General features: G+C 65.8%; 53 protein-coding genes (2 of these 53 running past the window's edge). 25 read left to right on the forward strand and 28 right to left on the reverse strand.

The genetic code is table 11. The features are described 5' to 3' along the window. The 5 genes from C795_RS0101480 to C795_RS16395 all read left to right on the forward strand — a co-directional run. Window positions 1-1119, forward strand: partial view of an ABC transporter ATP-binding protein gene (locus C795_RS0101480; RefSeq protein WP_017791985.1) — the 3' portion only. Its footprint begins 438 nt before the window's first position; only the last 1119 of its 1557 coding nucleotides appear in the window; its start codon lies beyond the left edge, outside the window; its stop codon occupies window positions 1117-1119. Beyond that, a complete protein-coding gene (locus tag C795_RS0101485) occupies window positions 1116-2330 on the forward strand; it encodes an ABC transporter permease (RefSeq protein WP_017791986.1) in 1215 nt (404 codons plus the stop codon). The genes C795_RS0101480 and C795_RS0101485 overlap by 4 nt, the downstream gene beginning before the upstream one ends. Then, window positions 2327-3241, forward strand: coding sequence for an ABC transporter permease (locus C795_RS0101490; protein WP_017791987.1), 915 nt, complete (start codon window positions 2327-2329; stop codon window positions 3239-3241). Before C795_RS0101485 ends, C795_RS0101490 begins: the two co-directional genes overlap by 4 nt. Before the next feature lie 14 nt (window positions 3242-3255). Then, on the forward strand, window positions 3256-3735 hold the full coding sequence (locus C795_RS0101495; protein WP_232225402.1) for a cupin domain-containing protein: 480 nt from the start codon (window positions 3256-3258) through the stop codon (window positions 3733-3735). Window positions 3736-3806: 71 nt separating this feature from the next. Continuing rightward, window positions 3807-4388: a TetR/AcrR family transcriptional regulator gene (locus C795_RS16395; protein ID WP_017791989.1), complete on the forward strand. Its 582-nt coding sequence runs from the start codon at window positions 3807-3809 to the stop codon at window positions 4386-4388. 33 nt (window positions 4389-4421) lie between these two features. Here the strand turns inward: C795_RS16395 and C795_RS0101505 are convergent, their stop codons facing one another. From C795_RS0101505 to C795_RS0101525, 5 genes are all read right to left on the reverse strand, one after another. Continuing rightward, on the reverse strand, window positions 4422-5387 hold the full coding sequence (locus tag C795_RS0101505; RefSeq protein ID WP_017791990.1) for a CPBP family intramembrane glutamic endopeptidase: 966 nt from the start codon (window positions 5385-5387) through the stop codon (window positions 4422-4424). Then, window positions 5384-6517, reverse strand: coding sequence for a hypothetical protein (locus C795_RS0101510; RefSeq protein WP_017791991.1), 1134 nt, complete (start codon window positions 6515-6517; stop codon window positions 5384-5386). The genes C795_RS0101505 and C795_RS0101510 overlap by 4 nt, the downstream gene beginning before the upstream one ends. 54 nt (window positions 6518-6571) lie before the next feature. Further along, window positions 6572-6946 carry a GntR family transcriptional regulator gene (locus C795_RS0101515; protein WP_017791992.1) on the reverse strand — a complete coding sequence of 125 codons (375 nt, stop codon included), beginning with the start codon at window positions 6944-6946 and terminating at the stop codon, window positions 6572-6574. A 147-nt stretch (window positions 6947-7093) separates the two neighbouring features. After that, window positions 7094-8254, reverse strand: a complete 1161-nt coding sequence (locus C795_RS0101520) for an acyl-CoA dehydrogenase family protein (protein WP_017791993.1) — start codon at window positions 8252-8254, stop codon at window positions 7094-7096. Between the two features lie 74 nt (window positions 8255-8328). Then, window positions 8329-9528 (reverse strand): CaiB/BaiF CoA transferase family protein, encoded by a 1200-nt coding sequence (locus C795_RS0101525; RefSeq protein WP_017791994.1) that lies wholly within the window; start codon window positions 9526-9528, stop codon window positions 8329-8331. A 133-nt stretch (window positions 9529-9661) separates the two neighbouring features. Here C795_RS0101525 and C795_RS0101530 point away from each other — a divergent pair, with 133 nt between their 5' ends. Beyond that, window positions 9662-11203 (forward strand): PucR family transcriptional regulator, encoded by a 1542-nt coding sequence (locus tag C795_RS0101530; protein WP_017791995.1) that lies wholly within the window; start codon window positions 9662-9664, stop codon window positions 11201-11203. Here the strand turns inward: C795_RS0101530 and C795_RS0101535 are convergent. The 4 genes from C795_RS0101535 to C795_RS0101550 form a co-directional block, all read right to left on the reverse strand. Next, window positions 11200-11823 (reverse strand): hypothetical protein, encoded by a 624-nt coding sequence (locus C795_RS0101535; protein WP_017791996.1) that lies wholly within the window; start codon window positions 11821-11823, stop codon window positions 11200-11202. The two genes, C795_RS0101530 and C795_RS0101535, sit on opposite strands and share 4 nt — an antisense overlap. Before the next feature lie 19 nt (window positions 11824-11842). After that, on the reverse strand, window positions 11843-12367 hold the full coding sequence (locus C795_RS0101540) for an amino-acid N-acetyltransferase (RefSeq protein WP_017791997.1): 525 nt from the start codon (window positions 12365-12367) through the stop codon (window positions 11843-11845). A 72-nt stretch (window positions 12368-12439) separates the two neighbouring features. Next, window positions 12440-13906 carry an MFS transporter gene (locus C795_RS0101545; protein WP_017791998.1) on the reverse strand — a complete coding sequence of 489 codons (1467 nt, stop codon included), beginning with the start codon at window positions 13904-13906 and terminating at the stop codon, window positions 12440-12442. A gap of 219 nt (window positions 13907-14125) precedes the next feature. Further along, window positions 14126-16651, reverse strand: coding sequence for an ATP-dependent Clp protease ATP-binding subunit (locus tag C795_RS0101550; protein ID WP_017791999.1), 2526 nt, complete (start codon window positions 16649-16651; stop codon window positions 14126-14128). A gap of 183 nt (window positions 16652-16834) precedes the next feature. On the opposite strand from C795_RS0101550, the gene C795_RS0101555 reads away from it, so the two are divergent. The 10 genes from C795_RS0101555 to C795_RS0101600 all read left to right on the forward strand — a co-directional run bounded on the left by C795_RS0101555 (window position 16835) and on the right by C795_RS0101600 (window position 25329). Continuing rightward, entirely contained in the window at window positions 16835-17461 is a 627-nt protein-coding gene (locus tag C795_RS0101555; protein WP_017792000.1) for a hypothetical protein, read from the forward strand. Beyond that, a complete protein-coding gene (locus C795_RS0101560) occupies window positions 17458-18108 on the forward strand; it encodes a hypothetical protein (RefSeq protein WP_017792001.1) in 651 nt (216 codons plus the stop codon). Before C795_RS0101555 ends, C795_RS0101560 begins: the two co-directional genes overlap by 4 nt. Further along, window positions 18108-18329: a helix-turn-helix domain-containing protein gene (locus C795_RS0101565; protein ID WP_017792002.1), complete on the forward strand. Its 222-nt coding sequence runs from the start codon at window positions 18108-18110 to the stop codon at window positions 18327-18329. The genes C795_RS0101560 and C795_RS0101565 overlap by 1 nt, the downstream gene beginning before the upstream one ends. A 67-nt stretch (window positions 18330-18396) precedes the next feature. After that, window positions 18397-19248 (forward strand): MurR/RpiR family transcriptional regulator, encoded by an 852-nt coding sequence (locus C795_RS0101570; RefSeq protein WP_017792003.1) that lies wholly within the window; start codon window positions 18397-18399, stop codon window positions 19246-19248. A gap of 153 nt (window positions 19249-19401) precedes the next feature. Next, window positions 19402-20073: a tyrosine-protein phosphatase gene (locus C795_RS0101575; protein ID WP_017792004.1), complete on the forward strand. Its 672-nt coding sequence runs from the start codon at window positions 19402-19404 to the stop codon at window positions 20071-20073. Beyond that, on the forward strand, window positions 20070-20864 hold the full coding sequence (locus C795_RS0101580) for a metallophosphoesterase (RefSeq protein ID WP_026139363.1): 795 nt from the start codon (window positions 20070-20072) through the stop codon (window positions 20862-20864). The genes C795_RS0101575 and C795_RS0101580 overlap by 4 nt, the downstream gene beginning before the upstream one ends. Before the next feature lie 64 nt (window positions 20865-20928). After that, window positions 20929-21963, forward strand: a complete 1035-nt coding sequence (locus C795_RS0101585; RefSeq protein WP_017792006.1) for an ABC transporter substrate-binding protein — start codon at window positions 20929-20931, stop codon at window positions 21961-21963. Then, complete coding sequence (locus C795_RS0101590) at window positions 21947-23614, forward strand: ABC transporter permease (protein WP_017792007.1); 1668 nt, start codon at window positions 21947-21949, stop codon at window positions 23612-23614. Before C795_RS0101585 ends, C795_RS0101590 begins: the two co-directional genes overlap by 17 nt. 9 nt (window positions 23615-23623) lie before the next feature. Beyond that, a complete protein-coding gene (locus tag C795_RS0101595) occupies window positions 23624-24736 on the forward strand; it encodes an ABC transporter ATP-binding protein (RefSeq protein ID WP_017792008.1) in 1113 nt (370 codons plus the stop codon). Further along, on the forward strand, window positions 24733-25329 hold the full coding sequence (locus C795_RS0101600; protein ID WP_017792009.1) for a histidine phosphatase family protein: 597 nt from the start codon (window positions 24733-24735) through the stop codon (window positions 25327-25329). Before C795_RS0101595 ends, C795_RS0101600 begins: the two co-directional genes overlap by 4 nt. Here the strand turns inward: C795_RS0101600 and cls are convergent. The 3 genes from cls to C795_RS0101615 all read right to left on the reverse strand — a co-directional run bounded on the left by cls (window position 25310) and on the right by C795_RS0101615 (window position 27530). Further along, window positions 25310-26791, reverse strand: coding sequence for a cardiolipin synthase (cls, locus tag C795_RS0101605; protein WP_017792010.1), 1482 nt, complete (start codon window positions 26789-26791; stop codon window positions 25310-25312). The genes C795_RS0101600 and cls overlap by 20 nt on opposite strands. Before the next feature lie 86 nt (window positions 26792-26877). Continuing rightward, entirely contained in the window at window positions 26878-27057 is a 180-nt protein-coding gene (locus C795_RS0101610) for a hypothetical protein (RefSeq protein WP_017792011.1), read from the reverse strand. Window positions 27058-27146: 89 nt separating this feature from the next. Beyond that, window positions 27147-27530 carry a DoxX family protein gene (locus tag C795_RS0101615; RefSeq protein WP_017792012.1) on the reverse strand — a complete coding sequence of 128 codons (384 nt, stop codon included), beginning with the start codon at window positions 27528-27530 and terminating at the stop codon, window positions 27147-27149. A gap of 135 nt (window positions 27531-27665) precedes the next feature. On the opposite strand from C795_RS0101615, the gene C795_RS0101620 reads away from it, so the two are divergent. Further along, window positions 27666-28901: an Nramp family divalent metal transporter gene (locus C795_RS0101620; protein ID WP_017792013.1), complete on the forward strand. Its 1236-nt coding sequence runs from the start codon at window positions 27666-27668 to the stop codon at window positions 28899-28901. 117 nt (window positions 28902-29018) lie between these two features. On the opposite strand, the gene lysS is transcribed toward C795_RS0101620, so the two are convergent. The 10 genes from lysS to tilS form a co-directional block, all read right to left on the reverse strand. Then, window positions 29019-30557: a lysine--tRNA ligase gene (lysS, locus tag C795_RS0101625; RefSeq protein ID WP_017792014.1), complete on the reverse strand. Its 1539-nt coding sequence runs from the start codon at window positions 30555-30557 to the stop codon at window positions 29019-29021. An 81-nt stretch (window positions 30558-30638) separates the two neighbouring features. Beyond that, the gene (locus C795_RS0101630; RefSeq protein ID WP_017792015.1) at window positions 30639-31376 is read right to left on the reverse strand and encodes a DUF2520 domain-containing protein; all 738 of its coding nucleotides are present in this window, start codon (window positions 31374-31376) and stop codon (window positions 30639-30641) included. Then, a complete protein-coding gene (locus C795_RS0101635) occupies window positions 31360-33024 on the reverse strand; it encodes a PH domain-containing protein (RefSeq protein ID WP_157486907.1) in 1665 nt (554 codons plus the stop codon). Before C795_RS0101635 ends, C795_RS0101630 begins: the two co-directional genes overlap by 17 nt. A gap of 116 nt (window positions 33025-33140) precedes the next feature. Further along, on the reverse strand, window positions 33141-33770 hold the full coding sequence (locus C795_RS0101640) for a PH domain-containing protein (RefSeq protein ID WP_017792017.1): 630 nt from the start codon (window positions 33768-33770) through the stop codon (window positions 33141-33143). Window positions 33771-33779: 9 nt separating this feature from the next. Continuing rightward, window positions 33780-34304 carry a DUF3180 domain-containing protein gene (locus C795_RS0101645; RefSeq protein WP_157486908.1) on the reverse strand — a complete coding sequence of 175 codons (525 nt, stop codon included), beginning with the start codon at window positions 34302-34304 and terminating at the stop codon, window positions 33780-33782. Window positions 34305-34315: 11 nt separating this feature from the next. After that, the gene (folK, locus tag C795_RS0101650) at window positions 34316-34840 is read right to left on the reverse strand and encodes a 2-amino-4-hydroxy-6-hydroxymethyldihydropteridine diphosphokinase (protein ID WP_017792019.1); all 525 of its coding nucleotides are present in this window, start codon (window positions 34838-34840) and stop codon (window positions 34316-34318) included. Then, on the reverse strand, window positions 34837-36090 hold the full coding sequence (gene folP, locus C795_RS0101655; RefSeq protein WP_232225403.1) for a dihydropteroate synthase: 1254 nt from the start codon (window positions 36088-36090) through the stop codon (window positions 34837-34839). The genes folK and folP overlap by 4 nt, the downstream gene beginning before the upstream one ends. Next, window positions 36087-38162: an ATP-dependent zinc metalloprotease FtsH gene (ftsH, locus tag C795_RS0101660; RefSeq protein ID WP_017792021.1), complete on the reverse strand. Its 2076-nt coding sequence runs from the start codon at window positions 38160-38162 to the stop codon at window positions 36087-36089. The genes folP and ftsH overlap by 4 nt, the downstream gene beginning before the upstream one ends. Window positions 38163-38276: 114 nt before the next feature. After that, window positions 38277-38834, reverse strand: coding sequence for a hypoxanthine phosphoribosyltransferase (hpt, locus tag C795_RS0101665; protein ID WP_017792022.1), 558 nt, complete (start codon window positions 38832-38834; stop codon window positions 38277-38279). A 95-nt stretch (window positions 38835-38929) separates the two neighbouring features. After that, complete coding sequence (gene tilS / locus C795_RS0101670; protein ID WP_017792023.1) at window positions 38930-40096, reverse strand: tRNA lysidine(34) synthetase TilS; 1167 nt, start codon at window positions 40094-40096, stop codon at window positions 38930-38932. A gap of 146 nt (window positions 40097-40242) precedes the next feature. Here tilS and ppa point away from each other — a divergent pair, with 146 nt between their 5' ends. Beyond that, window positions 40243-40734: an inorganic diphosphatase gene (ppa, locus tag C795_RS0101675; RefSeq protein WP_017792024.1), complete on the forward strand. Its 492-nt coding sequence runs from the start codon at window positions 40243-40245 to the stop codon at window positions 40732-40734. An 80-nt stretch (window positions 40735-40814) separates the two neighbouring features. Here ppa and C795_RS0101680 read toward each other — a convergent pair whose 3' ends face one another. Continuing rightward, window positions 40815-42125 (reverse strand): peptidoglycan DD-metalloendopeptidase family protein, encoded by a 1311-nt coding sequence (locus tag C795_RS0101680; protein WP_232225404.1) that lies wholly within the window; start codon window positions 42123-42125, stop codon window positions 40815-40817. Between the two features lie 151 nt (window positions 42126-42276). Next, complete coding sequence (locus C795_RS0101685) at window positions 42277-42747, reverse strand: Lrp/AsnC family transcriptional regulator (protein WP_026139366.1); 471 nt, start codon at window positions 42745-42747, stop codon at window positions 42277-42279. 196 nt (window positions 42748-42943) lie between these two features. Here C795_RS0101685 and C795_RS0101690 point away from each other — a divergent pair, with 196 nt between their 5' ends. Then, window positions 42944-44326 carry an MFS transporter gene (locus C795_RS0101690; RefSeq protein ID WP_017792027.1) on the forward strand — a complete coding sequence of 461 codons (1383 nt, stop codon included), beginning with the start codon at window positions 42944-42946 and terminating at the stop codon, window positions 44324-44326. Between the two features lie 80 nt (window positions 44327-44406). Here the strand turns inward: C795_RS0101690 and C795_RS0101695 are convergent, their stop codons facing one another. After that, window positions 44407-45162 carry a FadR/GntR family transcriptional regulator gene (locus C795_RS0101695; RefSeq protein ID WP_017792028.1) on the reverse strand — a complete coding sequence of 252 codons (756 nt, stop codon included), beginning with the start codon at window positions 45160-45162 and terminating at the stop codon, window positions 44407-44409. Between the two features lie 289 nt (window positions 45163-45451). Here C795_RS0101695 and C795_RS0101700 point away from each other — a divergent pair, with 289 nt between their 5' ends. The 5 genes from C795_RS0101700 to C795_RS0101720 all read left to right on the forward strand — a co-directional run bounded on the left by C795_RS0101700 (window position 45452) and on the right by C795_RS0101720 (window position 52298). Continuing rightward, window positions 45452-46978, forward strand: a complete 1527-nt coding sequence (locus tag C795_RS0101700; RefSeq protein ID WP_017792029.1) for an ABC transporter substrate-binding protein — start codon at window positions 45452-45454, stop codon at window positions 46976-46978. Window positions 46979-47099: 121 nt separating this feature from the next. Next, window positions 47100-48047: an ABC transporter permease gene (locus tag C795_RS0101705; RefSeq protein WP_017792030.1), complete on the forward strand. Its 948-nt coding sequence runs from the start codon at window positions 47100-47102 to the stop codon at window positions 48045-48047. Window positions 48048-48049: 2 nt separating this feature from the next. Next, window positions 48050-48982 carry an ABC transporter permease gene (locus C795_RS0101710; RefSeq protein ID WP_017792031.1) on the forward strand — a complete coding sequence of 311 codons (933 nt, stop codon included), beginning with the start codon at window positions 48050-48052 and terminating at the stop codon, window positions 48980-48982. Further along, window positions 48982-50748, forward strand: coding sequence for an ABC transporter ATP-binding protein (locus C795_RS0101715; protein WP_017792032.1), 1767 nt, complete (start codon window positions 48982-48984; stop codon window positions 50746-50748). The genes C795_RS0101710 and C795_RS0101715 overlap by 1 nt, the downstream gene beginning before the upstream one ends. A gap of 140 nt (window positions 50749-50888) precedes the next feature. Further along, entirely contained in the window at window positions 50889-52298 is a 1410-nt protein-coding gene (locus C795_RS0101720) for an amidase (protein WP_017792033.1), read from the forward strand. Window positions 52299-52391: 93 nt separating this feature from the next. On the opposite strand, the gene C795_RS0101725 is transcribed toward C795_RS0101720, so the two are convergent. Beyond that, on the reverse strand, window positions 52392-53192 hold the full coding sequence (locus C795_RS0101725) for an SDR family NAD(P)-dependent oxidoreductase (protein ID WP_017792034.1): 801 nt from the start codon (window positions 53190-53192) through the stop codon (window positions 52392-52394). A 45-nt stretch (window positions 53193-53237) separates the two neighbouring features. Next, window positions 53238-54722 carry an aldehyde dehydrogenase family protein gene (locus C795_RS0101730; protein ID WP_017792035.1) on the reverse strand — a complete coding sequence of 495 codons (1485 nt, stop codon included), beginning with the start codon at window positions 54720-54722 and terminating at the stop codon, window positions 53238-53240. A 114-nt stretch (window positions 54723-54836) separates the two neighbouring features. Here C795_RS0101730 and C795_RS0101735 point away from each other — a divergent pair, with 114 nt between their 5' ends. Then, window positions 54837-55970: a 3-isopropylmalate dehydrogenase gene (locus C795_RS0101735; protein ID WP_017792036.1), complete on the forward strand. Its 1134-nt coding sequence runs from the start codon at window positions 54837-54839 to the stop codon at window positions 55968-55970. Window positions 55971-56318: 348 nt separating this feature from the next. On the opposite strand, the gene C795_RS0101740 is transcribed toward C795_RS0101735, so the two are convergent. Then, window positions 56319-57417, reverse strand: partial view of an acyl-CoA dehydrogenase family protein gene (locus tag C795_RS0101740; RefSeq protein WP_017792037.1) — the 3' portion only. Its footprint extends 149 nt past the window's final position; the window shows 1099 of its 1248 coding nt (coding positions 150-1248); its start codon lies beyond the right edge, outside the window; the stop codon is at window positions 56319-56321.

A 57417-nucleotide genomic window follows, 5' to 3' on the forward strand; every position in this document is an offset into this window, starting at 1 on the left:
CAGCGCGTCGAGATCGTCAAGGCTCTGTACCGCGATGCCCGCGTGCTGATCCTCGATGAGCCCACCGCCGTGCTCACCCCGCAGGAGACCGAGAATCTGTTCGACGTGCTGCGCGCCCTCAAGGCCGATGGCCGCACGATCATTCTCATCACGCACAAGCTCAACGAGGTCATGGCGATCTCCGACCGCGTCACCGTGCTACGCGACGGCCGCAATGTGGCCCAGCTCGTCACCGCCGACAGCTCCCCTGCCGAGATCACCCGCCACATGACCGGCCGTGACGTCGACCTGTCGACGCCGCCGCCCGCACTTGCGCCGGGCGAGATCATCCTCGACGTCGACCGCGTCACCGTGCAGGATTCCCCCGGCGACCGCCCCAACGTCGACAATGCGTCCCTGCAGGTGCGGGCCGGCGAGGTCGTCGGCATCGCCGGTGTGGCAGGCAACGGCCAGGTCGAACTCGCTGAGGCGATCATTGGCATGCGGTCCACCGCCAGCGGATCGGTCACTCTCAAGGGCAACAACCTGTCGAAGAATTCGATCGCGCAGCGCCGCGACGCCGGCATCGCCTACGTGCCCGAGGACCGGCACGGAGTCGGCAGCGCCGGCACAGCCACGGCCGTCGATAACCTCGCTCTCGGCCATCACCGCGCGGCCCCGATCCTGCAGCGCGGTCTGCTCTCGCGGGGTGCGATGCTCGAGCATGCCCAGCGCCTCATCAAGCGCTTCGGAGTCAAGATCGCGAGCCCCGCGACCCCCGTGGGCACGTTGTCGGGTGGCAATCTGCAGAAGGTCGTCGTCGCCCGCGAGCTCGACTACGGCTCCCCGCTGCTCATCGCTGAGCAGCCCACGCGCGGCGTCGACGTCGGTGCGATCGAGTCGATTCACCGCGAGCTGTGCGAGTACCGTGACGGCGGCGGCGCGCTGCTGCTGATCTCTGCCGAGCTGAGCGAGATCATGTCGCTCTCCTCGCGCATCCTCGTCATGTTTGAAGGCCGCATCGCCGCCGAGCTGCCCAAGGAAGAGGCCACCGAGGCGCTCCTCGGTCTGTACATGGCGGGCCACAAGCCCGAGCCCCAGCACCGTCCGGGTGCCCTCGCGAACGGAGACGCACGATGAAACAGCTCACCTCAGTGGGCCGTTGGTTCGCTGGCCCCATCCCCATTTCGGTGGTGCTTGCCCTCGTCATTGGCGCGTGCTTCATGCTCATCGCCGGCGTCGACCCGTTCACCGGCTACGTGGCAATGTTCCAGGGCTCGTTCGGCACGGGCCCCGGCATCGCCACCACCATCACGCGTGCGATCCCGATCATCGGCATCGGCCTCGCGCTCGCCATAGCCTTCCGCGCCGGCGTACTCAACCTGGGCACCGAGGGCCAGGCTGGCCTCGGTGCGCTCGCGGGCGGCATCGTCGCGATCTACGTGCCCGGCCCCGCGCTGCTCATCCTGCCGCTCGCGTTCATCGCCGCGATCGCCGCTGGCGCCGCCTGGGGAATGATCGCCGCACTGCTTGAGAACCGCATGGGCGTGCCGATCCTGCTCTCCTCACTGCTCATGAACTACCCCGCACGCTTCTTCTCGTCGTGGCTCATCAGATTCAAGCTCGATGAGCCCGCGTCCGATCTCATCGCGAGCGAGCAGGTGCGCCCCGAGGTGCAGCTGTCGATGCTGGTGCCCCGCGACTCGGCGTTCGCCGAGACCCTGCGCAACACGTTTGGCCCCACGAACCCGATCACCTCGGTGCTCACGAGCGTCAACTGGTCGCTCGTCGTACTCATCGTTGTGCTGCTCGGCGTCATTTTCATGAACCAGCGCACCCGCTTCGGCTTTGAGTCGGGCGTCAGCGGCCAGAACGCCGAGTTCGCCCGCTACAGCGGCGTGAAGCCCGCCCCGCTCGTCACCCGCACGATGGCGTTCTCGGGCGGCCTCGCCGGCATGTTCGGCATGATGCTCGTCATCGGCGCACCGTCCACGCGCCTGCTCGAGGGCTACATCGTGCAGACGAACTACGCGTGGACCGCGCTGCTCGTGACGCTGCTCGCCCTCTACCGCCCGGTGGGAACCGCGATTGCTGGTCTCTTCTTCGCCGCGATCATGGTGGGCAGTGACGCGATGGGCCGCGAGCTGGGCCTGTCGCCCCAGATTTCCGCGGTCATTCAGGCACTCGTCATCATTCTGCTCGCTTTCCGCGTAGGCCTGCCCAACATGCGCAAGAAGCGTGGCGATGCGGGCAATGATCCGGATCGCGAAGCCCCGCCCCTCCCCGAGCCCGCGAGCCCGGCTGCGGCCGCAAGCCCCGAGTCCCCCGCATCGAAGGAGTCCGCACGATGAGCTTCCTCGATATGTTCAATGAGGATCTCTTTACGACGATCCTGAGCGCACTGATCCCGATTCTGCTCGCCGCACTGGGCGGCATGATTGCCGAGCGCGCGGGTATCTTCAACATCGGCCTCGAAGGCATGATCCTGATCGGCGCGTTCTGCGGCGTCGCGGCGTCGTTCTTTACCCACAACTGGGTGATGGGCGTGCTTGCAGCAATGCTGGCGGGTGCCCTGTTCTCGGTGATTCTGGGCTACGGCGCGGTGTACCGCAAGGGCGACCCGATCGTGCTCGCCATCGCCATGAACATTCTGGCCGTGGGCATGACGAGCTTCCTGCTCGTCGCGATCTTTGACGTGCAGGGTGTATTCCAGGATCCCGGCATCGTGGGCATCCCCAAGTGGGAGATTCCGTTCCTCTCTGATATTCCGGTGCTGGGTGCGCTGTTCTCGCTCACCCCGCTCGGCTATCTCGCGCTGCTGCTCGTGCCGGCGCTCTGGATCATGCTGTTTCGCATGCCGATCGGCATGCGCCTGCGTGGCGTCGGCGAGCGTCCGCTCGCCGCGGCCACCCTCGGCGTGAAGCCCGAGCGTTACCAGCTCGGCGCTGTGATCGCCTCGGGCGCTCTCGCGGGCCTCGGTGGCGCCCAGCTCGCGCTCGGCAACGTCGTGTTGTTCACCGAGAACATGTCGGCCGGCCGCGGCTGGATCGCCGTCGTCGCGGTCATGCTCGCGCGGGCACACCCCGTCGGCGTGCTCGGAGCAGCCGTGCTGTTTGGCTTTGCTGACGCCATCGGGTTCAGGCTGCAGATCTTTGGCTTGCCGCCGCAGCTCACCGACGCAGCCCCCTACGTGGTGACGCTGCTGGTGCTCATCTTCACGAGCCGTCGGTTCCGCAAGCCCCGTGAGGCGGCGCTCGCGTGATCGAGGATTCGGCAGTGACATCATCCGGTAGCGCGCCACTACCCGCCGAGGCAGCACGCCTGGTCGAGCTCTTGGGGCTCGAGCCACTCGAGCATGAGGGCGGACTGTTTCGCCAGATGCATCTCGACGAGCACTCCAGTGCGATTTACTACCTGCTCGCCGACCCCGATTTCTCGGGGCTGCACGCACTTGGGTCGGTCGAGGTGTACCACTGGTACGCGGGCGCCCCGCTCCAGCTGCTGCTGTTGCACCCCGATGGACGGGTCGAGGAGCCCGTCCTCGGACCCGACCTCGCGGCGGGGCAACGCCCCCAGCTGGTCGTAGGGCCCGGTGTCATGCAGGGTTCGAGTTCCTCTGGTTCGTGGAGCCTCGTCGGCACCACGATGTCCCCTCCATTCGACTGGAATGGCTTCGAGTTGGGCGACCGTGAGGCGCTGCAGCTACGGTACCCGCACGCCGCCGACCGGATCACGGAACTCACCAGAATCCCCTGAGTGAACACCACAACTGTTGCCGATGACAGTTGTAGCTTCGATACATCAGGTTGCGGCGTTATGGTTAGTGCATGACCGACGCAAGAATTGTTCGCACCCGCGCATCGTTGCGCTCAGCGATCCTCGAACTCGCCTCCCAGAAGCCCGTCACTGAGATCACCGTTTCAGAGCTTGCAGCAGCTGCTGACATCAATCGTGTCACGTTCTACAAGCACTACGCGAGCCCGGCGGAGGCGCTGGGCGAGGCCTTGCAAAGCGAGCTAGACCTTACGCGCGAGGCAGTTCTCGCTCGGCAGGAAGAGGGCAGCTGCAATAGCCCCGACGCACTCGTGCACGGTCTCGATCTGATTCTCGAACACGTGTCGCGGCACCATCGCCTGTACGAACTCAGCGTTTCGGCGAAGGACGACGGCGCGGTGCCCTGGGCACTCAGCGAACATTTCGCCGCCACCATCAAGATGTTCCTTGAGAAGCGGGCCGCCGATCTTCACTGCACTGGCGACTATGACATCGATATCGTCTCGGGCTTCTTTGGCGCAGGTCTCGTCGGTGCGGTGTACACCTGGCTGCAGTCCGGGGAAACCGACACCACGGTACTCGTTGCCTCGGTCACCAGAATTCTTCCCGACTGGTGGTTCCCCCAGAAAGACTGATCCGGGGTACGGGGACAGCCCGGGAGAGCGCGCCTAGGAAAGCTCCGGCTGCTTGGCAAACTGCCGAGTAAGGGCGAGCACCGCAATGACGACCGCCACGACGATCCAACCCGCCGCACCCACAACGCTGGCGAGTTCGGGGCGAAGCTCTCCTCCCGCCGCCACAAAGAGCAGTGTCACGTTGCCCACGGCGTTGAGGGCGCCGTGCGCAAAGACCGCTGGCCACACTGATCCAGTGCGCAGCCGAAGCCACCCGAACAGCACGCCCCAGAGCACACAGTTCACCGTCATCAGGGCCACTCCCCGCCAGTCGAACAGGCCATAGTTGTGGCCGAGCAGAGTGAGGGGCGCGTGCCAGACGCCCCAGATCGCGCCGCTCAGTGCGAGCGCGGGCCAGGTGCCGAGCGGGCGCAGGGCAGGCAATAACCAGCCGCGCCACCCGAGTTCTTCGCCCAGGGCAAGCAATGAATTGAGCACCGCGCCGAGCGGCAGCATCGCCAGTTGAATCGCGATCAGCAGCGCGGGTGGGGGCAGAATTCCCGGGTCCATGCCGTCTGGCAGGGCGGCCTCATTGAGGGCCGCGAAGCCCGAGAAGTTCACGAGATCTAGGGTGACCCAACCCGCGAGTGCAGCGACCCCGACGGTCACAAACCCGATTGCCAGGGTGCCAAAGAGTGCCGCGACCGTCATCCACACCACGCGCTTCGCTGGCCGCAGCGGCCACAGGCCGAGAAAGCGCGCGCGAGCCGTGCGGGGCGTGCGAGCCAGAAACACGACCACCAGCGCCGCGATCCCGGGGGTGAGCATCATCACGGGAGCGAGCAGCCCTGCGAGCAATGGAGTACTCGCCGCTGCGGGGTCAGCCTGCCACAGGGGCATCGTGACGAGCCAGGCAAGCCCGTAGGCGAGTCCCACGAACAGCGCGACCGCGAGCCAGGGCACCCGCTGAAGGCGCGTTGTCTGGGCGGGAGCGTTCGGGTCGGTGGTCTGATGCGTCATGATTCTTCCCCTGCGTTATTACTGTGACTCGCGTAAGTTTCGAGCAGCCCCGCCGCGGTCTCGGAGTCGTCCACCGTCAAGGCGAAAATACGGCCATCTCGTCGCGAAATGATGAGCCCTTCCCCCGAGCGCATCACGAGACCGAACCGACCGGGTGCCCACCGCATTCCCCACCCGCCGAAATCACCGAGGGGCGAGATGTGGCTGCTCGCGGCGTGTGCCACGTCAGCAGCGGGGACGCGAAACACGGGCCAGCCCGCCACCGACCGGGCTTCGAGTCCGGCAACGTCGATGCGCACGCGAAACCACAGCGAGCAGGTGCTGAGCAGCAAGACGAGCGCGGTCACTCCCGTCATGATCCAGGTCGCGATGGGCTCCGTCTGCGCAATCCAAGCCGTGACCGTACCCATCGCGAGTGCAGCCAGAGCCACGCCCAACACGATGATCAAGCTTCGAGACGGTCGCACCGTGCCCACCCACACCGCGCGTTCAGTTGTCGCGAGCGGCACAGCGTCGGCGGGGGCACCTTCCCCGCCCGAGATGTATACCTTGGGTTGCACGAAGTACCCGACTGCTCCCAGCCCGATCCCAATGCCGAATGCGAGTCCCAGGGCCCCGCCAATACTCCCCGCGTCGCGCGCGTCCGCGAGCCCCAGCTGCATGTGAGTACTGAGCACCCCCATGAGTGAAATGCTGACGGAGAGCCCGAGTGACATCGCAGCGAGGAGGCGATTGAGGGCTGACCACACTGCAATCGAACCCTTACCCGACCCAAACACCGCGAGCGACCCGATGAGCAGTCCCAGCCCGCCGCTCAAGCCGCCCACCATGGCAATGTTGACGCCCGCACTCATAAAGCTGGTGGGCTCGTCTCCCGACCACTGGGTAGCAATCGGGTTGGGAGTGAACGGTAGCCACGTGATGAGCAGAATGGTCGCGGTGATTGCGGCGGCCATCGGCAGCACGAGCCCCACCACGATCGCGGACACCTTCGCCCGGCGCAGTGCGACGAGCTCTTCATCACTGAGGCCGACATGCTCCGGAGGAAGCGGTCGGTTGGTCGAGCTTGACCGGCCCTGGGATGCTTCACTGGCACCCGGGTGGTGCGGGTGTCGGTGCAGTTCGTTCATGCGTCGTAGCCTCCGTGGCTCGTGCTGGTCATGTTCGTATTGGGTTGCAATCAACTACGCCAGGTGTTGACGCTGCGCGGCACTCGCGCGCACGGACACCATCGCGGCGAGGGCCTCAGCACTAATGCCTCGCGCACGCGCGCGCTCGACGAGGGCATCAATGTCGCCATTCAACTCGGTGAGGTGGGTCACGGCCTCAGTGACCACGGCGCCGCGGCGGCGCTTCAGGTCGACAAGTCCCTCGTCGCGCAGCAGCTGATACGCGCGCAGCACCGTGTGCACGTTCGCGCCCAGCCCGGTCGCGACCTCGCGCGCGGGCGGCAGTACCGTGCCCTGCTCGATGCGCCCGGCGAGCATGTCACCGCGCACGGAATCGGCGATCTGCGCATAGATAGGCCGCTCGCTAGCTTCGTCGATCCGGATCAGCACGGGACACCGCTTCCTTTAGTTCTAATAAAACCCTATCAAACGCGCCCTACTCCCGACGCGCGAAACGGGCCATCGACCCAAGCAACGCGAACTGCCCCGCGTCGCTTCCTCGAGGGAGCGACGCGGGGCAGTTCGGAACAGTGCGAATTAGAACGCAGCGATACCTGTGAGCTCGCGACCGATCACGAGCTGGTGCACCTCGTCGGTGCCCTCGTAGGTGCGCACGGATTCGAGGTTCGCCATGTGGCGCATCACGGGGAAGTCAGAGGTGATGCCGTCGCCACCCAGGATCGCGCGGCAGGTGCCGGCAATCTTGATGGCCTCGCGCACGTTGTTGAGCTTGCCCACCGAAATCTGCGCGTGCGGAAGCGTGCCCGCGTCCTTGAGTCGACCGAGGTGCAGCGCGAGCAGCAGGCCCTTCTGGTACTCGAGAAACATGTCGGCGAGCTGGCCCTGGATGAGCTGCTTGCCGCCGATCGGGGCACCAAATACCTGGCGGGTCTGCGAGCGCTCGACCGCGGCCTCGAGGCACGAGCGCGCGGCACCCATGACGCCCCAGGCGATGCCGTAGCGCGCCTCGTTGAGGCACTTGAACGGCGACGAAAGCCCCTTCGATCCGGGCAGGATCGCGTCGAGGGGCAGCCGCACATCATTCAGATCGATCTCGGTCTGCAGCGATGCACGCATCGACAGCTTGTTCTCGATCGCGCGCGCTTCGAAGCCCGGGGTATCGGTCGGCACGACGAAGCCGCGCACGATTCCCTCCTCGTCCTTGGCCCAGATCACGCCGACCTGCGCGATCGTGGCGAGCCCGATCCAGCGCTTCTTGCCGTTGAGCACCCACTGGTCGCCCTCGCGGCGCGCGGTGGTGATCATCGTGTTGGGGTCGGAGCCGCCCTGCGGCTCGGTCAGCCCGAAGAAGCCGATTGCTTCGCCGCGCCCCATCGCGGGGAGCCAGCGCTGCTTCTGCTCTTCTGAACCGAACTTGTAAATCGCGCCCATTGCGAGCGATCCCTGCACCGACAGTGCGGTACGAAAACCCGAGTCAACGGCTTCAAACTCCATCGCAACGAGGCCGTACGCCACCGAGGACGCACCTTTCAGCCCGTATCCGTTCATGTACATGCCGAACGCACCGAACTCTCCAACGGCGGGCAACAGCTCGACGGGCAGGCGTCGCTCTTCAAAGGCGTCGTCAATGATCGGCTGGATCTTGGTCTGCGCGAACTCGCGAGCCTTTAGCTGCCACTCGCGCTCCTCCTCGGTGACATAGTCTGCAACGTCGAAGAGCTGGTCAATCGTGGTCATGTGGGTTCCTTACTCTGAGAAGTTCGGGGCAAAAAATGAAGCTTGGGGTGACTAAATTTCAGGGGCCGGATCGCCTAGCGATCACGCCACTTGGCGTCTTGATGCTCGCCCACGTTGGGCGGCGGCGCGTGGTAGGTGGCGGGGGTGCGCGACAGCGAAATGGGCAGCGCCACCGAGCTCAGCGTCTGGCTGGAACCGTCGGGCGCGGTCGCCTCCGTGCGGGCGATCGTGCCGAGGCCGAGCGACTCGGCCAGGTCGAATGCCTGCCCGATCGTGTTGACTCGACCAGCCGGAATGTTGGCGGTGGTGAAGGCATCGATCCACTCCTGCGCGGGACGGGTACTCAGTTTGGTTTCGAGGGCCGACCGCAGCGCCACACGATTGGCGACGCGGGCCGGGTTGTTTGCGAACCGCTCATCAGTGGCGAGCTCGGGGGCGCCGATCACCTCGCACAGGCGCGCGAACTGGCCGTCAGTTCCGACCGCGAGAGCGAGGGACTGGTCGGCGGCGTGGAACGTCTCGTACGGCGCGATCGACGGGTGTGCGTTGCCCATGCGTGTGGGCGAGACCCCGGTCTCGAGAGTTGACGACGCCTGGTTGGCGAGGGCCGACAGGAGCGAGCCGAGCAGCGTCACCTTGACGTGCTGTCCCGCGCCAAACGACCCCGAGCCTTCAGTGTCGCGGGCGCGCAGTGCGGCCTGGATACCGATCACCGAGTTGAGGCCCGTGAGGATGTCGACGAGCGCGACGCCCACCTTGTTGGGCTCGCCACCGTCAGCATCGGACTGGCCTGTGATGCTCATGAGGCCGCCGACGGCCTGTACAAGCAGGTCGTAGCCCGGCAGATCCTTGCCTGCCTCGTCACCGAAGCCCGAGATCGAGCAGTACACGACGCCCGGGTTCGCGGCTGCAACCGTTTCGTAGCCGAGCCCGAAGCGGTCCATGGTGCCGGGCTTAAAGTTCTCGATGACGACGTCGGCCGTGGCGGCGAGCTCGCGCGCACGCTGCATTCCCTCGGGGGCGCGCAGGTCGCACACGACCGAGCGTTTGCCGCGGTTGACGCCCGCGAAGTAGGTGCTCTGACCAATCGCGTTGGTCGGCGGGTTCCATTGCCGGGTCCCGTCGCCCTCGGGGCTTTCGATCTTGATCACATCTGCGCCCAGGTCGGCGAGGATCATGGTGGCGTGCGGCCCCGCGAGTACCCGTGAGAAGTCGGCGACCCGAATTCCCGAGAGCGCGCCGCCCTGCTGCCCGTTCGATGCCCCAGCTGCCACAACCACTCCTCGTCACACGTCACAATTGGTGCGCGGTAGTGCACCGTATGCTCAGCAGTCTACGGTGGCCTGCACCCCAAGACCCCGCAGCATTGCACACTCACCTCGACTCGCATCGTGCAAGAATGACAGTATGGCTTTCTTGTCACAGCTCATCGCGCTCCCCGATTTGGGGCTACGCCTGATCAAGGCGGGCCCGGGCGACCCCGAGATCAGCTGGGTATCGACCACCGAGCTCCTCGACCTGAGTGAGTATCTCGACGGCGGCGAAGTGTTGCTCACAACGGGCCTCGCGTTCTCCCATGACGACCCGCGCTGGCGTGACTTCGTGGCAAGTCTCAATCGCGCTCGTATAGCGGCCATCGGCTTTGGTATCGGCGTAAATCACGACGCGGTGCCCGCCACCCTCATCCAAGCGGCTACCCAGTACCGTGTCGCGCTGTTCGAGATCCCCCTCCCTACCCCGTTCGTGGCGATCAGCAAGGCGGCTGCCGGACTGCTCCGCGCCGACGAGTTACGTGCGGCCCGCAGCGCACTCCAGGTGCAGCAACGGCTGCTCGACGGCGCGCGCGGCGACCAGGACCCGGCCGAGGTACTCGCGGTCATCGCGCAGGCCACGGGCCGCCACCTCGCCCTCGTCACGACCGACGGCACACTCGTCGCGAGCACCGCGGGCTTTGCTTTCCAGCAGGGTGCAATAGAGTACATCGATCTCGATCGGGAGGGCACGCTGCGGCTCGGGGTCACCGGCACCGCGCCGCTCACCCCCGAGGGCAACGCGATTATTGCCGCAGGCTCGATGGTGCTCGGTCTCGGGCTCCACGGCGGCCGCGCCGACGAGCTGCGCGAACGCGAGCGCTGGGAACGCCTCGCATCCGGGTTACTCACGGGCACGCACGGCCCCGATGCACTCGAGATCCTCGCTCCAGCTCTGCCCGAGGCCGAGCACCCCACTCGCCTACGCGCGATCGCGGTGCAGGGCGGTGCGGAAGACGTGGGGGCCTGGCGTCGACGCCCCCGCAGCGGGCTGGATCGCCTTGTTGCGCCGGATCCCTCGGCCCCGCGCGCGCCCGGACTCGGACTGGCCTGGCAGGTTTGCCCCGATACTGAGGAAGCGGTCGCCGGTGCGCTCTCCGCTGCGGCGGCCCACGGTCTCGACGCTGTGGTGGGTCGCCCCGTACCCGCGACGCATACGCCGGTGAGCCGCCGATCCGCCGCCGGGAGGCTGCGTGCGCTCTCCCCCACCGAGCCCCTCTACCGGGCACCCCGCGTACCCACGGTGGTGTGGGCGGACCGCGATGCTCCCTTGTTCGATGCGCTCGTCGGGCTCTCGGAGTCTGGCGCGGTGCACACGCTCGGCAGCCAGGTGCTAGGCCCCTTGTCATTGCACGCTGAGCGGGCAGATCTGCCCGATGAGACCGGGCAGGTCGCGCGGCCCGCGGAAACGCTCACGTCGGCCGAGCGCGATCAGTTGCGTGCCACCCTCACTGCGGTGTTCGAACATGATGGACAGCGCGGCCCTGCCGCCGCATCCCTCGGCATTCACCGCAACACACTGCGCGATCGTGTCGCACGCATCGAGCGGCTCACGCAGCGGTCTCTCAGCGACCCCGACGATCGCGCTGAGCTGTGGTTTGCGCTCAGGCTCGAGGACGTGTCCCCGGAACGGGCCTAGTACAGCAAGAACTGAGCCGTGCCGCTGCCCTGGACGCCAGCCGCCGCAGCCCGCAGGTGGTAAGAGGCTCCGCCAGCTGCCACCGGGTCCCGTGTAATGTCGCAGGTCTCGGCGCTCGATCGGGTGCGATCCCACGCAATCGGCTCCGTCTGCACGGCCTGATCCGGATCAAGAATCACCGCGAGTGCCTCGGGCTCGGACTGGCAGTCCACCGATCGCCACACTTGATCGTCCCCGCTCGACACGGTGAATTCCATGCCGGCCGTCCCCAGATCCGCGCTACACGGTTCGGTACCGGCGTTGACGACGCTCAGAAACAGCTGCGGCAGCTCCCCCTCGGCGTAATCCGTCTTATCGGTGCCGGGGGTGACCTTGAGCTGCCCTGACTGGCAGGCAGGCACGTCGCCTTCCTTGGGCTCCGGCGACTGCGCGGTCTGTGCCGCCAGGTCCGTGGGGAGTTTGACCTCATTCGCCTCTGGAGCTCCGGCACCGGATCCCGGCTTCAGAATCGCGAGCACGATGACCGCGATAACTGCGAGCAGGACCGCGAGTACGACCAGGCGACGGCGCAGGTACACCTTGGCTGATTTGGGCCCCACGGGGTCACGAAAGGTCGACATAGCGTCAGCGTATCCCGGTTCAGCTGGCTAGGCGCTTGAGCATGCGCGTGTTGCCCAGGGTGTTGGGCTTGACTCGCGAGAGGTCGAGAAACTCGGCGACGCCCTCGTCCGTTGAGCGCAGCAGCTCGGCATACACGTCTGATGCCACGAGCTCGTGGTTCTCACCGACGTCCTCGAACCCGTGGCTCGTGAAGAAGTCCGTCTCAAACGTGAGGCAGAACAGCTGGGTGAGGCCAAGGTCGCGGGCGCGGGCCTCGAGCGCGGTGAGCAGGCGGTGTCCGACGCCGCGGCCGAGCCACTCTTGGGCGACGCCGAGCGTGCGCACCTCCCCGAGCTGATCCCACATCACGTGCACGGCACCATAGCCGATCACGTCGCCACCGGGCTCGCATGCCACCAGAAACTCGGGCACCGCGCCATACAGCTCGACGAGGTCTTTGCCGAGCAGGATTCGTCGGTTGACCAGAGGTTCCATCAGCTCAACCATGCGCGGCACATCTGCCGTACGCGCGGGGCGAATGAACATCTCATCGGCAGCAGTCATACTTCTAGCCTACTGCTGGCTGGGCGATCGGTCGCACCGCCAGCAGTAGGCTAGATTCCTGTGTGACGACGGCTAACTGTGAGTCGGCAGGAGGTCTTCCTTCTTGCCTCGCACACAGATAGCAGCAACGACTCCGGCCAGCACGAGTGCGATACCCGCGGAGAGAAACACCGCACTATACCCCTGCGTCTGGGCCGCGAGTTCTGAATCTCCGAGTGCTGTGGCCGATGCAGTGGCAGAGCTCGCGGCCAGCGCGAACACGGACAGCCCGATAGAACCACCGATCTGCATCGCTACGTTGACCATTGCCGAAGCAGCTCCGGCATCCGAGGGTTCAACTCCGACAAGTGCGACGTTCTGCAGCGGCACGAGCGTAACTCCCACGCCCAGACCGATCAAAATCAGACCGGGCATGACCTGCGTGACATAGTTTCCATCAGCCGTGATGGAAACCATCCAGAACATACCCACAGCGGCGATCAACGGCCCGAACACCATCATCGGGCGGGGCCCGGACACCGGCATCAACTTGGTCATAATAGGCACGACAAGGATGGTGATGGCGGTCATTACGACGCTGGCGAGGCCGGCTAGCAGCGGAGACATGCCCAGCACATTTTGGAGGTGGAAGGCCAGGTACATCGTTGTTCCGATGAGCACAGCTCCGACGACAGCCTGCACAAAGTACGCACCCGCGCGTACGCGATGAAGGATGACGCGCATGGGGAGCAGCGGATTCCGAGCACGGGTTTCAATGAACACAAAGAGCGCAAGCAAGAGGACTCCCCCCGCCATGAATCCGATGGTGTCGACGCTCACCCAGCTTTCCTCGGCAAGAGTAAAGCTGTAGACGAGTGAGCCAAGCCCGAGCACGACGGCAATCGCGCCCAAGATATCGAGGCGCCCCTTCCCCTCAGCTTTGCTCTCCTCAAGCACGAAAGCCCCGATTCCCACCGAGATGATCACGAAGATCAGGTTGACCAACAAGCACCAGCGCCAGCTTGTGAACTCGGTAAGGAAGCCGCCCAGCAGGAGCCCCACGGCCGCGCCGCTTCCAGCGACTGCGCCGAATACGGCAAAAGCGATGTTCCGTTCGCGTCCGAAAGGAAAGGCTACAGTGAGCATTGCCAGGGCAGCGGGAGCCAGCAGCGCCGCGAAGAGCCCCTGCAGGCCGCGCGCCAGAATCAAGTCAGTACCGCTCTGCGCGAGGCCACCATACAACGAAGCGACGCCAAAACCGATCATGCCCAGCATGAAAGTGCGCTTGCGGCCCCACGTGTCGGCGATGCGTCCGCCCAGCAAGAGAAGCGCACCGAATACAAGCACATAGGAGGTGACCACCCACTGACGCTCAGTGTTGCTGAGCGTCAGTTCAACTTGCGCGGTGGGGAGTGCAATATTCACGATCGTGCCGTCAAGTACTACGACCAGCTGAGTGAGGGCAATGATTGCGAGAGCCCACCAACGGCGAGGCTGCGCGGCTTGACGCGGAACCTCGATCGGGCTGGTTTCGGGCGGGGAGGCATGGGTAATCGTCATGATTTCTCCAGAACTCAATGTGAATTGATGCTGGAGGTTTCAAGCCTCGGACCAGTGCGCTGGGTGCTTACCCGTGTCACTAACCGCTCCACGTTACTGCCGCGGACAGGTACACCAGCGTATCACAGCGTTGGCGCGTCACCGCATTACAGGGATAGACAAACGCTCCGGGCCCCCAGCAATTGCTGAGGGCCCGGAGCGTCGTACAACGGGGAACTTTTATTCGACCGTATCGGGGGTAGCCGCTGCAGAGGCGATGCTTGCCGCCGAGGTGGCCGACGTCTCGCCGTGCGCCTTCTCGGTGCCGCGATCGGTCTCGAACGTGAACTTGCCATCCACGAAGTCGACCTTAACCAGGTCACCCGCGAGCAGCTCGGCACCCAGGATCTTCTCCGACAGCATGTCCTCGATCTCACGCTGGATCGCGCGGCGCAGCGGCCGTGCACCCAGTGCGGGATCGTAGCCCAGATCGGCGAGTCGCTCGCGAGCGGGCTGCGACATCTCGATGCCCATGTCGCGATCGAGCAGACGGTCCTTGAGCTGCTTCACGAACAGGTCGACGATCTGGAGAATCTCGGCCTTCGACAGCTGCGGGAACACGATCGTGTCGTCGACGCGGTTGAGGAACTCGGGCTTGAAGTGCTTCTTCAGCTCCTCGTTGACCTTGCCCTTCATCGACTCGTAGCCGATCGAGGAGTCACCCTCGATCTGGAAGCCCACGGGACCACCGGCGATGGCCGACGAACCGAGGTTCGTGGTCATGATGATGACGGTGTTCTTAAAGTCGATGACGCGGCCCTGGCCGTCGGTGAGACGGCCCTCTTCGAGCACCTGCAGCAGCGAGTTGAAGATGTCGGGGTGAGCCTTCTCGATCTCGTCAAAGAGCACGACCGAGAACGGCTTGCGGCGCACGCGCTCGGTGAGCTGGCCTCCCTCTTCGAAGCCGACGAACCCGGGAGGGGCACCGAAGAGGCGCGAAACGGTGTGCTTCTCGCCGTACTCCGACATGTCGAGCGAGATCAGCGCATCCTCGTCATCGAACAGGAACTCAGCCAGGGCCTTCGCGAGCTCGGTCTTGCCGACACCCGTGGGGCCGGCGAAGATGAACGAGCCCGAGGGACGCTTCGGGTCCTTGAGCCCTGCGCGCTGGCGCCGGATCGTCTTGGCAAGGGCCGAAATGGCCTCGTTCTGACCGATCACGCGCTGGTGCAGTGCCTCTTCCATGAAGCGGAGACGGCTTGTCTCCTCTTCCGTGAGCTTGAAGACGGGGATGCCCGTGGCCTGCGCAAGCACCTCCGCGATCAGCCCCTCGTCGACCTCGGCCTTAGTAACCACGTCACCCGAGCGCCACTGCTTCTCGAGGCGCAGGCGCTCCGCAATCAGCTTCTTCTCTTCGTCGCGCTTGTTGGCGGCAAGTTCGAAGTCCTGGCCTTCGATGGCCTTTTCCTTGTCGGCGCGCACGACGGCGATCTTCTCGTCGAATTCGCGCAGCTCGGGCGGGCTCGACAGGATCGACAGGCGCAGGCGAGCGCCGGCCTCATCGATCAGGTCGATGGCCTTGTCGGGCAGGAAGCGATCCTGCACGTAGCGAGCGGCAAGGTTCACCGCGGCGACGATGGCGCCATCAGTGATCGACACCTTATGGTGCGCCTCGTAGCGGTCGCGCAGCCCCTTCAGGATGTTGATCGAGTGGGGAATCGACGGCTCAGCAACCTGGATCGGCTGGAAGCGGCGTTCAAGCGCGGCATCCTTCTCGAAGTGCTTGCGGTACTCGTCGAGCGTCGTCGCACCAATGGTCTGCAGCTCGCCACGCGCAAGCATGGGCTTCAGAATATTGGCGGCGTCGATTGCGCCCTCGGCAGCACCGGCACCCACGAGCGTGTGGATCTCATCGATGAAGATGATGATGTCACCGCGGTTGCGGATCTCCTTGGTGACCTTCTTGAGGCGTTCCTCAAAGTCACCGCGGTAGCGGCTACCGGCGATCATTGAGCCGAGGTCAAGCATGTAGACCTGCTTGTCCTTCAGCGTCTCGGGCACCTCGCCGCGCACGATGGCCTGCGCGAGCCCCTCGACGACGGCCGTCTTGCCAACGCCTGGCTCACCGATCAGCACGGGGTTGTTCTTGGAGCGGCGCGAGAGGATCTGCATGACCCGCTCGACCTCCTTCTCGCGCCCAATGACCGGGTCGAGCTTACCGTCGCGGGCAGCCTGGGTCAGGTTGGTGCCGAAGTTGTCGAGCACCTGCGAACCCTTGGACTCGCTCTGCTGCTCGGGAGCGCCAACCGTCGCGCTCTCCTTGCCGGCCTGGTAGCCAGACAGCAGCTGAATCACCGTCTGGCGCACGCGGTTCAGGTCAGCCCCGAGCTTCACGAGCACCTGGGCTGCGACACCCTCGCCCTCGCGAATCAGGCCAAGCAGGATGTGCTCCGTGCCGATGTAGTTGTGTCCCAGCTGCAGCGCCTCGCGCAGGCTGAGCTCGAGCACCTTCTTGGCGCGCGGCGTGAACGGGATGTGACCCGCGGGCGGCTGCTGGCCGGTGCCGATGATGTCGGTCACCTGCGCGCGAACGGCGTCCAGTGAAATATCAAGCTGCTCAAGCGCCTTTGCAGCGACGCCCTCACCCTCATGAATGAGGCCGAGCAGAATGTGCTCCGTGCCGATGTAGTTGTGGTTGAGCATCTTCGCCTCTTCTTGGGCGAGCACAACCACGCGGCGAGCGCGATCGGTGAATCTCTCGAACATCTGTCTCCTCCTCGGGCTGGGGTCGCGTCGTCGGTGCGGCGCCAACCGATGTGTCCAGATTACGGGCTGCAGCCTTACATTTGGGGCGTGTTCGTGCTGGGCGTAACGGGTGCTTGACAGCGCACCCACACAGGGAATATTTTATCGATTAACGATAATATCGATAATCGATAAGGAGCGCTCATGTTGGACGTCCTGGATTCTGCCCCACCCGCACACCGTCTCTCCCGCGGTGACCGCGGCGCCTTGTGGGCATTCATCATTGCAGGCATCGCCCTCGCCACTACGACCGCGGTATTCGCCGCGATCCGGATCTCATCACTCCTGGGCCCGGGCCCCACCCCGATCGAGATCGAGTTTGCGGGCCTCCCCGCGAAGGCCGCGGCAGGAACGAGCACACTGTCGTTCGAAGTCACCTCCGCAACGCTTCTGGCGTCCGAGCTCTCGCCTGTCGCGCTTGTCACTGGCATCTCAGCGCCGGTGCTCTTGACACTGGTGACTGCGACCATTGCCGTCTGCTTGATTGCACTCGCGGCGTCACTAATTCGCGGTCAGATCTTCAGCAAGCGCAACTCGCGCCTCGTGGTTACTGCGGGCCTCACTGGCCTCATCGGGTTCGTAGCCGTCAATTTACTCAATACCGTGCTCGCAAACGACGTACTCTTTGGGGCTACCGGTGGGCAGAGCAGCTACATGGTGTTGAGCTTTGAACCCGGCACCTATCTCCTCTCGGCGTTCGTGATCGCACTCGTGAGCTCAGTGTTTGTTATCGGCGAGCGCATGCAGCGCGATACGGAGGGACTCGTATGAACACCCAGCTGCCCGTAGAGTCGGGCCCAGGCAAGATACGCGCCGATGCCATCGCCATCTTCGCGCTCGGGGTTGCCGCTATCGCCTCGGTCATTGCCCTGGCGGTGCGGACCTTTGCCCAGACATTTTCACCTGATGGCGTCGTGTGGCAGCTGCCAATCGAACGGCAAGCAGGCACGGCCGCAGGCCTCGCGTTGTACTCCAGCGATGGCCCCGCCACCGCCAAACCGGTGAGCGGATCGTTCACACACATGCAGGTCCTTGTACCCAATCTCAATACGGTGTCAACGGTGTGCCTGGGAGCTGCCATCGCGCTCGCCGCGCTCGCGATACTGGCCGTGATCGCGAGCACAGTACGGGTCGCCTGGCTGTTTCAGCAGGGACGGTTCTTCACCCTTGCGACGAGCCGTGCAATTCGCACCCTGAACTGGGCGCTGCTCGCCGGGGGTCTGGGTGCCTACATCTGCTGGAAGTTGGGTGCGAACGGCGTCGAAGCGGCGCTCAACGTGCGCGTCGCCGATACGGGCGCCGTCGAGTGGTGGGGTTGGTACGTCATCGCATTGTTTACGGTCACCTCGCTCGGCCTGATCGATATCGCGCTGCGCCGGGCGATCCGGCTACAGCATGACGCAGAGGGGCTGATCTAGTGGTCGCCGAAGACGGCCACGCGATCCGGTGTCGCTTGGATGAGCTGCTCGCCGAGCGCAGCATGACCCTCACTGAGCTCAGTGAGCGGGTGGGAGTGAGCATCGTGAATCTGTCGGTGTTGAAGAATGATCGCGCAAAGGCGATCAGATTCTCAACGCTCACCGCGATCTGCAAGGTGCTTGGCTGCGAAGTGGGTGAGCTACTCGTCGTCGCACGGTAACCCCCGCGTTACCGTGAGGCCAACTGCGGGTTCCCCGCTATTCACGGTAGCGACCTAGCGTGACAACGTGACCGACGCCTTCGCAAGCTCTGCAACCTCCCGCATTCGCGCCCTCGAGGCCACACTCGGCCCGAGTGAGGGGGCGGTCGCACGCGCGATACTCGCTCACCACCCCGAGGTGCCACAGTGGTCGACGCAGGAGCTGGCCGTGGTCGCCGGTACCTCGACCGCGACAGTGATTCGCGCGGCCCAGCGCCTCGGATTTCGAGGATTCCAGCATCTACGCCTCGAACTCGCGCGTGAGGGCTCGCCTCAGGGCACGACTGCCTTGCAGGGCGGCGACCACATCGATGAGCTCTTTGCCAGTGCCAGCGCGGCGCTCGATGTGAGTCGTCAAGCCATCGACCGCGCGACGCTGGCCGCGGCAGCCGCAGCCCTGGCTGACGCACGCCGTGTCGTCTTCGCTGCGAATGGGTTCTCAGCCCCGCCACTTCAGGATGCCGCAATGCGCTTCGCGACGATCGGGCGCCCCGTCGAGGCGCCGCTCGACATTCTCGCGCAGCAGTTTGCGACGCACACACTCGGCCCGGGTGATGTCTGTCTCGCGCTCAGCCATTCGGGCGCGAACGCACACACGCTAGCCGCGTGCCGGGCGGCTGCACAGCGTGGTGCCCGCGTGATCGCGCTCTGCAGCTTTGCCCGCACCCCGCTCTCTGACATCGCAGATCTCACAATCTCGACCGGCGCTTCGGGGCCCCAGCACACGGTCGACCCATTTTTCATTCGACTCGGGCACTCGGTGCTCCTCCAGGCGCTCGTCGCCGAGCTTGCCCAGCGGAGCTCGCCAGCGCAGCAGTTGGAGATGCGGGAGGTCGTCGCCGACGCACTCACGGACGTGCCTGTCCCCACCCGCCGATAGGCCAAATTCAATCTTTGCGCGAACGACACATCAAATTCTGAGTTCGTTTACCGGCCCGACACGTCCATCCTCGAGGCTACAAATGTAATCGCGTTTCACCTCGGATGTAACCGTCGAAACGCACACTTCACATGTGTATCGAAAGGCAGAGCCGTGCACACCATCGTTTCCGTCGAAGGCAGTTACAACGCGCGCACCATTGGCACAAAGCACATGCCCTGGCTCGTACGCACCGCAGCGCTTGACGAGCTCACCGCCGACGGCGAGCGCACCCTGCGTGCCCAGGGCGTCGATCTCATCATCGATCTACGTGAGCCGTCCGAGCAACGCACCCGGCGGCACGGCATCCCTGTTTCCTCGGTACCGCTGTATGGCGAGCTGCCCCCTGCCCACGGCACCATTCATGAGATTTATGCGGGGCTGGTGCGCGACCGCGGTTCCCAGATCGCCGCCGCTGTCTCGGCAATTGCAGCGCACCCGGGTACCGCAGCGGTGCACTGTACCGCGGGCAAAGACCGCACCGGAATCGTGGTGGCCCTCGCACGCCTCGTTGCCGGCGATTCCCGTACCGAGATCCTCGCCGACTACGTGCTGTCGGGCAACACGGTGCGCCCGGCGCGTGCCGCGATCGTCACCGACCAGCTTGACTCACTCGGGCTTGAGGGGGCGGTGCGTGCGGCGGCCGAGGAACTACATCTCGACAGCCCGTCCGCCGCGCTCGCTGGCGCACTCGAACTCGTGAACGAACTCGGGGGTCCCATCGCCTATCTGCTCGACAATGGCATGTCTGTCGCGCATCTTCGGTCGCTGGCGGAGCGGGCATGAGCCGGGCTAGCGGGCGATTCACGGTGCTGCATCTCAGCGACGTCCACGCCACCGAATCGGGGTTGCTCTACGGTGCTGTGAACGGGCTCGAGCAGCTCGAACGCGTGGGCGCATACGCCCGGGCAACTGGCATCACCCCCGAGGCCGTGATCGTCACAGGTGACCTGATTCAGCGTGGCAACGCCGGCGCCTACGCCGCGGTGGACGTGGCCTGTCGCGAGCTCGAGGCAGCAGTCGGGGCCCCTGTCTTCACGGTGCTCGGCAATCACGATAGCCCGGTACACGCGCGGGCCTTGCGCCACCATAATCTGAACCACTACGGAGTGCACTTCGTTGACGGCTACCGCATCATCCGGCTGGACTCGCACGCAGGGCGGCTCGATGCCACCCAGCTGGACTGGTTGGGCGAGACTCTTGCTTCGCCGTCCCCGCGCGGCACAATCATCGCCCTGCATCACCCGCCGCTCGGTTCTCCCATGCCTGTGCTCAGCAAACAAGGGTTGGCGGATGCCAGTGCGCTGCTCGATGTCCTCGAGGGTTCAGATACGCGAGCGATTCTCGCCGGGCATTTTCACCACGTGCTCACCGCGTCGGTGCACAAGATCCCAGTGTTCGTCGGTCCATCGCTCGCCTACCACCAGATCATGAACGCAGGGCCTGCAGCGGTCGCGGGCCATGCCGCCCCCATGTTCTCGCTGGTGCAGTTCACCGATACCGATGTGAGCGCGTCAACGATCGCTCTCACAGCGCCAGAGCCGCTGTTCACCCAGCCCATCTCTCGCGTGCCATAGCCCACGCGTCTCAGGTCCTCCCCCTTCCAATTTCGCACTACCCAACACATACAGAAAGCAGACCATGTCACGCACCCGTTCGCTCGGCACCATCGCCGCGCTCTCGCTGTCAGCCCTCGCCCTCACTGCATGCTCCGCTGCAGGCCCTGACGCGTCAGCAGGTGATTCAGCGGCCGAGGCCGCGGAGCCCTCAACGATCACGTTGTACACTTCGGAACCCCAGGAAAAGATCGATGCCATCGTCGCGGCGTTCTCGAGCGACAATCCCGAGATCGAAGTTGACGTCTTCCGAGCCGGAACCGGTGACTTGACCGCTCGTATCGCCGCTGAGGAAAAGTCCGGGGACATCGGAGCTGATCTGCTGCTCGCTGCTGACGCTGGCACATTTGAGGACTACGCTGATCGCGACCTGCTACTCGAGTACGAGTCACCCGAGGCAGCGAACATCAATCAAGATCTCATCGACCCCGAGCACTTTTACGTGGGCACACGCCTACTTCCGACGGTCATCGCAATCAACACCAACGTGATCACCGACGCTCCTACCTCGTGGCAGGATCTCACGGATCCCGCATATGCCGGCAAGATCGCAATGCCCAACCCTGATGTGTCGGGCGCTGCCGCCTACAACGCCGCGGTGTGGCTGAATGAGCCTGCGCTGGGCGAGCCATGGCTGCAGGGCCTCGCTGCCAACACCCCGCTCATTGCCGAGAGCAACGGCCCCGTGTCGCAGGCCGTGGCCGACGGCTCGAATCCGGTCGGCATCGTCGTAGATTCTCTCGTGCGCGACCTCGCCGCGGCGGGCTCGCCCATTGAGGCGGTGTACCCGGAGGAGGGTGTGCCGTTCGTATCGCAGCCAGTCGGCATCTTTGCCAACACCGACGAGTCCGACGCGTCGAAGCTGTTCGTCGATTTCTTGATCAGCAAGAAGGGGCAAGAGATTGCTGCCTCGCAGTCTTACCTTCCGATCCGCGAAGATGTCGACAGCCCTGAGGGTGCCCCCGCAGTCGCAGACATCACGCTCTTGACGCCTGAGCTCGAGACCATTCGTTCGACCCAGGCCGGGGCCATCGAGACGTTTAATGCGCTCTTCCAGTAACACGCTCTCCCGCGCCGTCGCGGCGCCGGCCCTCCCGGGCTGGCGCCGCGTGGATGGTCTCGCCGGGCTCCGTTTCGGGCTCTGGTGCGCGGTGGCTGCGCTCGTGCTCGTACCGGTACTGGCGATCGTTTTACTGGCCGCCACCGGAGACGGATGGGCACATCTTGCGGATCCGGATGTATTGACCGCGACCGCGAACTCACTCACCTCGGCCGGCATCTCGGCCGCCCTCGCGGTCGCGTTTGGGACCGCGCTTGCGCTGCTGCTCGAGCGCACCGATCTTCCGGGGCGCCGCGCGCTTCGGTTACTCGCCCTGAGCCCGATGCTCATGCCCCCGTTCGTAGGAGCAATCGCCTGGCTCAGCTTGTTGGGCCCGTCCTCCGCCGTCAACAAGTGGTGGACCAACCGCTTCGGTGGCCCCCTGTGGAACCTCTACGGCGGAGACGGCGTCGTGTTTCTGCTTACGCTGCACAGCTTTCCCATCGCCATGATGATCGTCACCGCGGCACTTAAGCGCGTCCCGGCCGATCTTGAACAGGCCGCACGCATCGCGGGCTCATCAGCACCGCGCGCGCTCTGGGAAGTTACAGTGCCGCTGCTACGCCCCGCCATGCTCTCCTCCTTCACGCTAATAGCGGTGTCAAATCTCGCCGATTTTGGCATTCCCTCGATCATCGGCTTGCCCGATCGGTATGTCACTCTGTCAACGCTCGTGTATCGCTACCTGCAGTCGGGCACCGTCGACGATCCCCTTGCAGTGGTCGCTGCGATCGGGTTCGTGCTGCTTGTCATCGCGCTACTCGGTGTGGTTATTGATCTGCTGCGCTCTCGCACACGCGTCGAGCTCGACGCGCAGTCTGCTGCCCCGGATCGCCTCCCCCTGGGCCGCGCCCGCTTGGGGGCCTCGATCATCACGACCACGGGTATCCTCGTGCTCACGGTGTTGCCGCTCGTGACGCTAACGATCCAGGCGCTGCTGCCCGCCCCAGGGGTACCGTTCACACTTGAAACCATCACGCTCGCAAGTTTCGAACGCGCGCTCACGGCGTCGGGCACTCTGCAAGGTGTCGGAAACTCGCTCATGCTGGCAACCCTTGCTGCGGTAATTTGTGGAGCGCTGGGGCTCGCGATTGGCACGCTCGTCACTCGAACCCGTGCTCGCGACAACGGCGCGCTTCTCGGCCTGTCGTTGATGCCACAGGCCATCCCTGGCCTGGTCATCGCTGTGGCATGGCTCGTTATCGCTCCCCACGTCGGCTTGCAAAACACACCCTGGATCATTCTCTGCGCCTATCTGACCTCGTTCCTGGCCCTAGTGGTGCAGTCAGTGAGTGCGCCGCTCGCGGCGACACCTACGACCGCGGAAGAGGCCGCTCGTATCTCTGGCGCGAGCCGACTCCGGGCGCTCTGGGACATTTCCTGCCGGATGGCCGTCCCCGCCGCGATCTCTGGGGCCGTTCTCGTGGGCCTCACTGCAGTGCGCGAGCTCACTCTCTCAGTACTCCTACTCTCGCCCGGCTCGCAGACGCTTGGCGTCGTCATCTTCAACCTGCAACAAGCTGGCGCTTACAATGCCTCGTCTGCGCTGTCCCTCATCGTCGCTGTGGTTGGCCTCGCTGGACTCGGCTTGACCGCCCGCTCTCACCGTTAGGACTATTTCGTGTCATCTGTCTCGCTCTCTGGCGTTAGCCTCGCTTACCCGGGCGGCCAGCTGGGTCTCGCTGACGTCGACTTCACCGTACGCGACGGCGAGTTCGTCGCGCTTGTCGGCCCCTCCGGGTCCGGCAAGACAACGCTGCTACGCACGGTCGCGGGTTTTGTGCGCCCCACAGCGGGGTGCGTCTCGATCGCCGACTCAGTAGTGGCTGACCCGCACCGCTCACTCGAACCCGAGCGACGCGGGCTCGGAATGGTGTTTCAGCAGCACGCAGTCTGGCCACACTGGTCGGTGGGGCGCAACATCGAATACCCACTCAAGCGGGCGGGTATCGCCAAACCCGAGCGCGTCAAAAGGGTGGCTGAAGCCCTCGAACTCGTGGGGCTCGCTGGCTACGCCCTGCGTAACCCCGCGACCCTGTCGGGAGGGCAGCGGCAGCGTGTGGCCATCGCGCGCGCCATCGTGGCCCGGCCGCGGGTGCTATTGCTTGATGAGGCGCTCTCCGCGCTCGACGAGCCGCTGCGGGATCGCCTCCGTCTCGAGCTTCGCGAGCTCACGAGGGAACTCGGGCTCACCGTGCTGCACGTCACTCACGACCGGGCCGAGGCACTCGCGGTCGCCGACCGGATCGTCGTACTCGACGGCGGTCGGATTCAACAGGTCGGGGCTCCCGCCGCGCTTTTGGCCGAGCCCTCGAGCGCGTTTGTGGCCTCCTTTATCGCCGACGCCACCGTCTTAACGGGCACGACAGACGATATGGGATTCGTCTCTCACGAATCGGGCCTGTCGGTACCCGCGGCTGCCTTGAGCGCGCCGGGAGGCAGGGTGTCGTTGCCCACTGGCGCCACCGACATCGCGATCCTTCCCCATGCAGTTCGAGTCGTACCCGATGCTGAGGGTACAGGGCGAGTCGTTTCGTCTCTGTTTGGTAGGGACGGCGACGATCTCGTCGTCGATTGGAACGGAGTGCGGATCCGTTCTCGCGTGCCAGGGGCGCGGTGCGCCGCAGGTACCCTCGTACGTCTTGAGGTCGAGCAAGCCCTGATTTATCCCAGCTCGGACGCCCGCGGTTCCTCCCCCGCTCTCACAGCGGGGCGCAGTACGGTGGGAGCATGACCGTGTGCGATTCTGTCCCGATTGCGCTGGTGCGTCACGGCGAAACCGACTGGAATTTGGATCGCCGTATTCAAGGTCGCACTGACATTCCCCTGAACGAAACTGGCCGGCAGCAAGCACGCGAGATTTCCCAGATCCTCGCAGCTCACGGCTCTTGGCGTGGCGTCCGGGCATCGCCACTCGGCCGAGCGTCCGAGACAGCTCAAATCATCGCTGCAGGCCTCAAACTCGATGCCCCAGCCGTCGACGAGCGCTTTTGGGAACGTGATTTCGGTGAGGCCGAGGGGCTCGCCGTTTCTGACGCACAGCAGCGATGGCCGGGGTTAGACAGCATTCCCGGGGCGGAGTCCCTCGAAGATTTGCGCGCACGTACTGCGACCGCGCTGCTCCAGGTCCTCATCGACGCCCCCGGCACTATCGTGGTGGCCCACGGCGCAATGCTCCGCGCAGGAATGGCGCATGCGACAGGCGCCGAAGTCCCTCGGGTGCTCAACGGCGAGGTCTGGCTGATGTACCCGTCAGGTGGCAAGGCCAGGCTCGAACGTCTTGCCGCCCCTGCCTCGGCAATCGTAGCTACTGCAGCGCAGAGGTGAGTCGGGCCAGGCCGTCGAGCAACTGGGACCGCAGCGGCTGCCGCTGCCATTCTTCTAGCGTGAGCTCACGCGCGTTGGCCCGATAGTAGTCGTTGACTTCATCGAGATCACGCACAAAACTCGTGCCGTGCACGACCATCGAGATCTCCATGTTGAGACCGAAGGATCGCTGGTCCATGTTCGAGGACCCCACCACCGCCACTGCGTCGTCGACGGTGAAGTGCTTGGAGTGCAGGATGTATGGCGCCTTGAACATCCAGATGCGCACGCCCGCACGCAACAGCTCCTCGTAGTACGACCGTTGCGCGTGGTACACGACCGCCTGGTCTCCGATCTCAGACACAAATAGCTCGACCTGCACCCCGCGACCGGTGGCGGCGCGCACAGCATTCATGATCGAGCCGTCCGGCACGAAGTATGGGCTCGTAATGCTAATGCGGCGCTGCGCCGTGTACATCAGCGCCACAAACACCTGCAGGTTGTTCTCCCCGGCGTAACCGGGGCCACTCGGCACGATCTGGCACTCGAGGTTACCCGGCATCTGAAGTTCGAGCGGGTTGTCGGTGAGATGAGTGAGATACTCATCGGTCTCGAGGTACCAGTCCCCCTGAAACACGGCTTCGAGACCCAGCACGATGGGGCCTTCAACCCGCACCATGAGGTCCTTCCAGTGCAGCCCGCGTCGCCTGTTGGATGGCTTGTTATAGCTGGAGTCAACGAGGTTTTGGGACCCCATAAATCCGACCTTGCCGTCGATCACGATGAGCTTGCGGTGGTTGCGCAGGTCGGGGCGCTGGTACTCTCCCCGCCAGGGGCGCACGGGCAGCATATATGCCCAGTCTGCTCCCATCTCATCAAGCGCATCCGCGGTGCGCTTCATGCCCGGGTTGCGTACGGCCGAGATGTGGTCGGTCAGTACACGCACCTTCACACCGCGGGCGCTGACCTCACGCAGTGCCGCGAATACGTCGGAGGAGGTGTCATCAAACACCAAAATGTAGAACTCGACGTGAACGTAGGCTTGGGCCTCTCGAATCGCCGCGGCCATGTGGGCGATGCTCTCTTCGTAGTCGATCGAGATCGAGGCGGTGTTGCCCTGCATCATGGGCTGGGCGCCGAGTGTGCGCCCGAGCTTGACGACGTTCTCGAGACCGGGCTGCAGCGGCTCGCCTTCCCAGACGAGACCCCCCTCTTCACGGTCCGCGATCTGCTTCACAAAGTGATTGATCGCTTCTTGCTTCTGCTCTCGCTTCTTAGGCAACCGCTTGCTGCCAATAATGAGAAACAGCAGCAGTCCTGGCACCGGCAAGAAGAAGATGGCCATGAGCCACGCCATGCCCGATGTCGGGCGGCGATTGCGCGGCACAATGAACAACGCAGCGATTCTGATGAGATTGTCGATGACCAGGACCGCAAAGGTCCAGGCAACGGGCCAATTGATATCTGCCCAACTGAGCATCATCACTGCACTCCCCTCAGACGAAACCTTGCTTGGTTCACCCTATCGGGAGTTTTCGCTTCGCCCTCGCAAAAGGGCGGCGCAATTCGCTACTTCTGGTTGCGCAACGGCAGCCCGGCCTTGGCGCGCTCTTCGTCTTCAATCTCCTGATAGACGCGACGCTCGGTGCGATCAGCACGAACGATGAGGCGCAACACGAGCCAAAAGAAAAGCCCGATCAGCACGGTCGGGGTCAGCGACCAGATCGCGTTCATCCACCAGTTTTCCATACCTTCAACTGTAACCCAGCGAGTCCCGGTACTTCCTGAGCAAGCAGAGCACACCCAGGTTGATGGGCATCTCGAACCACGAGAACCGGTTAGAACGCAATGGCAAAAGCCCCCGGCCCGAACACGGCGATCACAGAAGCCAGCACCAGCAGAAGCAGGTCATACTCGGGTCCACCCTGCTGTGCCCAGTAGGAGCTGTGCCACTTGAACACGTGGAGGGCAGTCGTGGCAAGCATTAGGAGCATCACACCGAGCGCCGCCCAAACTGCCAACACGCCACTCGCGAACGAGAGCGCAGCGGCGCCCTCAGCAATGACGATGACCCACGCAACCGGTACGGGTAGCCCATCATTGCGCGCAAACTTGCTCACATCCTTGAGCTTGATCACACACTCACGCGCAAACGCGACCGCGAGCATTGCGCGCACCAGCGCGAGCACCAGAGAAACTACGAAGGTCGGGAGTATCAACATGATCGGTCACCTCTAACCCCATGCTAACCCCGCAAGCACGGCAGCAACAGGTCAAAAGATGCTACGATCAGAAAAGTTCGTGATGCCGAACATTTAAGTTTCATCAAGCTCAAACACCCCGATAGGCCACATATCTTGACCAGCACCGCTGCCGCCCGCCCGAGCAAGCACGCCCCGGCCTGGCTGCTCGGCCCTGCCATGGTTGCCGGCGTCGCATATCTCGACCCCGGCAACGTCGCCGTCAATATGTCCGCGGGCGCCCAATTCGGGTTTTTGCTCGTTTGGGTCCTGGTCGCGGCAAACGTCGCCGCGTGGCTCATTCAGTACATGTCGGCAAAGCTCGGGCTGGCAACCGGCGCAAGCATGGCCGAACTCATCGGGGCACGCACCAAGACGCGACGCGGCAGGCTCCTCTTCGGACTTCAGGCACAGTTCGTCGCGATAGCCACCGACGTCGCGGAGGTCATCGGCGGTGCCGTAGCCCTCTGGATCCTGTTCGACACCCCCCTCATCGTGGGCGCTATCATCACCGGCGCCGTATCCACTGCCATGCTCTTTGCGCAGGCGCGGCACGGCGCGAAGACCTTTGAATTTGCCATCATGGGTCTGATCATCGTCATCATGATCGGGTTCTGCTACGGGTTCTTTCTCGCGCCTCCTCCGCCCGCTGATGTACTCGGCGGCATGATCCCGAAATTCGAAGGCCCCCAATCTGTGCTCCTGGCCGCCAGCATCATGGGCGCGACCGTCATGCCGCACGCCATCTATGCCCACTCTTCGCTTGCGCGCGACCGTTTCAGATCCGGACCCAGTTTTCCATTGCCGCGTCTCTTGCGCGCAACCCGCATCGACGTGACGATCGCACTCACCATTGCGGGCAGCGTCAACCTCGTGATGCTCCTTGTCGCGGCTACGGTGCTCCCCGGTGTCGAGGGCACCGACAGCCTCGAGGGCGCACACGCCGCCCTCGAAAGCGCGCTCGGCGCTACGGCCGGTTTACTCTTCGCCGTGGCACTGCTCGCCTCCGGCCTTGCCTCCACCGCAGTGGGCGCATACGCGGGCGCCGACATCATGGGCGGCCTTTTTCGCACCCGCCTCAAGCTCATCACCCGGCGTCTCATCACGATCATTCCCGCAATCGTGGTGCTCGCGCTCGGCGTCGACCCGACGTTCGCACTCGTCCTCAGCCAGGTGGTGCTATCGTTCGGCATCCCGTTCGCACTCGTGCCGCTCGTCTGGCTCACGTCACGCCGCAGCATCATGGGCGTCGCCGTCAACGCCTGGTGGACCACCGCGGCCGGCTGGGTCATCGCTGCGGGCATAATCGCACTTAATCTCGCGCTGCTCACCCTCCAGATCGGCCTCATTTAGGCGATCCGGATCGCCAGCAGCCGCGCACCAATCGCGGCCAGGGCGCAAAAAAGCCAGCCAGCGAGGACGATCTGATGCAGATGCGTGCTCGCTGGCTGGCTTGTTCTCGCGTGAAACCTACTTCACGAGCGGGAACAGGATCGTCTCGCGAATGCCGAGGCCGGTGAGGGCCATCAGCAGGCGGTCCATGCCCATGCCCATGCCACCGGCGGGCGGCATGCCGTGCTCGAGCGCGCGCAGGAACTCCTCGTCGACGCCCATGGCCTCGACGTCGCCGCGGGCAGCCTCGGCGGCCTGCTGCGTGAAGCGCTCGCGCTGCACGACGGGGTCAATGAGCTCGGAGTAACCGGTCGCCAGCTCGAAGCCGCGAATGTACAGGTCCCACTTTTCCACGACGCCCGCGATGGAGCGGTGGTGACGGGTCAGCGGGCTGGTCTCGACCGGGAAGTCCATCACGAAGGTGGGGGCAGTGAGGCCGTCCTTCACGAAGTGCTCCCACAGCTCCTCGACGAGCTTGCCGTGGTTGGGCAGGTGCACCTCGACGCCCTCGGCGTCGGCGATCGCGAGCAGATCTTCGACGGAGGTCTCGGGCGTGATCTCGCGACCGGCGGCCTCTGACAGCGTGCCGTACATCGAGATACGATCCCAGTTGCCGCCCAGGTCGAACAACGTGCCGTCGGCCCACTTCACGACGTGCGTGCCCTCACGCTCGGAGCCCACGTTTGCTGCGAGTGCCGCGTTCTGGATCAGGTCCTGGGTGAGATCAGCAATGCCGTTGTAGTCGGTGTATGTCTCGTATGCCTCGAGCATCGCGAACTCGGGGCTGTGCGTCGAGTCGGCGCCCTCGTTGCGGAAGTTGCGGTTGATCTCGAACACGCGCTCGAGGCCACCGACAACGGCGCGCTTCAGGTAGAGCTCGGGCGCGATGCGCAGGTAGAGCTCCATGTCGAAGGCATTCGAGTGCGTGATAAACGGACGGGCCGAGGCGCCACCGTGCATCGTCTGCAGCATCGGGGTCTCGACCTCGAGGTACGAGCGCTCGGAGAACGTCTTGCGCAGGCTTTCCATAGTGCGTGCGCGCGTCACGACGTTGATGCGGGCCTGCTCGCGCTGAATCAGGTCGAGGTAGCGCTGGCGTACGCGCGTCTCTTCGTTCAACTCGGTGTACATGTTGGGCAGCGGCGCGAGGGCCTTCGCTGCCATCTGCCACTCGGTGACCATGATCGACAGCTCGCCGCGGCGGCTCGAGATTACTTCACCGGCAATGAACAGGTGGTCGCCGAGGTCGACGAGCTCCTTGAACTTGGCGAGCGACTCTTCGCCTACCTCGGCGAGGCTCACCATTGCCTGGATGCGAGTGCCGTCGCCGGCCTGCAGCGAGGCGAAGCACAGCTTGCCCGTGTTGCGTTGGAACACGATACGGCCAGCAACGCCCACGGTCGCGCCCGAAGCGGTGTCGGGGGTCTCCTCGAGGTGACCCCACTGCGCGCGCACGGCGGGAATGGTGGTCGTCACGGGAACTGCCACGGGGTACGCGCCGCCACCGAGTTCGGCACCGGCGTTGAGCTTCTCGCGCTTCTCCATGCGCACGCGCTTCTGTTCGAAGACGTCCTCTTCGCTCGTCGCGGGAGTGCTGGATGCGGGCTGATCGCTCATTGGGGCGGGTTCCTCCGGGTCGTGGCTCGCCAAATCCAGGTGGATTGGCATATCGGCCTATCCTACGCGAGATCGCCTGAGTTAGGTCTCGTCGGGCCCAAGCTCGGGCCCTTCGTGGCCGAGGCCCTCTGATCCGGATCCCGTTGCGAGCGCTTCTTCGAGCGCCGCACGCACGAGACCGCCCAGGAGCAGCGCGGGATGTTCAACCCGGATCTCGCGCAGGGCGTCGAGCCCCTGGCGCACGACCGCGCCGACGAGGTCGCCAGCCGCGCCGACGGCGTCGGCGTAGGCCGGGCGATCCGCCTCAGCAATCGCGATGGGTTCCGCCCCCATCTCGACCGCGAGGGCGAGCCCGATCGGGAGCACCGGAGCGGGCGCGGTGACCGCGATCGAGGCACCAGCGAGGCGCGTGAGGTCGAGACTCGTGCCCGTAAATGTCAGCGCCGGGTGCAGCGCGAGCGGGATCACTCCCGCCGCCATCGCTGGCGCGAAGACGCCGTAGCCAAATTCGGGCGCGGTGTGGATCACGAGTTGGCCGGGCTGCCATGCCCCGGTCGCGGTGAGTCCGGCAATCAGGCCGGGCAGCTCCTCACCCGGAATCGCGAACAGCACGAGCTCCGAGCGCCGCACGACCTCGGCAACCTCGAGCACGGGCACGCCCGGCAGCATCGCGTCGGCTCGTTCACGGCTCTCGGCGCTGATCGCGCTGATGCCGGTGATCGCGTGCCCCGCGCCCGCGAGGGCACGCGCGAGCACGGGGCCCACGCGGCCCGCGCCGACGACTCCGACGCCCAGGCGGGATTCACTCGCTGATGACATCGGGGCTCCCGCTCGTCGTGATTGGTGCAGCTGGTAGTGCGCGCGCGTCCGCGATCTCGCGCGCCTCCGCGCCCTGCACGCGCAGCACGCAGGCGGCAAAGTCGTCGAAGAAGCGGCGCGCGGCTTCAAGCTCGACGCCCCGCACATACATGTTCACGGGGCCGAGCACGGTGTGCGCGTGCAGCAGCGCAAGCCCGAGCATGCGATGTACGAGCGGGCGATGCAACAGCACCGACTGTGCCCGCAGCACCGGCATGACGCCGAGCGTGCGGGTGAGCACGCCGCGGCGGATGCGCAGCGTCGCGTGCGGCTCGCTTGCGTCGGCGATGGTGACCCCTGAACGGCGGCGACCGAACCACAGGACCCAGCCCGCTCGCGGGCCCGCCCCCAGGTATCCGGTGCCGGGGCCAACGAGGGCGTCGCGCAACTCGTCTGTCTCGCGCGGATCATCGCCGATACCGGGCAACAGCGTTTCAAACACGCGCAGCACGTCGTCAACCGTTCCGACCGGCAACACGACGTTCTGCGACGAGTTCTGACCGCCCTGCGCGACGGAATGACCGGCGGTCGTAACCCGCACGCGCCACCACCCCAACCCGCGCCACAGCAATGGCTGGCTGGCTTGCACCGCGTGAATGCGGCCAAAGGGAATGGTCTCGGTGATTGTCGAGGTCAACCCGGCACCGGTGCGAATGGTGTCACTTCCCCGCGACAGCGTGAAGTTAAAGCCCCGGTTGAACTGGCTAATGATCAGGCTCGCCATGATGATGATCAGCGGCAAGAGACCAAACACGAACGCCGGGTCGAGCACTGCGGCACCGACAGTAACACCCACCCCGACAATGACGAGTATCACCATTTCCCACCCGATGACGAGGCTCGCGATGAGCCGGGGCACCGGCACGCGCACGAGCGTGTTGTCGGTGATTGCCATGGGGTCGACATCAACATCGACGAACTCGTTGGCGCGTGCAGTGAGGGCGGCATCGAACTTTGCCGATCCGATTCGCGCGGGCGTGAAGTCGTCGACCGCGTGCCCGGCTGGCTGCATCGGGGCCACACCGATCGCGGCCGCCCCCGCGGCAGCCACATTGCTATCTGGTGCGAGGCCGCCCTGATCCGGATCATTGCGCGCATTCTTCGTAGCAGCGCGACCGAGAATCTCGGCGCGCACGTTCTTGGCGTCCTGAAAGCTCAGATACGCGAGCTCGACTTTACCGCCCTGGCCCGCCGTGACAACCTCGATCTTCGTGAGCCCCAGGGCTCGCGCAAGCAGGGGTCGCTGCAGGTTGACGCTCTGGATGCGTTCGAGGGGCGCACGACGGTGACTGCGAAACAGCACGCCCTTGCGTTCCTCGACCGCATCATCGGTGACGCGGTAGGTCGCGAACCTCCAACCGATCCAGGAGAACAGCACGATCAGGGCGATGATGCCAAGTAGCGCGCCCAGGGCGATAAAGATGAAGCCCTGCTCGATCAGATATCCGATGGGATCCTGCGCGCCCGACACCTCGTCGTTGCCGTACTCGGCCCAGAACCGGTCGCCAAAGAAGATCTCGATGAAGCGATCGCGAAAGTTTGCGATGATGATGCCCGCGATGACCAGCACCGCGAGCCCCCCGCGCAGCAGCGGCGAGAAGGGGTGCATGCGACGCCATTCAACCGTCGCTGCCCCGCCGTGATTCGGGGCTTGCAGCGGCTCCGCCACCGACTCCGGCTGTGGCGCCGGGACTGGCTCTCCCTCGGGAGCAGGGTCGACGAAGCTCACAGCCCCGACCGCCGAATCTCGGCGAGCTCGACGAGGCGGTCGCGCAGCGTTTCGGCGTCCTCAACCTTGAGCCCGGGCAGCTGCACGCCAGTCGCGGCCGATGCCGTGACGAACTTCAGCGTCGCGAGTCCGAGGGCACGCAGCAGCGGCCCGCGGGTCACGTCAACGAGCTGGAGGCGGCCGTAGGGCACGGCGACGATGCGCTCGAACATGATGCCGCGGCGAAACAGGAGGTCGTCGGCACGCAGGATGTAGCCGATGGCACGCACCCGTCTGAACGCGAGAATCGCATTGACGATGAGCGCAACGATGACCAGGGGCAGGATGATCATGACCGGGATCGGCAGGTCATCGCTGTTGGTGAGATAAATGACGACGAATACGGCGGCCACCGCCAACACGAGCAGCAGGTTGATGGCCAGGTCGGCCCACGCGTACTTCGTGGAGACGCGGGTCCACTCCCCCTCGAGGTTGCCACCGCTCAGCGTCGGCGCGGCGCTCGGCACGGAGCTGGGCGCGGCGTCAGGCATGGCGCCAGGCATGGGCGCCGACTCGGTCACGGCCACCTCAGGGCTTGCGGGCGATGGCCCGGTGGCCGGGATCACAGGGTGCTCTTCGTTGTTCACCCCTCCAGCTTACGGGCGACGATACGCGGCCTGAGATTCTGGGCCGGTCTCACCGTCTTCGCTCGCGCGTGTCTCATCGTCGCCGGGCGGCACCCGGCACCATCGTTCGGCCAGCACCCCGCACACGGCCAGATACAGGCCGGCCCCGCACACGGCCACCATGGGCACCCAGATCGCGGCGGCCGCGGGCACGCTTCGCCCGATGAGCGACAGCGCGAGCCCAGCCCCAAACCCGCCAAACAATCCGCCCACGAGGGCACCGGCGCGCGCGGACACGAGCACGCGCACGGCATGGAACGGGTCGACTCTGCGCTTCTTGTCGGCGATCAAGCGCTTGAGTCGCAGACCGAACACGAGCAGTACCGTGCCGATCGCGACGAGCGCGAATACGATCGAGTACGTCGGCACGAGCGGCGAGCGGCCCGAACGCGCCAGCCCAAACTGCACGATCAGCGCGGCAACCAGGGCCACCGCCCCCACGACGAGTGGTGCGAGCGGATGACCTTGGGCGCCTGGGCCCGGGACCTTAGACATAAGCCGACAACCTAGGTTTGATCCGGATCAATCGCTGCAGTGAGGGGCTGCGTCGTATCTCCGATCCGCGTGAGCAGATCGGTGACCCGACCGTGGCCCATCAGCACCGCTCCGGGCTCGAGGGCGAGCCAGGGCGAGAGCACGAAGTCGCGCTCGTGCGCGCGCGGGTGCGGCACCTGCAGGCGTTCGTCCTTGATGACGCGGCCGCCGTAGAGAATCAGATCGAGATCGAGGGTGCGCGCGCCCCAGCGCACGTCGCGAACACGGCCGTGATCGAGTTCGATGCGCTGCATGATGTCGAGCAGCGCGTGCGCGCTCAGGGTGGTCGTCGCTCGGGCGACCGCATTCAGGTACCGCGGGGCATCGGGGTCGGGGCCGTCGATGGTCATCGCGATCGTTTCGTGCAGCGGTGAGGCCTCAAACTCCGAGATGCCTGGCGCATCGGCGAGCGCCTGCTGCGCCGCGATGATCGTCTCGCCGCGGTCACCGAGGTTGGCGCCAAAGGCGATGAGCACTTGAGTAACCTGAGCGATCATCGCACCACCGTCACAGACACGTTTTCGAAGGGATGCTCGATCGGGGCATCGGGCTTGCTCACCGTGATCCGGGCCTCGCGGACGCTGGGAAACCCGAGTGCGACGGCGGCCACTCGCTCGGCGACCGTCTCGATGAGGTCGACCGGGTCACGCTTCACCGCGTCTACGATGGCGTCGGCCAATTCGCCGTAGTGCACGGTCTGGCCCAGGGCATCGCCCGCCGCGGCAGCGTGCAGATTCACTGAGATTTCGGCGTCGATCAGGAACTTCTGTCCCTGCTCACGCTCGAAATCGAAAACGCCGTGGTGTGCGAACACCTCGAGGCCGGTCAGCGTGATGCGATCACCATTGCCCACCTCAGCGGTGCTCGCGGCAGGCAGACCGGAGCCAGTGGTGGGCTGGCTGGCCGCGCTCCAGGCCGCTTCGACCGCCAGCGCCTGAGTCGTGCCCGCGACGTCGTGCACGCGCACACCCCAAGCACCCGCTCGGGCGGCGAAAGCGCTCACAACGGAGGTTGCGAGGTCACGCTCGTGGGTTTCGCAGGCGTCGATGTGCGCGGTGACGGCGCCCGGCAGCCCGCCGAGCATCTCCCCCAGCATGCGCTTGCGCGAGGCCCCGACGAGCACGGGATATCCGGTCGCTGCGAGGTCGGGCAAACGCGTGAGCAGCTGCCAGCACTGCGCATCGGTCTTATCAAAACCGAGGCCTGGGTCAATGACCACGTGCGCAGGGTCGACGCCGGCACGGATCGCCTGTGCGGCCAGGGCAGTGAGCGCATCGCGCACCTCGGTCACGACGTCCGTGTAATCGGAACGGTGGTGCCCCAGGTCGGGGATGCCGCGCCAGTGCCCGATGATGAATTTGGTGCCGTGGGCCTTACTCGCGGCCGCGGCGACGTCGCACATGCGCGGGTCGTGCGTGCCTCCCGAGACATCGTTGATGAACCCGGCCCCCGCGTTCGCGGCGGCCTCGGCCGTCGACGCGTGAATCGTGTCGATCGAAACGGGGATGCCGCGGGCCACGAGGGCGCGGATCACGGGCAGCACCCGCGCGGCTTCTTCGTCTTCGCTCACCGGCTCGGAGCCGGGGCGGGTCGATTCACCGCCCACATCCACGAAGGATGCGCCCTGCGTCATTAGCTCTTCGCCGCGACGCACGGCCGTCTCAACGTCGACGTACTTGCCGCCGTCGCTGAACGAATCGGGGGTGACGTTGAGCACCCCCATGACTTCGATGGAGGCTCCGCTCACTGTGTCGGGGCCTCCGGTGCCTCCGGTGCTTCTGGGGTGTCAGTTGCGGCCGATGCGTCAGCAGCGCCCGAAGCGTCCGAGCCCGTCGCCGGGCTCTTGCTGTCGAGCGAGGAAATGTCGATGACGGGGCCGTCGGTGCGCACGTCTGCGGGTACCTCGATGGGCGGCCTGTGCGATACCGGTCGGTCATCGTGCGACAGCCAGGTGTCACGCGGCGGTAGCTTCTTCACGTGCGTGAATATCTCTGCGATCTGGTTGTGGTCGAGAGTTTCCTTTTCGAGCAGCTCGCGGGCGAGGTTGTCAAGGATGTCGCGGTTCTGCACGAGCACCTCGTAGGCCTCGTTGTGGGCGTGCTCCAGCAAGTCGCGCACCTCGGCGTCAATCGTGACGGCAAGCCCCTCGGAGTAGTCGCGGCTCTGGCCAAACTCCCCCATAAAGGCGCCGGGCTGAGCCTGGCCGAGCTTCACCGGGCCGACGGTCGACGACATGCCGTACTCGGTCACCATCTTGCGTGCGGTGCTCGTGGCCTTCTCGATGTCATTGCCCGCACCCGTGGTGGGGTCGTGGAACACGAGCTCCTCGGCGACGCGGCCACCGAGCGCATAGGCGAGCTGATCCTGCAACTCGTTGCGCGAGATCGAGTACTTGTCCTCGAGCGGAATCACCATCGTGTAGCCGAGGGCACGGCCGCGCGGCAGGATCGTGATCTTGGTGACGGGGTCCGTGTAGTTGAGGCCCGCCGCCACGAGCGCGTGACCGCCCTCGTGATACGCCGTGACCAGGCGCTCGTGATCCTTCATGCGGCGCGTGCGGCGCTGCGGGCCAGCGATCGAACGATCGATCGCCTCGTCGAGCGCGCGGTTGTCGATGAGCTGCGCGTTCGAGCGCGCGGTGAGCAGCGCAGCCTCGTTGAGTACGTTCGCGAGGTCGGCACCCGAGAACCCGGGGGTCTTGCGCGCGACGATCTCGAGGTCGACGTTCTTCGACAGCGGCTTGCCCTTGGCGTGCACCTGCAGAATCTTGAGGCGGCCCGGCATATCGGGGGCGTCAACGCCCACCTGGCGGTCGAAGCGGCCCGGGCGCAGCAGCGCGGGGTCGAGCATGTCGGGCCGGTTGGTTGCCGCGATCATGATGACGTTCGACTTCGGGTCGAAGCCGTCCATCTCGACGAGCAGCTGGTTGAGCGTCTGCTCGCGCTCGTCGTGGCCGCCGCCCATGCCCTGGCCGCGGCGCTGGCCGACGGCGTCGATCTCATCGATGAAGATGATGGCGGGGGCGTTTGCCTTGGCCTCCTTGAAGAGGTCGCGCACGCGGCTCGCGCCGACGCCCACGAACATCTCGACGAAGTCGGATCCCGAGATTGAATAGAAGGGCACGCCAGCCTCGCCAGCCACGGCGCGCGCAAGCAGCGTCTTGCCGGTGCCGGGAGGGCCGTACAGCAGCACTCCCTTGGGAATGCGGGCGCCCACGGCTTCGAACCGCGATGCGTCCTGCAAAAAGTCTTTGATTTCGTGCAGCTCTTCGACCGCTTCGTCGGCACCAGCGACGTCGGCGAAGGTGACCTGCGGCATGTCCTTGGTGACGAGCTTGGCCTTGTTCTTGCCAAACTGCATCACGCCCTTGCCGCCGCCCTGCATGGACGACAGCATCCACCAGATCAGCAGGCCGATGAGCAACAGGGGCAGCAGGAATCCGAGCAGCGACCACAGCGGGTTGGGCTGTGGCACTTGGTCGGTGAAGCCGTCCTTGATCTTGGCGTCGTTGACGGCGGCAACCACTTCTTCGCCGCGCGGCGTGACGTAGTAGAAGTAGACGTCGGTCGCGCCCGACTTCTTCTCGGCCTTTGTGAGCTCGAGGTTGACTCGCTGCTCGCCGTCGATGATCTCGGCCTTCTTCACCTGACCGTCTGCCAGTAGTTCAAGGCCCTGCTCGGTGGGTACCTCGCGCACGTTGCCGCCCGACAGCAGCGACCATCCCAACAGCACAATGAGCGGCGCCAGGATCAGGTAAACGAGGGGGCCACGAAACAGCTTCTTGCTCTTAGGCGGGCTCTTCGGTGAATTCTCTGCCAAGTCAGGGCCTTTCGGGTACGCGGGGTGCAGGTGTAAGCGTAGCTAATGCCACTGACATCAAACGGTAACGGGGGCAGTTGTCCGCTGTCGGCGCACAACTACCCCCGAACCTGGTTACGCGCTGTAAACGTGCGGCGCGAGAATTGCGACGTCGCGCAGGTTGCGGTAGTCCTCGGCGTAGTCGAGACCGTAGCCGACCACGAACTCGACGGGAATGTCGAAGCCGACGTACGCGACATCAACCTGTACCTTGAGCGCCTCGGGCTTGCGCAGCATGGTGCAGATACGCACTGACTTCGCGCCGCGGCTCTCGAGGTTTTCTTTCAGCCACGACAGCGTCAGGCCAGAGTCGATGATGTCCTCGACGATCAGCACGTCGCGGCCGGTGATGTCGGCATCAAGGTCCTTAAGAATCTTGACGACGCCACTCGACTTCGTGCCCGCTCCGTACGACGACACGGCCATCCAGTCCATCTGCGCGTGGAAGCGCAGCTCGCGAGCGAGGTCGGCCATCACCATCACCGCGCCCTTGAGCACGCCAACGAGCAGCGGCGGGGGGCCATCAGCGTAGTCGGCCTCAATCTGGCGGGCCATTTCAGCGAGCCGCGCGTGTAGTTCGGCCTCGGTGTGCAGTACTTCGGTGAGATCGTCACCCAGGTGTTCAACGTCCATGGGAACACTTTACCCGCGGCGCAATAGGGATACCCTGGGCAATTCCCACGATCCGGCTAGCTTGGGGGGCTCGGCAATCCCGCTGAGATTCCGGATCAGCCCCGCGGCGACCCCACTTGCCGTTCAAAGCTGAGCCACCCGGCGCGGCGCGTGACGCTAATGTCTGGCACGTAGACCGCCGCCTGCCCGCGCCAGTGGGTCACCAGCTCCGCGATCGCGAGCGTGTGTACCCGCTCGAGATAGGTGCCAAAGCGCAGCTGCGCAAGCACCCGGATCACCCGGTAGAGCACGGGCCGAGCGAGGCCAGCGAGCTCCGAAACATCGATTGAGAGCCCCTCAACGCCTGGCACGAGATTCCCCGGGCGCACGCTGATCGTTTCCTCCGCGACACGGCCCCGAAGCAACCCCTGAGCGACCTCGGTGGCCATATCGTCGAGCGCATCGGCGTCTTCCCTGGCCAGTGCCGCCGTACGCACGAGCGCGTCGGCGACCCCCGGCCCCAGCTCCGCCTCGAGCATGGGGAGCACGCGCTCCCGCACGCGCACCCGCGCATAGGTGGGGTCCGAGTTGTGCGGGTCGCGCCAGAAACTCGCTTCGTAGTCGGCGCAGGCGGCCTCCGTCGTCGCCCGCGTGATCGCGGGCGCACCGGTTTCGCCGTCTGGGGCGAGGAACGGCCGCAGCATCACCCCCGCTGCGGGCTCGTCCCCTAGAGTTCGCCGGGCTGGAATCCCCGCGATGCTGCGCAGCCCCGAGCCCCGCGCGATCCCCAGCAGCACCTGTTCAGCCTGGTCGTCGTGGGTGTGCGCCGTCAAGATCGCGCGGGCCCCCGTGGCGGTAGCCGCGTTCGTGAAGGCTTCGTATCGTGCACTGCGAGCTGCGGCCTCGGGCCCACCACGGTCCGATTCCCCGTCGACGTGCACCCGCTCGACAATCACAGGGGTCAGCCCCAGCTGTCGAGCCTGGGCAGCGGCCGCCTCAGCCACCTCAGCAGATCCGGGCTGCAAGCCGTGGTCAATAATGATGGCACCGGATCGCACACCGCTGCGCGGGGCCTCGTGTGCGAGCGCGAACGCCAGGGCCAGCGAGTCAGCGCCGCCAGAGAGCGCGACAAGCACCAGGGGTGAGGCCTCGGCGGCCGCTCCCGTGTTCGCGCGCGAACCCCGCAAATACGCAGTGAGGCACTTTCGCACCGCCAGCCGCGTTGCCATGACCGCCGGGCCAAACGTGCGCCGCGGCATCTGGGGCCCACCCTGCTCGATCATGCCACCTACGCTATCGCGGGCTGGCGCTCGCTCTGATCCGGAGCCCAAATATTGGCCCCGTCACCCGAGCTCGCCAGATTCTCGCCGCAGGTCGGGTACTCTGGGGCACGGAATCATCTCGCAAACTTTTAGGCAAGGAGCCGTCCATGACCGCAGCGTTCGACGCCGTCATCGAGATCCCCAAGGGGAGCCGCAACAAGTACGAAATCGATCACGAGACGGGACGCGTCTACCTCGATCGCGTGCTGTACACCGGTTTCGTCTACCCCGCCGACTACGGCTTCTTCGAGGAGACCCTCGGCGAGGACGGCGATCCGCTCGACGTGCTCGTGCTGCTCGACTACCCGGTATACCCCGGCGTGGGCATCAAGGTGCGCCCCGTGGGCGTGCTCAAGATGAGCGACGAGGCCGGCGGTGACGACAAGGTCGTAGCCGTACAGGTCAAGGATCCGCGCTGGACCCACATTCAGGACGTCGAGGACATTCCCGAGTACACGCGCAAGGAGATCGAGCACTTCTTCGAGCGCTACAAGGACCTCGAGCCCGGCAAGTGGGTCAAGGTTGACGCGTGGGGCTCGGCCGCTGACGCGGCGCAGCTCATCGTCGAGGCGCAGGAGCGCCTCGCAGCAAAGGCGTAAGTCTCTCGCCCCTCGGGGCAGCAAGAAGGGCGCTGGGAGAATTTCTCCCAGCGCCCTTCTTGCGTTGTGGCGTGCTCCCGCTAGAAGCGGATGTAATCGGCGGGGTTCACAAACCCGAACCAGCCATCGTGCTGCCCCGGAATCATCTCGAAGTGCAGGTGGCAGCCGGTGCTCGCACCGGTCGTGCCGACGTAGCCGAGCAGCTGGCCTGCGTTGACCCACTGGCCCGGGGCGACGCTCGCCCACTTCACCATGTGCGCGTAGCGGGTCTGCCATCCGTTTGAGTGATCCACGGTGACCATGTTGCCGCCGGGGCCGTCCCAGTAGGCGCTGCGCACGGTGCCTGAGGCGGCCGACACGATCGGGGTCCAGCAGGCCGTAGCGAGGTCAATACCCGTGTGGTCCCAGCGACCGGGGCTGCGGTATCCCTCAGAAACGTAGTAGCCCGAGGTCGGCAGCGTCCAACCGTTCGACGAGGTCGGGGGCGTGGTCGGTGGGCCAGTGGGCGGACCCGTGGGCGGCGGCGGAGTGGGGTTGTTCTTCTCCTCCTCCTTGCGGCGGCGCTCGGCCTCCTCGGCCTCCTTGCGCAGTCGCTCTTCTTCGGCCTTACGCTGCTCTTCCTCAATGCGCAGTCGCTCTTTGTAGCCGTCGACCGTCTTGGTGGTCTTGTCCTGCAGCGCCTCAAGCTTGATCTCGAGATCCCGCTGCTGCTCCTCCTGCTCGGTCACGAGCACGCTCTGGGATGCGACTGCCGTCGCCGCGGCGTCTTCCTTGACCTTCTTGTCGGCACGCAGCACCTCGCGCTCGGCCTCAGCCGACTTCGCCTGCTTGCCCAGTGAGTCTGCAGTGTTGGCCGTCTGCTCGGCAGCCTCCGAAACCTTGGAGTTACGCTCGGTGGCCTTCGACATCGAGGCCATGCGCTCGAGTAGAGCGTCGGTCGTGCTGCCGTCGGCGTCGAGGAACAGCTCCATGCTGCGGTCGACACCACCTGAGCGGTACATCTGAGCGACGATCACACCGGCGCGGTCGGCTGCTTCTTCGGCTTCCTTGCGGCTGGTCGCAGCTTCTTCGTTGAGGGTGGCCGCCTTGTCAGCGGCTGCAGCGAGCGCCGCCTCGGCGTCCTTCAGCTCTTGAATCGTGGTTGAGTGGAGGTTACGGCGTCGATCGAGCTCCTTCTCACCCTCAACGATGAGCTGCTGGATCTCCTTGACCTTCTTGTCGGCCGCCGATTGGTTTTGCTTGGCGGCCTGCACGTCGTCCCAGGTGGGGAGGTCGAGTGCCTGTGCCGCGGGTGCGTTGACCTGCTGCGTGACTGCCATGCCGACGATAAAGACGCCGACCCCCAGCATCGCTAAGCCACGGCGCAGCCTCGATCGGGCTCCTACGCGCATATGGTGGCCTCCCCAGGTGTGATCCAACACGAACATCGCTACGCTAGCACCCGTCCGCACGCTGATCGCTCAGGTACACCGGCGCTTCCCCGACTTTAGGGTGTTTCGCTGGCCCGAGCGTGTGCCGCGGGCCCGGGTTCACCCCGAGCCCTCACCCCGCAGCGTCACCCGCGAGCAGCCCCGTCACACGATACGGAATCACCTCGCGCAGAAACAGGCTCGTCGAGGTGCGATTGATTCCGGGGCAGAGCCGAATCTCCTCACTCACCCGGTACAGGTCGTCGGGGCTCTTGGCGACCACGCGCAGCAACAGGTCGGTATTACCCGCTGGCGCAAAGCACTCGAGCACCTCGGGGATACTCGCGAGCGCCGCGATCGCCTCCGTGATCTGGTGTTGGTCGAGTTCGACCTGCACGCTCGCGGCGACGGGGCGCCCGAGGGCAGCGGGGGTCACCCGCGAACTGTGCGCGCGCAGCATCCCCGATTCGCGCAGCTTCTCGAGCCGCGCCTGCACAGTCCCTCGGGCGAGCCCCAGTCGCACCGCGATCATCGCGGTGGGCATGCGTCCGTCCTCGTCGAGTGCGGCGAGGATTTTGCGGTCGGTTGCGTCGAGATCACTCATTTTGACCACCTTCTGACGGTTCGAGATTGCTTGCATTGATCATATTGATCAATCTGCAACTTGTCACTTGCTCGATACGCGCGAATCCGATGTAATTTCTTTGTGCCCCAGACACCCCTGAGGCATACAGCACCGCTCGCACCACCCCGCGAGTGAGCACGGCCGCCCCACCCTGGCGACCGCGAAGGAGATCACCATGTTGCGCGCCACCCCCGCGTTCTACCGACCGGCCACTCGAGCCTTCACGTCGGTGCTCCCCCATATGCCGGCCCGGGCCCTCGCGCCCGTTCAGTCTCCCGGGCCAGCTCGGCGTCTTGCCCCGGTTCAGCCCTTCGTGCCGATCCGGCCCCGCGCTCGCATGCTCGTGACCTCGGTCACGCTCTTCGTGCTGCTCGTGAGCGCCAACCTCAGTACCCCGCTGTTTTCGCTACTCGAGGTCAAGCTGAGCATGTCGTCACTCGGCACCGCCCTTGCGTTTTCGAGCTATGTGCTGGCGCTCATCGCGGGTCTCGTGGCGTCGCGGCGTCTTGCCGACACCGCGAACCGGCGCACGGTGCTGCTCGCGAGCGTCGTCGCTGCGGCGCTCGCGACGGCCGGGCTCGCGTTCGCGCCGTCACTCGGCTGGTTCTGCGTCGCGCGAGCGGTGCAGGGCGTGGCTATCGCGTGCGCCACCGGCACCGGATCGGGAGCCCTGCGCGCCCTCTCACCGGATCGCCCCGCGCTCGTGGGTCGCCTCACCCTCCTGGCCACCTCGGGCGGGGTGGCGGTGGGGCCTATTCTGGGCGGGGCGCTGTCGCTCGCCGGTGCAAACGATACAGGCCCCACCCCGTTTCTCACTGGCCCGCTCGTACTGCCCTATCTCGCGGTGGCGGCGGCACTAGTACTGCTCGTGCCCGTCATCCTGGTCGTCGCTCCCCACCGGGAGTGCGTGCCGCGCTTGGCCCCCTCAACTCTGGCGCTCCCGGACGCCCCCGAGCAGCTCCCCGAGACTCGCGGCATCCGCACCCACTCGAGTCCGAGCCCCAGCCCCCGATCCCTCCGCGCGTTCCGGGTCGCGGCCGCAACAGGATTCCTAAGCTTTACCGTCTTTGGCTTTTGCCTCTCGCTCGCGCCCACGCATTTTGCGGGCATTGCGGGCACCGACTCGCGCCTCACCATTGGGCTCCTCGCCGCGGTCACGCTCGCCGCGTCCGCGCTCACCCAGCTCGTCCCGCTGCGTGGCGAATGGCGGGTACGTGTCGGGCTCCTCACCCTTGCCGCGGCACTCGTCGGGGTGGCCGCCGCGGGTCCCCTCCACAGTGTCGTGCTCCTGATCTCGGCGAGTGCGCTGGCCGGCGTCGGGCAGGGCATCGCGTTCCAGGCGGCGTTCACCGCGGCAACCGCAGCCGTTGAACCCGAACGCCACGCATCTACGGTCAACGCGATCTACACGGTCACCTACCTCGGCAGTGCGCTGCCCGTCATCGGGCTCGGGCTGCTCGCCGAGCGGCTGGGCCTCACTACGGCCGTCACGGTGTTTGCGGTCGTTGTCGCGGCCGCGTGCGCGGCGCTCGCGGTGTTCGCACGGCCGCGGCATTAGCGGGGCACTCGGTTACGCTCACACACCAGATCCGGCACATTCACTAACTCCGGCGCAACAACGCCAGCAGCGCCCCAGCCCTATTCCGCGAGGGCCTCGAGCGCGCGGCGTCCCTCGTCCCCGAGCAGCGGGGCGAAGCGGTCGGCTACCGCACGCCGTGCGATCCGGCTGGCGAGTGCGGCGTCGCGACTCGCGATCGCCTCGAACAGCCCGCGATCGATCTTCGCCGAGGCGAGCTTGACGCGGTTGTCGTGGTGCTCACCCTCGGCGTCGCGCTGCATGATGCCTCGCAGCGCGCCCGATACGGCCTGCCCGCTCATGCGCAGCACCTCGTTGCCGCTCGCGGCCCAGATCGCCTCGTGAAACTCGAGGTCGGCGTCGGCGAAACTGTCGGCATTGCCCTCGGCCTCCCGCTCCATACGCTCGATTGCGGCGCGCAGGCGGGCGAGCGAGACGTCGTCGTGGCGCAGCGCGGCCAGCTTGCTCGCGGTGCCCTCGAGCACGACGCGGTACTCCATGAGGTCGGCGATATCGAGGGCGTCGGTGCCGATCATGGCGCGGAAGGAGCGCGACAGCGCCTTGGATGAGGGCGAGAGCACGACGGGCCCACCACGGGTGCCCGGGCGCGACTCGAGCAGCCCCATGCTCTGCAGAATGCGCAGCGCCTCACGCACGGTCGGCCGACTCACGCCGAACTGCACCATGAGGTCACGCTCGCTCGCGAGCTGCGAGCCGACCGGGATCTCCCCCGACACGATCGCCTGCTCGATCTGATCGACGATGCGCTCGTATGTGTGCACGGGCACCGCCGGGGCAAAGCTGTGGGGCGTGGTCAACCTGAGCTCGTTTCTGTGGGTCGTGATCCGATTGTTCCCGATACTAGCGTGACGTCAAGTGGCCTTACCATGTATCCTGGTTCAAATCTTCACGTGCACGAAGCCACCACTGAGAACACTGAAGAGCCAACTCGGCAATACGCTTGATCGGAACCAGTGATCAACAACCCTCGCGGTTGAGTATCGGCAGTCACCACACATGACGGCCACGGGGAGGCGAGCAGGCACCGCCGCCCGCAACGTGCACAGGCGTCTCTATCTCAGAGACCCACAGACCAAAAAGGAAGCAATGATGCGTCGTAAGAATCCCCTCCTGCTGACCGCAACGCTCGCAGTCACCGCAGCACTCGGCCTCGCCGGCTGCTCGGCAGGTGCTAGCAGCTCGGGCGGCTCAGGCAACAGCGGCGACACGCCCACGACCGCGACGATCGCGCTCACCGGCCCGCCCACGAACCTCGACTTCACCACGACCGCCGGATCCGCGATCCCGCAGGCGATGATGTCGAACGTGTACGAGGGCCTCGTGCAGCTGAACGACGCGGGCGAAATCGTCCCGTCGCTCGCCACGGAGTGGGCCGTCAGCCCGGACGGCAAGACCTACACGTTCACGCTGCAGGAGGGCGTCACCTTTTCAAACGGTGATCCCTTCACCGCGGAAGATGTGAAGTTCAGCTTCGACCGCGTCAAGAGCGACTGGGTCTCGAGCCTCAAGGCCAAGATGGATGTCGTCGACAACGTCGAGGTCGTCTCGGACACCGAGGTCAAGGTCACACTCAGCACCCCCTCGAACGCCTGGCTCTTCAGCCTCGCGACCCCGGTCGGCGCGATCTTCACGCCCGAGGGCGTCGACGACCTCGCAAACACCCCCGTCGGCACGGGCCCCTACACGGTCGAGAAGTGGGCGCCGAACGAGAGCATTGTGCTCGACACTCGCGACGACTACTGGGGCGAAGCTCCCGGCGTCGAGAGCGTCACGCTCAAGTACTTCGCCGATGCGACGGCCACCACCAACGCGCTGCAGACCGGCGACGTCGACGCGATCGTCAACCTGCAGGCCCCCGAGCTACTCACCGCGTTCGAGTCCGACGACAAGTTCAAGGTCATTGAGGGCACCTCGAGCGGCGAGGTATCGCTGTCCATGAACAACCAGGCCGCCCCGTTCGACGACGTGCGCGTGCGCCAGGCCGTGCTCTACGCGCTCGACAAGCAGGCGATCATTGACACCGCGTGGAACGGCTACGGCTCGCTCGTCGCGACCTTCGCGACGCCCACCGATCCGTACTACGAGGATCTGAACGACGTCTACCCCTACGACCCCGAGAAGGCCAAGGAACTCCTCAAGGAGGCCGGCCAGGAGAACCTCGAGATCTCGTACACCGTGCCCACCCGCCCCTACGCGCAGGCCGTCAGCGAGATCGTCGTGTCGCAGCTCAAGGACGTCGGCATCACGGCCAACATCAAGTCCGCCGAGTTCCCCGCTGTCTGGCTCGACGAGGTCTTCACGAAGCACGACTACCAGATGACCACCGTGCTGGCCGTTGAGGCGCGTGACATGCTCACCGTGTTCAACGACCCGAACTACTACATCGGGTACGACAACACGAAGATCGCGCCGATCGCGAAGCAGGCCGACGCGGCTGACGAGGCCGGATACGTTGACGGCATGAAGCAGGTCTCGCGTCAGATCGTCGAAGACGCCGCCAGCGGTGTGCTCTTCCTCTTCCCGAACATCGTCGTCGCGAAGGCCGATCTCGAGGGACTCCCCGAGAACGCCATCATCGAGGCTCTGGATCTCACGAACCTGAGCTGGAAGTAAGCTCCGGATCGCTGGGGCAGCGGCTTCGCCGCTGCCCCAGCTGCACCACCGCGAGATCGCTCCACCGCACGCACCACGCACCACCACTCCCGCCCAGCGCGGCCCCACCCCAGAGGAACCCATGGCCATACGGATTCTGATTAACCTCGCGAGGTTCGCGGTGACATTCCTTGTCGCCACGGTCGTCGTGTTCCTCTTTATGCGACTGATCCCGGGCGACCCGGCACAGATCGCGCTCGGCGTGAACGCGACCCCCGAGCTCCTCGAGCAGACCCGCAAGGAGTTCGGCACCGACCGGTCTCTTTTCGAGCAGTACTTCGAGTGGCTTGGCGGACTCCTACGCGGCGATTTCGGCACCTCGTACCTGACGCGCCAGGACATTAGTCCGATACTCACCGACCGGCTGCAGGTCACCCTGATCCTCGTGCTCACCGCGATGGCTGTTGCGCTGCTGATTGCGATCCCGCTCGGCACCTGGGCCGCCGTGAGGCACCGCCACTTTTCGGGCGCACTGATCGGCGTCGGCTCTCAGCTGGGCGTCGCAATCCCCGGCTTCCTCGCCGGTATCTTGCTCGTCATGGTCTTCGCGGTGGGCCTCGGTTGGCTGCCCGCGAACGGCTGGACGGCTCCCTCGGAAGACTTCGGCGATTTCATACGCCGCCTCATCCTTCCCGTTGTCGCTCTCGCCTCAGTGCAAGGCGCGATTCTCACCCGCTACGTGCGATCGGCCGTGCTCGAAGTCATGAGCGAGGACTACCTCCGCACCGCCCGCGCCAAGGGCCTGTCGAAGTCGGGTGCCCTCGTGAAGCACGGGCTGCGCAACGCCGCGATCCCCGTCATCACCGTCACGGGCGTGCAGATCGCCGCGCTCATCATCGGCGCCGTGGTCATCGAACGCGTCTTTGTGATTCCCGGCCTCGGCTCCATGCTGCTTGATGCCGTCGGCAACCGCGACCTGCTCACCGTGCAGTCGGTCGTGATCGTGCTCGTCGCCATCACGCTCATCCTCAACCTCGTCGTCGATCTGCTGTATACGATTGTCGACCCCCGTCTGCGAAGGAGCGCCTAACCATGAGCACCCAGCAGGTTCCCGTCCCCCCGGTCCAGGCCCCGCGCACCACCGCCATCCAGGCGCCCGGCGGCGCCACCACCGGCCGCCGCAGCAAGCGCTCCGACGGCTCGCGCCAGAAGCTCTCGGCGACACTCATCATCGGCCTCGTGCTGATCGGACTCGTCGCCGCCGCCGCGATCATGTCGTTCATCTGGACCCCCTATGACCCGACGCAAGCGATGCCAGCTGACCGCCTGCAGGGGTCAAGCCCTGCGCACCTCATGGGCACCGACAAGTACGGCCGCGACGTGTTCTCGGCCATGCTCTACGGCGCACGCATCACCCTCTTCGTCGGTGTCATCTCGGTTGGCATTGCAATCCTCATCGGCACCCCGCTCGGCATCCTCGCCGGCATTCGCGGCGGCTGGATCGAAGAGGTCATCATGCGCACCTCAGACATCGCGCTCGCATTCCCCGCACTACTACTCGCGATCATGTTCTCGGCCGTGTTCGGTGCCTCAACGCTCACCGCGATGGTCGCGATCGGCATCGCCACCATCCCCGGGTTCGCCCGCGTGGCGCGATCCGGCACCCTGCAGGTCATGAGCACCGAATATATTCTCGCGGCCCGGGCCGCGAGCCAATCGAGATTCCGGATCGCACTGCGCCACGTGCTCCCCAACATCATCGGCATAGTGGTCGTGCAGTCCTCGGTGTCGTTTGCGCTCGCGGTGCTTGCGGAGGCGGGCCTGAGCTTCCTGGGCCTCGGCACACCCCCGCCCACCCCGTCGTGGGGACGCATGCTGCAGGAGTCGCAGCAGTTCCTCGGCACCGAGCCGATGCTCGCCGTGTGGCCAGGCCTCGCGATCGCGATCGCCGTGATGGGCTTCAACCTCCTCGGGGACGGTCTGCGCGACCGCTTCGACCCCAAGCTGAACGGGAGCCGTAGCTAATGACTGCACGCACTTCTGCTGACGACCTGCTTCTCAAGGTCGACCACCTCAACGTGCGCACCCCGCACCGCACGCTCGTGAGCGATTTCTCGCTGCACATGCGACGGGGCGAGCGCATCGGCCTGATCGGTGAATCCGGATCGGGCAAGTCCATGACGACGACCGCGCTGCTCGGCCTGCTGCCCGCGGGCGTCACGGCCGACGGCTCAGTCGAGATCGACGGCTACCAGGGCAACTTGCTAGAGGCGCCCGAGAAGGACCTCATGAAGTTGCGCGGCAACGACATGGCAATGGTGTTTCAGGAGCCGCTGACCGCCCTCAATCCGCTGATGCGGGCGGGCGATCAGATCGCCGAGATCATGCTGCTGCACAAACTCGCCTCATCGAAGGCCGAGGCGAACCGCCGCGCCATCGAGATGCTCGACGCGGTCAAACTGCCGAGCCCGGCCGAGACCGCGAAGGCGTACCCGCACGAGCTGTCGGGCGGCCAGCGCCAGCGCGTCATGCTCGCGATGGCGCTCGCCAACGACCCCGGTTTGCTGCTCTGCGACGAACCGACCACCGCGCTCGACGTCACGGTGCAGCGCCAGGTGCTCGATCTCATCCTCGAGCTCGTGCGCGAGCGCGGCACCGGGCTGCTGTTCATCACGCACGACCTCGCGGTCGTCGCGAACATGTGCACGCGAGTGCTCGTGATGAACAACGGCGTGATCGTTGAAGAGGGCACGACCGAGGAGGTCTTCACCCGCCCACAGCACCCCTACACGCGGGGACTGCTCGCGGCATCCGACCTGGACGCGACCGATCGCGACGGGCGACTGTTCACCGTCGCGACGGCGCAGGACTACGTGCCGCCCACCGCGGGCGAGGCGCAGGCGGCCTCGGCCGCTCAGCTCGCTACGGCTCAGGGGCTGGCACCCGCCGCAACGACAGAACCCGCAGCAAGCAGCGCCGCCGCTCCCGTGATGCGCGTGACCGACCTCGTGCGCACGTACTCGCGCGGCAAGACGAGCATGTTTAAGCCGGCACCCAAGGTGCACGCGCTCAAGGGCATTTCGTTCGAGGTGCCCGAGGGCGGTCGCCTGGGCGTCGTGGGTGAGTCGGGCTCGGGTAAGTCGACCCTGCTGCGTATTCTCGCGGGGCTCGACCAGCCGACGTCGGGCAGCGCGGTCGTCGCGGGTAACGAGGTCGCCGGGGCGAAGGAAGCCCAACTGCGCGAGCTCCGCCAGAACCTGCAGATTGTGTTTCAGGATCCAATGGGGTCGCTCGATCCGCGCATGACGGTCGAGCAGATCATCTCGGAGCCGCTGCTCGTGCGCGGTCGCAACGAAACCGCCGCCGATCGCAAGCGCATGGTCGCCGAGATGCTCGTCGCCGTGGGCCTCGACCCCTCGGCCGCGACGCGGTATCCGCACCAGTTCTCGGGCGGCCAGCGCCAGCGCATCTCGATCGCCCGCGCGCTCATCTGCCGTCCCCGCGTGGTCGTCGCAGATGAGCCCGTGAGCGCACTCGACGTGTCGGTGCGCGCCCAGGTGCTCAACCTGCTCGCCGATCTGGTGGACGAGTACGGGCTCACGCTCGTATTCGTGTCACACGACCTCAACGTCGTGCGTCACCTGTGCGACCAAGTGGTCGTCATGCAGTCGGGCGAGATCGTGGAGGCGGGCGACACCGAGACGGTATACCGCACCCCGCAGCACCCGTACACGAAGCGGCTCATCGACTCGTCGCTGACGCTGCGCCAGGAGCTCGCGACCGCGTTTTAGGTTTGCCCGGGCCTCACACCCCGTCATCCTGCGGGAGCTTGCGACTCGCAGGATCCACACCCACAACCTAGATTCTGCGACTCGCTGGCTCGTGCAGAATGACAAGTTTTCAAGGTAGTCCACAGTAGAAAGAAGCGCACATGACCTCCGCCGCCTCGCCCCGCCTCGCAGACCTCGACGCCGCAGCCCTCACGGCGGGCTACGCGGCCGGCACGTTGACGCCGAGCGAGGTCGCCGAGGACGTCATCGCCCGCGTCGAGGCACGCGAGCCTGAGCTCAACGCCTTCTACCTGTTCGACGCGGCCCAGGTGCGCGCCGACGCGGCGGCCTCGACCCAGCGTTGGGCGGCGGGCACGCAGCTGAGCGAGTTCGACGGGGTGCCCGTCACGGTGAAGGAGAACATCGCGCGGGCTGGCCAGCCGAAACCCTCGGGCACCGCGATCCCCAACCCGCCGGTACCCGCGCAGAACGCGCCCACGACCGACCGGCTGCTCGAGGCCGGCGCGGTCATCATCGGCTCAACCACGATGCCCGACTGGGGCATGCTGTCATCGGGCGTCTCGAGCCTGCACGGCCTCACGCGCGGCGGCCTCAACCCCGCCCATACCTCTGGCGGATCGAGCGCCGGCGCCGGCGCCGCGGCGGCCGCGGGATATGGACCGTTCCACGTCGGCACCGACATCGGCGGGTCGATCCGGCTCCCCGGGTCCTGGCAGGGACTCACCGCGCTGAAGCCGAGCGAGGGGCTCATCCCCCTCGACGTGCCCTACACGGGACGTGCGGCGGGCCCGCTGACCCGCACGGCGGCCGACGCGATCCGACTCATGTCGATCGTCGCGAGGCCCGACGCCCGCGACTATCTCACGCGCGCTTACCCCGCGATGGACTGGTCGACCGAGCCCCTCTCCCCCGCGGGCATGCGGGTGGCGGTGCAGCTGGATGCCGGATCCGGAATCCCCGTGGAGCCCGAGACTCGTGCCGCGATCGAGCGGGCAGCTGCGCTCTTCGCCGAGGCCGGGGCCGAGGTCGTACCGCTCGCCCCGTTCATCGCGCCCGAGGTGCTCGACGGCATCGTCAACTACTGGCGCAGTCGCTCGTGGGCCGACTACGAGGCACTCAGCGAGGCAGAGCGCGCAGTCGTGCTCCCGTTCATCGCCGAGTGGTGCGGCGCCGGGGCGTCATTCACGGCGGCCGAGACCGTGCGTGGCCGCTCAATGATGGACGAGATGGCGCGCCTCACGCGGGCCGCGACCGAGCCGTTCGATCTCGTGTTGTCGCCGGTGACCCCCGTGGCCGCCTTCGCCGCCGAGGATCCGATGCCACTCACCGACCCGCTCGTCACGATGGGGCACATCTCATTCACCGCGCCCTACAACATGTCGGGGCAGCCCGCCGTGTCCGTGGGTGCGGGGATCCAGGCCGACGGCCGCACGATTGGGTTGCAGATCGCATCGCACATCGGCACGGACGACATGCTGTTGCGCGTGGCTGCGTGGTTCGAGACGGTACGCGGCGCTGAGGCTTCAGTGGATTGGTCGCTGCTGCCGTAGTACGCTCCCAGCACGCACTGGGGCCAACTGTGGGGATTATGGTCACGCATAATCCCCACCGTTGGCCCCAGTGGGTTGAGTACTGGGGTGCTGCTAGCTCGCGGGCGGCGTGTAGCGGCCGTCGATGGCGGTCCAACCGCCGTCGACGGTGAGCGTGGTGCCCGTCACAAAGGTCGACGCGTCTGACGCGAGGAAGACGACGGCCCCCGCGAGCTCGTCGGGGCGCGACCAACGGCCCAGCGCGCTCTTCGACGCGTAGGCTCCGTACCACTCGGGATTTGCGGTGATCTGCGCGGTGAGCGGGGTCTCGACGACGCCCGGCGCCACGACATTGACGCGTACGCCCGCGGCGCCGTACTCGGCCGCGCCTGTCTTCGCGAGCTGCACAAGGCCAGCCTTTGTCGCCGCGTAGACGCCCTGGCCGGGCTCAACGACCTGCGCGCGAATCGACGCGAATCCGATGATTGAGCCACCACCGTTGGCTGCAAAGCGCGTGCCGAACTTGCGGATCAGCTGGAACGAGGCCCGCAGGTTGAGGTTCACGACCCGGTCGAACTCGTCCATCGAGTAGTCCTCCATGCGCTTGCGCACATTGGTCGCCGCCGTAAACACGAGCGACGAGGCATGGCCGAAGCGCTCCACCGCGTCGTCGATCGCAGCGTCGTCGAGCACGTTCATCTCGTAGGCTTCGGCCAAGCCGCCGGTGGCTTGAATCAGCTCGGTCGTGGCCTCGGCGGCCTCGAGCGAGTAGTCGGCGATGACCACGTGCGCGCCCTGGGCAGCGAGAGCCTGGGCCGACTCGCGGCCGATGCCACTGCCCGCCCCGATCACCACGACGGTGCGATTGTCGAGGCGGAAGAGCTGGGTGTAGTCGATGGGTGCTGCGGCGTTCATGCGGGTCTCCTAGAGAGTGGTACAGATCAGTCGTGAATGCGCGCGTTAGCCGCGGGCGCGGGGCCGAATCATCGCCATGCGCGTCACCGTGAACTCTTCGATCGCGAAGCGGGGGCCCTCTCGGCCGATGCCCGAATCCTTCACTCCGCCGTAGGGCATGATGTCGGAGCGGAAGCCCGGAATCTCGTTGACCACGACGCCGCCCACTTCGAGCCGGTCGATCGCGTCGAACGCGGCCTCAAGCGATGCCGTGTAGATCGCGGCCTGCAGGCCGTAGCGCGAGTCATTCACGAGGTCGATCGCCTCGTCCACCGAATCCACCACGGTGAGGCACACGACCGGGCCGAAGATCTCCTCGCACCACACGTCGACGTCGGCGGGCACGTCTCCCAGCACCACGGGGCGCAGATTGGCGGCCTCGCCATCTCCTGGGCCCTCAGTGAGCAGTGTGGCGCCCGCGGCCAGGGCGCGATCGATCATGGCGCGGATCCGGATCCCGGATGCCTCATTGATTACGGGCGCGACGTTGGTTTCGATGTTGCGCGGGTCACCGACGACGATCTCGGTCATGCGTTCGACGAGGCGCGCGGTGAAGGCCTCAGCGATGGGGCGTTCGAGTACGACGCGCTGCACCGAGATGCAGGCCTGCCCGTTGGCGTAGAAACCGCCGCGCAGCACGGCGTCGACCGCGGCTTCGAGGTGGGCGTCGGCCGCGACGATGAAGCCGGTGTTCGAGCCGAGCTCAAGCACGGCCTTGCGGGGCGCGGCCTGCTGGGCGATGAGGTGGCCGATCTTGGCGGATCCCGTGAAGGAGACGACCTGGGCGCGTGGGTCGCGCACGAGCACCTCGCCGACCTCGGGGCCACCGTTGACGAGCTGCACCGCGGCCGCCGAGACGCCGTGGGCGGCCAGCGCTTCGCGGGTGATCGCGACGAGCTCGAGCGTCGCGAGCGGAGTGTTGGGGGCCGGCTTGATGATGACCGGGCAGCCCGCGGCGATCGCGGGCGCGAGCTTGTGGGTCGCGAGCAGCATGGGGTAGTTGAAGCCCGCGATGCCGACGACGACGCCCACGGGCTTGCGCGTGTAGTAACCGATCATGCCGCGGCCCTGCTCTTGCACGTCAAGCGGCACGGTCTCGCCGTGCATGTGCGAGACCTCTTCGGCCGTGGCCTGAAGCGTTACGATCGTGCGGTTCACCTCGACGCGGCAGTCCGCGCGGGGTTTGCCGGTTTCGAGCACGAGAAGATCTTCGAGACGCTGAGCTTCCTCGCGCACGCGGTCGTGGATCGCGACGATGATCGAGCGGCGCTCGGCGGTCGTGAGCGCCGCGACTTCCTTGCGCACGGCCTCGGCCGCGTCCATGGCGTCGCGGGAGTCGGCTGCGTTCGACACGGGGGCCTGGGCGACGACGCTGCCGTCGAACGGGAACACGATGTCGCTCGCCTCTTCGAGGGTGCGCCAGGCGTCACCGATCGGGAGCGAGCGCGCGGGTGCGAGCAGGGGCGCGAGTGAATTGTGCGCGTGTGACATGGTGTGATTCTCCCCACTGAGTGGTCTTACCATCTAACATAGATCACCACAGGGAAGTTTTCCAACAGACTCGATTGATCCGCGCCCCGCCGCGCCCGCGAAAGGATCCACCCCATGAGCACCAACTACGCCATCGCAGTTCTCCCCGGCGACGGGATCGGCCCCGAGATCATTCAGGGTGCGCTCGACGTACTCGACGCGGCCGAGGCGCGCTTCGGATTCACGACCACTCGCAACGAGGTCGCTGCGGGTGCCAACCACTACCTCGCGACCGGCGAACTGTTTGACGCGGTCGAGTCCGAATTGCGCGGCGCCGATGCCGTACTCTTCGGTTCCATGGGCGACCCCCGCGTCACCCCGGGCATCCTCGAGCGCGGCTTCATCCTCGAGATGCGCCAGCGCTTCGCACAGGCCGCGAACGTGCGCCCCGTGCGCCTCTACCCGGGCGTCCCAACACCCATCGCCGGCCTCACCCCCGAGCGCTGCGAGATGGTGATCGTGCGCGAGAACACTGAGGGCGCCTACGTCGGCCAAGGATCGACCGTGCACGGCGGCACCACGAACGCAGTCGCCATGCAGGAGTCGCTCAACACCTACGCGGGCATCGAGCGCGTCGTCGACTTCGCGTTTCGCCTCGCGGTCGGCCGCCGCAAGAAGCTGACACTGTGCCACAAGACGAACATCCTCGTCGCGGCGGGCCAGCTGTGGCAGCAGGTCGTCGCCGAGGTTGGAGCCCGCTACCCCGAGGTCGAGACCGACTACGTACACGTGGACGCCATGTGCTTCCACCTGCCACTCACGCCCGAGCGCTTCGACGTGGTCGTCACCGACAATCTGTTCGGTGACATCATCACCGACCTGGGCGCGGTCATTCAGGGCGGCCTGGGCGTTGCGACCAGCGCGAACCTGAATCTCGACGGCTCGGCCCCGAGCATGTTCGAGGCAATCCACGGTTCGGCCCCCGATATTGCGGGCACGGGTGCAGCCAACCCTGCGGGAGCGATCCTGTCGCTCGCACTGATGCTCGGACACCTGGGCGAGGGCGAGGCGGCGCGCGCCGTCGAGGCCGCGACCGTCGAGGTCATCGGCGGCATGGAGGCACTCGCGGGCCCGGGCATGGGCATGAACACTGCCGAGGTCGGGCGCCGGATCGCCGAGATCGTGCGCGCGGGCAACGCCAATGAGGCACTCGTACCCGACTCGCTGCTCGGCACCCTGGCGGCGCTGCCCGCGTCGCGCCGCGTCTAGCCCCGCAGGCGAAGCCCAGATCGGCATCACTCACTCCGGCAGATTGATAATCTCCGGATCTTCAGAGCGAAAGTCTTCCGAAGTGAGTGATGCTGCCGGGGTTCGTGAATCCGCCGGGGCTGGCGCCACGGCCATTCCGGTTTCCCACAGGCAGCAACCAGCTAAACCCCTGGTCGGATCCGCGAGCCTAGCTTTCCTCCCCAAGTAGGGCTAAGGTGACGGGTGACCGTTGACAATGGCGTCCTCGGTCCCTTTCCCTAAATTTCTGAGCCGGCCTGCTGATCCGGCTTTCTGCACTCCAATGCCCGTCGCACCGAGGCTACTTGCCCGCGACGGCCTCGATTTTCCCTAGTACTCCTCGAGCAGCGCGGTGGCGTACATCGGCCGTGCAGCATCGGCGCTCGGTGGGTGGAACAGGCTCGCGGTCGCGTCGCGGTAGACGCGTCCCATTTCGTTGCGATTGCCGAAGCCGGATCCGCCCGTGCACACGAGCCCTACCTCGGCGCACTGCCGTGCCGCGTCGCCCGCAGAGATGCGCGCTGCTACAAGCAAGAGCGGCCAACGCGCCCCGTGGTCATTGAGCTCATCGAGGTCGCGGGCACACATCTCCAGCTGTGCGGGCACCGCCAGGAACGCGCGATGGGCGTCAGCCAAGCGTGCGCGCAATTCAGGGTTCTCAGCAAGCGTCGTGCCGCTCTTGGCCGAGCGGCGCAAGTGGAGACCTTCGGCCCCGAGCTCGAGGGCACGCCACGCCACGCCAGCGTAGACCGAGCCGACGAGCAGCTGGAAGCAGCTCGTGATGGCGAACACGAGGAGGTCGGGCGTGCGCCCAGGCGCTAGCGTACGAGCTACGCGTTCGGGTCGCACGCGCACACCGTTCAACCGAGTGGTGCGGCTGTGGGAGGCGCGCATGCCGAGCACGTCCCAGTCGGCTCCGACGACGACGGTCCCGTCGTGCGTCGCGATTTCGGCAAGCTCCGAGCCGTCTCCAGTCGGCGGCTGAACGGCGCTCGAGGGCCGCTCCACGAAGCCGTAGACCAACTGTTCGCGATCCGGATCGCTCGCATCCAGTCCGTGCACAATGAGTCGCGTCCACACCGGAGACAGTGACGTGAAGATCTTGGTGCCCGTGAACAGGTAGCCGCCGTCGGCCTGCGGTTCGGCGCGCGTGCGCGATCCCTGCAATACCCAGTCATTGGCGGGCTCGCTGATGCCAAAGGCGAAGATTTCGCCCGCCTGGGCCTCCTCGAGCACGTAGTCGAGGGAGTTGTCGCCGCGATCCCGCATGACTCGCACGACGCCCGTGCACACCAGGTGCATGTTGATAGCGAGGGCGGTGGCCGGGGCCGCGGTCGCCAGGCGCTGTTGCAGGCGCGACACCTCCGCCAGGCTCAGGCCCGGGCCACCGAACTCGGCCGGAACGAGACAGGCGAGGTATCCCTGCGAG

Origin of the sequence: Leucobacter salsicius M1-8 (genome assembly GCF_000350525.1) — a bacterium.
Classification (GTDB): Bacteria; Actinomycetota; Actinomycetes; order Actinomycetales; family Microbacteriaceae; genus Leucobacter; species Leucobacter salsicius.

Excerpts from the sequence above, each read along its gene's own strand:
- C795_RS0101485 (WP_017791986.1), top strand. The coding sequence starts at position 1,116 with ATGAAACAGCTCACCTCAGTGGGCCGTTGGTTCGCTGGCCCCATCCCC.
- C795_RS0101490 (WP_017791987.1), top strand. The coding sequence starts at position 2,327 with ATGAGCTTCCTCGATATGTTCAATGAGGATCTCTTTACGACGATCCTG.
- C795_RS16395 (WP_017791989.1), top strand. The coding sequence starts at position 3,807 with ATGACCGACGCAAGAATTGTTCGCACCCGCGCATCGTTGCGCTCAGCG.
- C795_RS0101505 (WP_017791990.1), bottom strand. The coding sequence starts at position 5,387 with ATGACGCATCAGACCACCGACCCGAACGCTCCCGCCCAGACAACGCGC.
- C795_RS0101510 (WP_017791991.1), bottom strand. The coding sequence starts at position 6,517 with ATGAACGAACTGCACCGACACCCGCACCACCCGGGTGCCAGTGAAGCA.
- C795_RS0101520 (WP_017791993.1), bottom strand. The coding sequence starts at position 8,254 with ATGACCACGATTGACCAGCTCTTCGACGTTGCAGACTATGTCACCGAG.
- C795_RS0101530 (WP_017791995.1), top strand. The coding sequence starts at position 9,662 with ATGGCTTTCTTGTCACAGCTCATCGCGCTCCCCGATTTGGGGCTACGC.
- C795_RS0101535 (WP_017791996.1), bottom strand. The coding sequence starts at position 11,823 with ATGTCGACCTTTCGTGACCCCGTGGGGCCCAAATCAGCCAAGGTGTAC.
- C795_RS0101540 (WP_017791997.1), bottom strand. The coding sequence starts at position 12,367 with ATGACTGCTGCCGATGAGATGTTCATTCGCCCCGCGCGTACGGCAGAT.
- C795_RS0101545 (WP_017791998.1), bottom strand. The coding sequence starts at position 13,906 with ATGACGATTACCCATGCCTCCCCGCCCGAAACCAGCCCGATCGAGGTT.
- C795_RS0101550 (WP_017791999.1), bottom strand. The coding sequence starts at position 16,651 with ATGTTCGAGAGATTCACCGATCGCGCTCGCCGCGTGGTTGTGCTCGCC.
- C795_RS0101555 (WP_017792000.1), top strand. The coding sequence starts at position 16,835 with ATGTTGGACGTCCTGGATTCTGCCCCACCCGCACACCGTCTCTCCCGC.
- C795_RS0101560 (WP_017792001.1), top strand. The coding sequence starts at position 17,458 with ATGAACACCCAGCTGCCCGTAGAGTCGGGCCCAGGCAAGATACGCGCC.
- C795_RS0101580 (WP_026139363.1), top strand. The coding sequence starts at position 20,070 with ATGAGCCGGGCTAGCGGGCGATTCACGGTGCTGCATCTCAGCGACGTC.
- C795_RS0101585 (WP_017792006.1), top strand. The coding sequence starts at position 20,929 with ATGTCACGCACCCGTTCGCTCGGCACCATCGCCGCGCTCTCGCTGTCA.
- C795_RS0101590 (WP_017792007.1), top strand. The coding sequence starts at position 21,947 with ATGCGCTCTTCCAGTAACACGCTCTCCCGCGCCGTCGCGGCGCCGGCC.
- C795_RS0101600 (WP_017792009.1), top strand. The coding sequence starts at position 24,733 with ATGACCGTGTGCGATTCTGTCCCGATTGCGCTGGTGCGTCACGGCGAA.
- cls (WP_017792010.1), bottom strand. The coding sequence starts at position 26,791 with ATGATGCTCAGTTGGGCAGATATCAATTGGCCCGTTGCCTGGACCTTT.
- C795_RS0101610 (WP_017792011.1), bottom strand. The coding sequence starts at position 27,057 with ATGGAAAACTGGTGGATGAACGCGATCTGGTCGCTGACCCCGACCGTG.
- C795_RS0101615 (WP_017792012.1), bottom strand. The coding sequence starts at position 27,530 with ATGTTGATACTCCCGACCTTCGTAGTTTCTCTGGTGCTCGCGCTGGTG.
- lysS (WP_017792014.1), bottom strand. The coding sequence starts at position 30,557 with ATGAGCGATCAGCCCGCATCCAGCACTCCCGCGACGAGCGAAGAGGAC.
- C795_RS0101630 (WP_017792015.1), bottom strand. The coding sequence starts at position 31,376 with ATGTCATCAGCGAGTGAATCCCGCCTGGGCGTCGGAGTCGTCGGCGCG.
- C795_RS0101635 (WP_157486907.1), bottom strand. The coding sequence starts at position 33,024 with ATGCACCCCTTCTCGCCGCTGCTGCGCGGGGGGCTCGCGGTGCTGGTC.
- C795_RS0101645 (WP_157486908.1), bottom strand. The coding sequence starts at position 34,304 with ATGTCTAAGGTCCCGGGCCCAGGCGCCCAAGGTCATCCGCTCGCACCA.
- folK (WP_017792019.1), bottom strand. The coding sequence starts at position 34,840 with ATGATCGCTCAGGTTACTCAAGTGCTCATCGCCTTTGGCGCCAACCTC.
- hpt (WP_017792022.1), bottom strand. The coding sequence starts at position 38,834 with ATGGACGTTGAACACCTGGGTGACGATCTCACCGAAGTACTGCACACC.
- tilS (WP_017792023.1), bottom strand. The coding sequence starts at position 40,096 with ATGATCGAGCAGGGTGGGCCCCAGATGCCGCGGCGCACGTTTGGCCCG.
- ppa (WP_017792024.1), top strand. The coding sequence starts at position 40,243 with ATGACCGCAGCGTTCGACGCCGTCATCGAGATCCCCAAGGGGAGCCGC.
- C795_RS0101680 (WP_232225404.1), bottom strand. The coding sequence starts at position 42,125 with ATGCGCGTAGGAGCCCGATCGAGGCTGCGCCGTGGCTTAGCGATGCTG.
- C795_RS0101685 (WP_026139366.1), bottom strand. The coding sequence starts at position 42,747 with ATGAGTGATCTCGACGCAACCGACCGCAAAATCCTCGCCGCACTCGAC.
- C795_RS0101690 (WP_017792027.1), top strand. The coding sequence starts at position 42,944 with ATGTTGCGCGCCACCCCCGCGTTCTACCGACCGGCCACTCGAGCCTTC.
- C795_RS0101700 (WP_017792029.1), top strand. The coding sequence starts at position 45,452 with ATGATGCGTCGTAAGAATCCCCTCCTGCTGACCGCAACGCTCGCAGTC.
- C795_RS0101705 (WP_017792030.1), top strand. The coding sequence starts at position 47,100 with ATGGCCATACGGATTCTGATTAACCTCGCGAGGTTCGCGGTGACATTC.
- C795_RS0101710 (WP_017792031.1), top strand. The coding sequence starts at position 48,050 with ATGAGCACCCAGCAGGTTCCCGTCCCCCCGGTCCAGGCCCCGCGCACC.
- C795_RS0101715 (WP_017792032.1), top strand. The coding sequence starts at position 48,982 with ATGACTGCACGCACTTCTGCTGACGACCTGCTTCTCAAGGTCGACCAC.
- C795_RS0101720 (WP_017792033.1), top strand. The coding sequence starts at position 50,889 with ATGACCTCCGCCGCCTCGCCCCGCCTCGCAGACCTCGACGCCGCAGCC.
- C795_RS0101725 (WP_017792034.1), bottom strand. The coding sequence starts at position 53,192 with ATGAACGCCGCAGCACCCATCGACTACACCCAGCTCTTCCGCCTCGAC.
- C795_RS0101730 (WP_017792035.1), bottom strand. The coding sequence starts at position 54,722 with ATGTCACACGCGCACAATTCACTCGCGCCCCTGCTCGCACCCGCGCGC.
- C795_RS0101735 (WP_017792036.1), top strand. The coding sequence starts at position 54,837 with ATGAGCACCAACTACGCCATCGCAGTTCTCCCCGGCGACGGGATCGGC.